The sequence below is a fragment of the Streptomyces sp. NPDC041200 genome (genome assembly GCF_055591805.1).
Window position 1 is genome coordinate 111,481 of sequence record NZ_JBVIZF010000008.1, and the last position, 56,084, is coordinate 167,564.

At 70.4% G+C, this 56,084-nt stretch carries 45 protein-coding genes and 10 pseudogenes (1 of these 55 running past the window's edge); 35 read left to right on the forward strand and 20 right to left on the reverse strand.

Annotated elements, in window-relative coordinates:
• The 4 genes in view from ACZ6CL_RS20215 to ACZ6CL_RS20230 are tightly spaced (each overlapping or abutting the next) and all read left to right on the forward strand, a layout consistent with a single transcriptional unit that may run on beyond the window.
• Positions 1-513 carry the 3' portion of a GTP-binding protein gene (locus ACZ6CL_RS20215; protein ID WP_468937499.1) on the forward strand. The gene continues 171 nt to the left of window position 1, outside the view, so 513 of the gene's 684 nt are visible here — the last part of the coding sequence; its start codon lies beyond the left edge, outside the window; the stop codon is at positions 511-513.
• The gene (locus tag ACZ6CL_RS20220; RefSeq protein ID WP_468937500.1) at positions 513-764 is read left to right on the forward strand and encodes a hypothetical protein; all 252 of its coding nucleotides are present in this window, start codon (positions 513-515) and stop codon (positions 762-764) included. Before ACZ6CL_RS20215 ends, ACZ6CL_RS20220 begins: the two co-directional genes overlap by 1 nt.
• A complete protein-coding gene (locus ACZ6CL_RS20225; protein WP_468937501.1) occupies positions 739-1,836 on the forward strand; it encodes a metal ABC transporter permease in 1,098 nt (365 codons plus the stop codon). The genes ACZ6CL_RS20220 and ACZ6CL_RS20225 overlap by 26 nt, the downstream gene beginning before the upstream one ends.
• A complete protein-coding gene (locus ACZ6CL_RS20230) occupies positions 1,776-2,417 on the forward strand; it encodes an ATP-binding cassette domain-containing protein (protein ID WP_468937502.1) in 642 nt (213 codons plus the stop codon). Before ACZ6CL_RS20225 ends, ACZ6CL_RS20230 begins: the two co-directional genes overlap by 61 nt.
• Before the next feature lie 589 nt (positions 2,418-3,006).
• Here ACZ6CL_RS20230 and ACZ6CL_RS20235 read toward each other — a convergent pair.
• Positions 3,007-3,138 (reverse strand): hypothetical protein, encoded by a 132-nt coding sequence (locus ACZ6CL_RS20235; RefSeq protein ID WP_468937503.1) that lies wholly within the window; start codon positions 3,136-3,138, stop codon positions 3,007-3,009.
• Here ACZ6CL_RS20235 and ACZ6CL_RS20240 point away from each other — a divergent pair.
• The 3 genes from ACZ6CL_RS20240 to ACZ6CL_RS20250 are packed head-to-tail and all read left to right on the forward strand — an operon-like array spanning position 3,137 to position 4,199.
• Positions 3,137-3,601, forward strand: a complete 465-nt coding sequence (locus ACZ6CL_RS20240) for a hypothetical protein (protein ID WP_468937504.1) — start codon at positions 3,137-3,139, stop codon at positions 3,599-3,601. The two genes, ACZ6CL_RS20235 and ACZ6CL_RS20240, sit on opposite strands and share 2 nt — an antisense overlap.
• A 23-nt stretch (positions 3,602-3,624) precedes the next feature.
• On the forward strand, positions 3,625-4,011 hold the full coding sequence (locus tag ACZ6CL_RS20245) for a hypothetical protein (RefSeq protein WP_468937505.1): 387 nt from the start codon (positions 3,625-3,627) through the stop codon (positions 4,009-4,011).
• Between the two features lie 14 nt (positions 4,012-4,025).
• Positions 4,026-4,199 (forward strand): CsbD family protein, encoded by a 174-nt coding sequence (locus ACZ6CL_RS20250; RefSeq protein ID WP_468937506.1) that lies wholly within the window; start codon positions 4,026-4,028, stop codon positions 4,197-4,199.
• A gap of 357 nt (positions 4,200-4,556) precedes the next feature.
• On the opposite strand, the gene ACZ6CL_RS20255 is transcribed toward ACZ6CL_RS20250, so the two are convergent.
• The 3 genes from ACZ6CL_RS20255 to ACZ6CL_RS20265 all read right to left on the reverse strand — a co-directional run bounded on the left by ACZ6CL_RS20255 (position 4,557) and on the right by ACZ6CL_RS20265 (position 9,009).
• Complete coding sequence (locus ACZ6CL_RS20255) at positions 4,557-6,206, reverse strand: glycoside hydrolase family 27 protein (protein WP_468937507.1); 1,650 nt, start codon at positions 6,204-6,206, stop codon at positions 4,557-4,559.
• Positions 6,207-6,375: 169 nt separating this feature from the next.
• A complete protein-coding gene (locus ACZ6CL_RS20260) occupies positions 6,376-7,293 on the reverse strand; it encodes a CE1 family esterase (RefSeq protein WP_468937508.1) in 918 nt (305 codons plus the stop codon).
• A gap of 141 nt (positions 7,294-7,434) precedes the next feature.
• On the reverse strand, positions 7,435-9,009 hold the full coding sequence (locus ACZ6CL_RS20265) for a glycoside hydrolase family 43 protein (protein ID WP_468937646.1): 1,575 nt from the start codon (positions 9,007-9,009) through the stop codon (positions 7,435-7,437).
• A 501-nt stretch (positions 9,010-9,510) separates the two neighbouring features.
• On the opposite strand from ACZ6CL_RS20265, the gene ACZ6CL_RS20270 reads away from it, so the two are divergent.
• Complete coding sequence (locus ACZ6CL_RS20270; RefSeq protein WP_468937509.1) at positions 9,511-10,533, forward strand: LacI family DNA-binding transcriptional regulator; 1,023 nt, start codon at positions 9,511-9,513, stop codon at positions 10,531-10,533.
• Between the two features lie 362 nt (positions 10,534-10,895).
• Here ACZ6CL_RS20270 and ACZ6CL_RS20275 read toward each other — a convergent pair whose 3' ends face one another.
• Positions 10,896-11,036 carry a hypothetical protein gene (locus ACZ6CL_RS20275; RefSeq protein ID WP_468937510.1) on the reverse strand — a complete coding sequence of 47 codons (141 nt, stop codon included), beginning with the start codon at positions 11,034-11,036 and terminating at the stop codon, positions 10,896-10,898.
• A gap of 164 nt (positions 11,037-11,200) precedes the next feature.
• On the opposite strand from ACZ6CL_RS20275, the gene ACZ6CL_RS20280 reads away from it, so the two are divergent.
• Both ACZ6CL_RS20280 and ACZ6CL_RS20285 read left to right on the forward strand, forming a co-directional pair.
• Positions 11,201-14,143, forward strand: coding sequence for a GH59 galactosidase (locus ACZ6CL_RS20280; protein WP_468937511.1), 2,943 nt, complete (start codon positions 11,201-11,203; stop codon positions 14,141-14,143).
• A gap of 164 nt (positions 14,144-14,307) precedes the next feature.
• Complete coding sequence (locus tag ACZ6CL_RS20285) at positions 14,308-14,571, forward strand: hypothetical protein (RefSeq protein ID WP_468937512.1); 264 nt, start codon at positions 14,308-14,310, stop codon at positions 14,569-14,571.
• Positions 14,572-15,504: 933 nt separating this feature from the next.
• Here the strand turns inward: ACZ6CL_RS20285 and ACZ6CL_RS20290 are convergent.
• Together ACZ6CL_RS20290 and ACZ6CL_RS20295 are read right to left on the reverse strand one after the other, a co-directional pair.
• Complete coding sequence (locus ACZ6CL_RS20290; protein ID WP_468937513.1) at positions 15,505-16,491, reverse strand: aldo/keto reductase; 987 nt, start codon at positions 16,489-16,491, stop codon at positions 15,505-15,507.
• Between the two features lie 51 nt (positions 16,492-16,542).
• Positions 16,543-17,130: a flavodoxin family protein gene (locus ACZ6CL_RS20295; RefSeq protein ID WP_468937514.1), complete on the reverse strand. Its 588-nt coding sequence runs from the start codon at positions 17,128-17,130 to the stop codon at positions 16,543-16,545.
• Positions 17,131-17,364: 234 nt separating this feature from the next.
• On the opposite strand from ACZ6CL_RS20295, the gene ACZ6CL_RS20300 reads away from it, so the two are divergent.
• Complete coding sequence (locus ACZ6CL_RS20300) at positions 17,365-18,093, forward strand: TetR/AcrR family transcriptional regulator (protein WP_468937515.1); 729 nt, start codon at positions 17,365-17,367, stop codon at positions 18,091-18,093.
• A 224-nt stretch (positions 18,094-18,317) separates the two neighbouring features.
• On the opposite strand, the pseudogene ACZ6CL_RS20305 reads toward ACZ6CL_RS20300, so the two are convergent.
• Positions 18,318-18,521: pseudogene (locus ACZ6CL_RS20305) on the reverse strand (hypothetical protein); the annotation flags it as partial.
• Positions 18,522-18,974: 453 nt separating this feature from the next.
• On the opposite strand from ACZ6CL_RS20305, the gene ACZ6CL_RS20310 reads away from it, so the two are divergent.
• On the forward strand, positions 18,975-19,517 hold the full coding sequence (locus ACZ6CL_RS20310; RefSeq protein WP_468937516.1) for an RICIN domain-containing protein: 543 nt from the start codon (positions 18,975-18,977) through the stop codon (positions 19,515-19,517).
• A 120-nt stretch (positions 19,518-19,637) separates the two neighbouring features.
• Here ACZ6CL_RS20310 and ACZ6CL_RS20315 read toward each other — a convergent pair whose 3' ends face one another.
• Complete coding sequence (locus tag ACZ6CL_RS20315; RefSeq protein ID WP_468937517.1) at positions 19,638-20,468, reverse strand: helix-turn-helix transcriptional regulator; 831 nt, start codon at positions 20,466-20,468, stop codon at positions 19,638-19,640.
• An 80-nt stretch (positions 20,469-20,548) separates the two neighbouring features.
• Here ACZ6CL_RS20315 and ACZ6CL_RS20320 point away from each other — a divergent pair, with 80 nt between their 5' ends.
• Positions 20,549-20,947, forward strand: a complete 399-nt coding sequence (locus ACZ6CL_RS20320; protein ID WP_468937518.1) for a cupin domain-containing protein — start codon at positions 20,549-20,551, stop codon at positions 20,945-20,947.
• 16 nt (positions 20,948-20,963) lie between these two features.
• Here the strand turns inward: ACZ6CL_RS20320 and ACZ6CL_RS20325 are convergent.
• A pseudogene (locus tag ACZ6CL_RS20325) lies at positions 20,964-21,722 on the reverse strand (transposase); the annotation flags it as partial.
• 104 nt (positions 21,723-21,826) lie between these two features.
• On the opposite strand from ACZ6CL_RS20325, the gene ACZ6CL_RS20330 reads away from it, so the two are divergent.
• From ACZ6CL_RS20330 to ACZ6CL_RS20340, 3 genes are all read left to right on the forward strand, one after another.
• Positions 21,827-22,930, forward strand: a complete 1,104-nt coding sequence (locus tag ACZ6CL_RS20330; protein ID WP_468937647.1) for a YbfB/YjiJ family MFS transporter — start codon at positions 21,827-21,829, stop codon at positions 22,928-22,930.
• Entirely contained in the window at positions 22,812-23,990 is a 1,179-nt protein-coding gene (locus tag ACZ6CL_RS20335) for a nitronate monooxygenase (protein WP_468937519.1), read from the forward strand. The genes ACZ6CL_RS20330 and ACZ6CL_RS20335 overlap by 119 nt, the downstream gene beginning before the upstream one ends.
• 88 nt (positions 23,991-24,078) lie before the next feature.
• A complete protein-coding gene (locus ACZ6CL_RS20340; RefSeq protein WP_468937520.1) occupies positions 24,079-24,366 on the forward strand; it encodes an acylphosphatase in 288 nt (95 codons plus the stop codon).
• A 14-nt stretch (positions 24,367-24,380) separates the two neighbouring features.
• Here the strand turns inward: ACZ6CL_RS20340 and ACZ6CL_RS20345 are convergent, their stop codons facing one another.
• The gene (locus ACZ6CL_RS20345) at positions 24,381-24,644 is read right to left on the reverse strand and encodes a hypothetical protein (protein ID WP_468937521.1); all 264 of its coding nucleotides are present in this window, start codon (positions 24,642-24,644) and stop codon (positions 24,381-24,383) included.
• Positions 24,645-24,661: 17 nt separating this feature from the next.
• Here ACZ6CL_RS20345 and ACZ6CL_RS20350 point away from each other — a divergent pair.
• From ACZ6CL_RS20350 to ACZ6CL_RS20375, 6 genes and pseudogenes are all read left to right on the forward strand, one after another.
• Positions 24,662-24,787, forward strand: a pseudogene (locus ACZ6CL_RS20350) (IS5/IS1182 family transposase); the annotation flags it as partial.
• Between the two features lie 29 nt (positions 24,788-24,816).
• A pseudogene (locus ACZ6CL_RS20355) lies at positions 24,817-24,935 on the forward strand (IS5/IS1182 family transposase); the annotation flags it as partial.
• 5 nt (positions 24,936-24,940) lie between these two features.
• Positions 24,941-25,372 (forward strand): hypothetical protein, encoded by a 432-nt coding sequence (locus ACZ6CL_RS20360; RefSeq protein WP_468937522.1) that lies wholly within the window; start codon positions 24,941-24,943, stop codon positions 25,370-25,372.
• 220 nt (positions 25,373-25,592) lie between these two features.
• On the forward strand, positions 25,593-26,462 hold the full coding sequence (locus ACZ6CL_RS20365; protein WP_468937523.1) for a universal stress protein: 870 nt from the start codon (positions 25,593-25,595) through the stop codon (positions 26,460-26,462).
• A 237-nt stretch (positions 26,463-26,699) separates the two neighbouring features.
• Positions 26,700-26,903 (forward strand): annotated as a pseudogene (locus ACZ6CL_RS20370) (hydrogenase expression/formation protein HypE); the annotation flags it as partial.
• A gap of 128 nt (positions 26,904-27,031) precedes the next feature.
• Positions 27,032-27,703 carry a CBS domain-containing protein gene (locus ACZ6CL_RS20375; RefSeq protein ID WP_468937524.1) on the forward strand — a complete coding sequence of 224 codons (672 nt, stop codon included), beginning with the start codon at positions 27,032-27,034 and terminating at the stop codon, positions 27,701-27,703.
• 29 nt (positions 27,704-27,732) lie between these two features.
• Here ACZ6CL_RS20375 and ACZ6CL_RS20380 read toward each other — a convergent pair whose 3' ends face one another.
• Together ACZ6CL_RS20380 and ACZ6CL_RS20385 are read right to left on the reverse strand one after the other, a co-directional pair.
• The gene (locus ACZ6CL_RS20380) at positions 27,733-28,725 is read right to left on the reverse strand and encodes an Acg family FMN-binding oxidoreductase (protein WP_468937648.1); all 993 of its coding nucleotides are present in this window, start codon (positions 28,723-28,725) and stop codon (positions 27,733-27,735) included.
• 51 nt (positions 28,726-28,776) lie between these two features.
• Positions 28,777-28,983 (reverse strand): annotated as a pseudogene (locus tag ACZ6CL_RS20385) (DUF1918 domain-containing protein); the annotation flags it as partial.
• A gap of 139 nt (positions 28,984-29,122) precedes the next feature.
• On the opposite strand from ACZ6CL_RS20385, the gene ACZ6CL_RS20390 reads away from it, so the two are divergent.
• From ACZ6CL_RS20390 to ACZ6CL_RS20400, 3 genes and pseudogenes are all read left to right on the forward strand, one after another.
• Positions 29,123-29,797 (forward strand): CBS domain-containing protein, encoded by a 675-nt coding sequence (locus ACZ6CL_RS20390; protein ID WP_468937525.1) that lies wholly within the window; start codon positions 29,123-29,125, stop codon positions 29,795-29,797.
• A 903-nt stretch (positions 29,798-30,700) separates the two neighbouring features.
• Positions 30,701-31,096: pseudogene (locus ACZ6CL_RS20395) on the forward strand (universal stress protein); the annotation flags it as partial.
• Between the two features lie 301 nt (positions 31,097-31,397).
• Positions 31,398-32,798: pseudogene (locus tag ACZ6CL_RS20400) on the forward strand (acetate--CoA ligase family protein); the annotation flags it as partial.
• Positions 32,799-32,813: 15 nt separating this feature from the next.
• On the opposite strand, the gene ACZ6CL_RS20405 reads toward ACZ6CL_RS20400, so the two are convergent.
• Positions 32,814-33,704: a universal stress protein gene (locus tag ACZ6CL_RS20405; RefSeq protein ID WP_468937649.1), complete on the reverse strand. Its 891-nt coding sequence runs from the start codon at positions 33,702-33,704 to the stop codon at positions 32,814-32,816.
• A gap of 160 nt (positions 33,705-33,864) precedes the next feature.
• Between ACZ6CL_RS20405 and ACZ6CL_RS20410 the strand changes: the two genes are divergently transcribed.
• From ACZ6CL_RS20410 to ACZ6CL_RS20420, 3 genes are read left to right on the forward strand one after another with little or no spacing between them, the layout of a single operon-like run.
• A complete protein-coding gene (locus ACZ6CL_RS20410; protein ID WP_468937526.1) occupies positions 33,865-35,553 on the forward strand; it encodes an NAD(P)H-dependent oxidoreductase subunit E in 1,689 nt (562 codons plus the stop codon).
• Positions 35,550-38,252: a formate dehydrogenase subunit alpha gene (fdhF, locus tag ACZ6CL_RS20415; protein ID WP_468937527.1), complete on the forward strand. Its 2,703-nt coding sequence runs from the start codon at positions 35,550-35,552 to the stop codon at positions 38,250-38,252. Before ACZ6CL_RS20410 ends, fdhF begins: the two co-directional genes overlap by 4 nt.
• A complete protein-coding gene (locus ACZ6CL_RS20420) occupies positions 38,249-40,828 on the forward strand; it encodes a cation-translocating P-type ATPase (RefSeq protein WP_468937528.1) in 2,580 nt (859 codons plus the stop codon). Before fdhF ends, ACZ6CL_RS20420 begins: the two co-directional genes overlap by 4 nt.
• Here ACZ6CL_RS20420 and ACZ6CL_RS20425 read toward each other — a convergent pair.
• From ACZ6CL_RS20425 to ACZ6CL_RS20435, 3 genes are read right to left on the reverse strand one after another with little or no spacing between them, the layout of a single operon-like run.
• Entirely contained in the window at positions 40,752-41,546 is a 795-nt protein-coding gene (locus tag ACZ6CL_RS20425; RefSeq protein WP_468937650.1) for an FAD:protein FMN transferase, read from the reverse strand. The two genes, ACZ6CL_RS20420 and ACZ6CL_RS20425, sit on opposite strands and share 77 nt — an antisense overlap.
• A 43-nt stretch (positions 41,547-41,589) precedes the next feature.
• Complete coding sequence (locus ACZ6CL_RS20430) at positions 41,590-42,042, reverse strand: FMN-binding protein (protein WP_468937529.1); 453 nt, start codon at positions 42,040-42,042, stop codon at positions 41,590-41,592.
• Between the two features lie 37 nt (positions 42,043-42,079).
• On the reverse strand, positions 42,080-43,447 hold the full coding sequence (locus ACZ6CL_RS20435; protein WP_468937530.1) for a ferredoxin reductase family protein: 1,368 nt from the start codon (positions 43,445-43,447) through the stop codon (positions 42,080-42,082).
• 147 nt (positions 43,448-43,594) lie between these two features.
• Between ACZ6CL_RS20435 and ACZ6CL_RS20440 the strand changes: the two genes are divergently transcribed.
• The 3 genes from ACZ6CL_RS20440 to ACZ6CL_RS20450 all read left to right on the forward strand — a co-directional run bounded on the left by ACZ6CL_RS20440 (position 43,595) and on the right by ACZ6CL_RS20450 (position 46,721).
• On the forward strand, positions 43,595-44,329 hold the full coding sequence (locus ACZ6CL_RS20440; protein WP_468937531.1) for a response regulator transcription factor: 735 nt from the start codon (positions 43,595-43,597) through the stop codon (positions 44,327-44,329).
• Positions 44,326-45,795 carry a sensor histidine kinase gene (locus tag ACZ6CL_RS20445; RefSeq protein ID WP_468937532.1) on the forward strand — a complete coding sequence of 490 codons (1,470 nt, stop codon included), beginning with the start codon at positions 44,326-44,328 and terminating at the stop codon, positions 45,793-45,795. The genes ACZ6CL_RS20440 and ACZ6CL_RS20445 overlap by 4 nt, the downstream gene beginning before the upstream one ends.
• 446 nt (positions 45,796-46,241) lie before the next feature.
• A complete protein-coding gene (locus ACZ6CL_RS20450; RefSeq protein ID WP_468937533.1) occupies positions 46,242-46,721 on the forward strand; it encodes a recombinase family protein in 480 nt (159 codons plus the stop codon).
• A gap of 46 nt (positions 46,722-46,767) precedes the next feature.
• Here ACZ6CL_RS20450 and ACZ6CL_RS20455 read toward each other — a convergent pair.
• The 3 genes and pseudogenes from ACZ6CL_RS20455 to ACZ6CL_RS20465 all read right to left on the reverse strand — a co-directional run.
• Positions 46,768-47,856, reverse strand: a pseudogene (locus ACZ6CL_RS20455) (pectate lyase family protein); the annotation flags it as partial.
• 76 nt (positions 47,857-47,932) lie between these two features.
• Complete coding sequence (locus tag ACZ6CL_RS20460) at positions 47,933-49,162, reverse strand: right-handed parallel beta-helix repeat-containing protein (RefSeq protein ID WP_468937534.1); 1,230 nt, start codon at positions 49,160-49,162, stop codon at positions 47,933-47,935.
• 310 nt (positions 49,163-49,472) lie between these two features.
• Positions 49,473-49,688, reverse strand: a complete 216-nt coding sequence (locus tag ACZ6CL_RS20465) for a hypothetical protein (protein WP_468937659.1) — start codon at positions 49,686-49,688, stop codon at positions 49,473-49,475.
• Between ACZ6CL_RS20465 and ACZ6CL_RS20470 the strand changes: the two are divergent.
• From ACZ6CL_RS20470 to ACZ6CL_RS20485, 4 genes and pseudogenes are all read left to right on the forward strand, one after another.
• A pseudogene (locus tag ACZ6CL_RS20470) lies at positions 49,593-50,130 on the forward strand (IS5 family transposase); the annotation flags it as partial. The gene ACZ6CL_RS20465 and the pseudogene ACZ6CL_RS20470 sit on opposite strands and share 96 nt — an antisense overlap.
• 296 nt (positions 50,131-50,426) lie before the next feature.
• Positions 50,427-52,790 carry a phosphoketolase family protein gene (locus tag ACZ6CL_RS20475; protein WP_468937535.1) on the forward strand — a complete coding sequence of 788 codons (2,364 nt, stop codon included), beginning with the start codon at positions 50,427-50,429 and terminating at the stop codon, positions 52,788-52,790.
• A gap of 754 nt (positions 52,791-53,544) precedes the next feature.
• Positions 53,545-54,519: a 4Fe-4S binding protein gene (locus ACZ6CL_RS20480; protein ID WP_468937536.1), complete on the forward strand. Its 975-nt coding sequence runs from the start codon at positions 53,545-53,547 to the stop codon at positions 54,517-54,519.
• A 262-nt stretch (positions 54,520-54,781) separates the two neighbouring features.
• On the forward strand, positions 54,782-56,080 hold the full coding sequence (locus ACZ6CL_RS20485) for a DUF3533 domain-containing protein (protein WP_468937537.1): 1,299 nt from the start codon (positions 54,782-54,784) through the stop codon (positions 56,078-56,080).
• Positions 56,081-56,084: the final 4 nt, after the last annotated feature.

The window sequence follows — 56,084 nt, forward strand, 5'->3', positions numbered from 1 at the left end:
CTCACGGTCGCCGAGGCCGCCGCCCGGCATGTGGAGGCCGCCCAGGCGGTGGCCCTGACGGAGGGGCGGCGGGAGGACGGCGGCCACGGGGGAGGCTCCCGCGCTCTGCTCGCCCACCTCAACCCGTCCTCGACGGTCCTCCGCGACCAAGGGGAGGACGGCGGCACCGCCTCGCTGATGAATCCGGCGCGGCCCGGTCCCGGGTGGGCGGTGGCCGGACCAGAGGACCGGCTCGATGTCGTCGCTCCGGCCATGCGCCGCCGCGGCGTCGACCACGGCGTGACCTCGGTGCTGTGGCGCTCGCGGCGCCCGCTGCACCCCGAGCGGCTGGCGGAGAGCCTGCTCCAGGTCATGCCTGCGGTGGTGCGCGGCCGGGAGCACCTGTGGATGGCCACCCGCCCGGACGCGGTCATCTCCTGGCGCTCGGCCGGCCGCCATCTCGAACTGCGGGAGGCCGGACGCTGGCCTCGTGGCACTGGGACGACTACTACGGCGAGCGTCGCAACGAAATAGTGTTCACCGGCCCCGAGCTGGACGAGGACATCAATCCGATCCTGCCCTGGCTGGACCGGGTGGTGTACATCGCCGAGGGCCGTGCCGTCGCAGGACCACCACAGGAAATCATCACCACACCGACGCTTTCGCGACTCTACGGGACCACGGTCGAGGTGCTGCGCGCCGGCGACGGGCGGCTGGTGGTCGTCGGCGGAGGGCATGGCGCGGCGGGAGAGGGAGGCCATGGTCACCACTCTGAGTCTGGCTGACACCTATCCGGCCTGGTCCTGGAACCCGGTGACCGACGTGCGGGCGATGTGGGTGTTTCCGTTCATGGTCAACGCCTTCCGGGCCGGGACCATGGTCGCCGTCCTCGCGGGTGTGGTCGGCTGGTACATGGTGCTGCGTCGGCAGAGCTTCGCCGGCCACACGCTCGCCCAGGTCAGCTTCCCGGGCGCCGCCTGCGCCACCTTGCTGGGTGTCATGCAGATCGTCGGTTACTTCGCCTTCTGCGTGGGCGCGGCCCTGGTCAAGGGCTTCCTCGGCGGGGTCAATTCCCTTTTGTTCGGCAGCTTTCTCGGTATCACGGCCACCCAAGTGACCGTCCTGGCAGCCGTGACGGCGGTGGCACTGGCCACACTGGTGGTGATCGCGCGACCACTGCTGTTCGCCTCGGCCGACCCCGACGTCGCCACCGCGCGCGGGGTGCCCGTCCGCGTGCTGTCCGTGACGTTCCTGGTGCTCCTCGGCGCGACGACCGCGGCGACCAGCCAGATCACCGGCACTCTGCTGGTCTTCGCCCTGCTCGTGATACCAGCCGCCACCGCCCGGCAACTCACCGCCCGGCCCGTCGCCGGGATGGCCCTTTCGGCGCTGGTGGCCGCCGCCATCTGCGCGGCGTTGGTTCTCTTCGCCCGGCCGCTGCTGTTCGCCTCGGTCGACGAGGCGGTGGCCGCGACACGTGGTGTTCCTGTGCGGGCACTGGGTGTGGCATTTCTGGTTCTGCTGGGAGCGTGTGCCGCGGAAGCCACACAGGCGGTCGGCTCCCTGCTGTTGCGCGACGGTGGTGGGATGACGTCTCCCTCCGACGGGGCCGGCGGGCTGGGCACGGTGGTAGGTATCGCCTCTCAAGGGCTGATTGCGGGCCTCCCGGTGGTGCTGCTCGGCGGTGTCGCCCTCGCGCTGGGGCCAAAGATCACCGCCGCGCTCGACGATCGTGGGGTGGCGGCGTGGCGGACGGTGTTCACCGCGATCGTGATCCAGGGGGCGCCGTTTCTGCTGTGCTGGTCGCGACCTACGTGGCCTTCCCCGGTAACCCGCAGATGGTCGTGGCCCGTCTGATCGCCTCGCTGCTGACGTCCGTTGCCATGGGCTGGCTGTGGATCCGAGCGGGCCGTGAGGAGTGGCTGCGGCTGCCCAAAGGACCGACCGGGCACACGCCCGGCGCGAGCCGGGTGGAGGAGTTCCGGGTCTCGCTGGTCCCACAAGACGCGCTCACGGTGCTCAGCCCGGTGCACACCGTCGGCGACCAACTGACCGCGGCCGCCCGGTCGGTGCGCGGACTCGACCGGAGGCAGGCGCGTGCCGCCGCGGTGGCCGCACTGGAACGCGTGGGCTTCGCGGACCCGGCCCGGCAGACGAAGGCGTACCCGCACGAGTTGTCCGGCGGGATGCGCCAGCGCGCCGTGATCGCGATGGCGATGCTCGGCGAGCCGGAACTGATCGTCGCCGACGAGCCGACCACCGCCCTCGACCCCCTGGTGCGGGCCCAGGTCCTGGGCGTCCTGGCCGCGCTGCGCGAAGCGAGCGGCGCGGTGATGTTGCTGATCACCCACGACCTGGATGGTGGCCCCGCACGGTCTCCGGCGCCGGCGCCCCCATCGCCGTCGCCCGCGTCACCGCGGGCAGTCTGCCGGCGGTGACGCGGGCATACACCAGAATCGACAGTTATGTGGGATACGCCCCGGTTGTGGGTAAAAGAGCCTTGTGACCATCAAACCGTGGCGCCCGGTCACACTCGCGCCGGCTGTACTCGTCCCTCTGGCGGCGGCACTCCTCACAGCCGGGGATACCGCTCACGCTGAAACCAGCGTGAACAAGATCGCCCACGCGCTGCGGAGCGGCCCCGTCTACGTGGATCGCGCGTCCGGCGCACTGAGCGCCGGGCATGCGCGCGAGCTGGCAGGCAGCATCCGCGACACGGGCGTGCTGGTCTACGTCGCTGTCCTGCCGGACGACCCCGCGTACGGAGGAGAGCGCATCTTCGACCGGCTGCGTGCCGCCGTCGACCGGCCGGGCGTGTACGCGGTGGCGCTCGGCTCATCGTTCGGCGCGGCCTCTGACGCCTCGGTACTGCCGGAGCACGTCTCGCAGGCACTGGTGCAGCAGAACCTGCACCGGCACCACGGTGACCTCCCTGCGGTCCTGGACGGGTTCGTGGCCGATGTGGCGGCGTGGACGGGCGGCGGGGGCAACCACGGAGTTGAGGGCGACCGTGGCTCCAGCGGCCTGTCAGTGGGCGGCGCGGTGGTGTTCCTGGCCGTCCTGGCCGCGCTCGGCGGAGGCGGCCTGTACCTGACGCGGCGCGGCCACAAGCACCGCCGGGAGCGGGAGCGGGCTGACCTTGAAGCAGGTACGCGGCATGGTCGAAGAGGACATCACCGCCTACGGCGAGAAGCGCAGCCACATGGGCTTCGACCCGTCCGACCCGGCGTCCACGCCGGACCTGGTGGACTACTACGGTCGCGCCCTGGACGCGTACGAGACGGCCAAAGCGAGATCCGCCGCGGCCCGGCGTCCGGAGAACGTGCGGGCGGTGACCGAGGCACTGGAGGAGGGCCGCTTCACGCTGGCCGTGCTCGACTCCCGACGCCAGGGCCTCCCGCTTCCCGAGCGGTGTCCGCCGTGCTTCTTCGACCCGCGGCACGGCCCGTCGGCCGAGTCCATGACCCCCGGCTACCACGACGCCGTTCACTACGGAGACGGCTACGGCGACGGGGCGACGTCGGAGGCGGCTTCCGTGACGGAGGCTGGGCGGACCTTGCGAGGTCGAACCGCGGACGACGGCGAGACGGACGTGGACCGCAACCTTTCATTTGACACATAGGTTCTCAAGGCAAGGAGAGCGACATGCTGCTCATAGGGCTCATCATCCTGGCCGCGGCGGCTGTCATCGGCGTGGTAGGTGTGCTGGGCAACCTCGGCGGTGGGCACGCGCTCACCGATGGCTTCTCTGTGTTCGGTTTCAACGGCGCCGACTACACCGGAACGGTGTTTCTCTCCGGGATCGTGATCGGGGCCGCCGCCCTGCTCGGGCTGAGCCTGATGATGGCCGCCGTGCGCCGCAGTCACGCCGCGCGCCAAGGGCTCACACGGCACCGCCGGGAGGCCGCGCCGGTAGACCGGGATCGCGATGAGGCGGCTGGCAGGCACGAGCCCGCGGACGACGAGTCCGCCCGCGGTACCCGGCGCCATGGCCGACCGCATCTGTTCGGGCACCGCACCGCCCATCGATAGGAAGGCAGTGACTCATGAGTGTCGGCAAGAAGATGGCCCACACGGCCGAAGCGGTCCGAGGCAGCGCCAAAAAGGCGCTCGGCCGGGTCACCGGTAACCGCCGCATGCAGGCGGAAGGGCGCGGGGGCAAGGCGAAGGGCAACGCCAAGCAGTCCGGTTCGAAGATCAAGGACGCCTTCCGGCACTGATCCGCGGTAGACGATCACAGGACGCGGCTGAGGGTGGCAACCCGTTCAGGGGGACCGTGGCGACGTTAAGGCGACTACTTGTCAGGTACGTCTCCACCGGACGGAGTCACCCTCATGTCCAGAACGCCACGGCGCTCCCGGTCGGGCCGCATCGGCCCGCTCATCGGCGGAGCATCCGCGCTGGCCACTGGCGCCGCGCTGGTCGCAGCACCGGCCACGGGATGGTTCGGCGACGGCGGCCGGGCCCGTGCGGCCAGGCGCTGGTGCCGCACAGGGCCCGCTGCAACGCTCAGCCGTCGTGACCAGCGCGGATGAGGTTTCTGGCACGTACAGCGTCCCCGCTGCCAGGCGGGTTCCTCAGGTGCGATCCCACTTCTGGTGCGGCCGGCCGTTGCAGGTCCACAGGATCACCGCGGTTCCGTTGGCGGTGCCCGCCTGGCTGACATCGAGGCACAGGCCCGAGTGAACGTTGCGGATCGAGCCATCGGAGGTGAGCGTCCACTTCTGGTTGTTCTGTCCGTTGCACGGCCAGGTGACCACAGGGGTGCCGTTGGTGGTGCCCTGGTTGTAGGCGTCCAGGCACTTGTCGCCGTAGACACGGATCTCGCCGCCAGGCCACGTGGTCCAGGACTGGTTCGCCGCGGTGTGGCAGTCCCAGATCAGTACGGTGGCGCCGGACGCGGTGGAGGCGTCGTCGACGTCCAGGCAGCGGCCCGAGCCGGCACCACGCAACCGGGATGTCGTGTTCTCCAGTGGAGTGCCCCCGGACACCCGGTACAGAGCGACGCCATGTGCCGGCACGCTCGCGGAGATCTGACCGCCGGTGGTGGATGTTGCCCCGGTCCACAGGTCGGTCAGGGTGAACGTTCCGCCGGACAGCCCGATCTGGGCCGCCGTAGTGGTGATCGCGGTGGTTCCGCCGCCGCGGTTGAACAGACCGACGGCGACCGAGCCGTCGGACAGTGGCTTGGCGAACACCTCGGCGGTGCCGTCGTCGCGCACCCGTCGTCCGCCCGCGCCCAGGGCGTCCTGGTTCACGGCCAGCAGACGTGGGTTGCGCAGGATGGCGCTGACCTCGGCGGACATGGTGCGGATGTCGTTGCCCGCCATCAGGGGCGCGGCCATCAGAGCCCACAGCGCGAAATGTGACCGGGACTCGGTCAGCGTGAGCCCCGGTCTGCCGACCACCAGCATGTCCGGGTCGTTCCAGTGGCCGGGGCCGTTTTGGGCGGCCAACGGAGCGTTGATGTCGACGACGTTTCCCACGCCCATGGGATAGCTGTTGGTGTTGCCGTTCTGCCAGACGTCCAGCAGGTCCTCGGTGGTGCGCCACAGGTCGGCGACCTGACCCCAGTCGTAGGTGGGGCCGGTGATGGCGTGGAAGCTGTTGGGGTTGATGCTGTAGACGATGGGACGTCCCGTGGCGCGGAGGGCGTCTCGCATCAGCGTGAACCGGGCGATCTGCTCCTCGCGGGTGCCCTCGGGAGAGCACCAGTCGTACTTCAGATAGTCCACGCCCCAGGAGGCGAAGGCGTTGGCGTCCCGCACTTCGTGTCCCCTGCTGCCGGTTGAGCCGGGATAGGTGCCGACGCGCTGGGCGCAGGTGCGCTCGGTGGGCACCTGGTAGATCCCGAACTTGAGCCCGCGGCTGTGGATGTAGTCGCCCAGCGCCCTCATGCCGCTGGGGAACTTCGTCGGATGCGCGCGCAGGTTGCCTTGGGCGTCGCGCTGGGGATCGAACCAGCAGTCGTCGACCACGACGTAGTCGTAGCCGGCGTCCCGCATGCCCGAACTCACCATGGCGTCGGCGGCCTGTCGGATCACCGTCTCGTTGACGTTGTTGCAGCCGAAGCTGTTCCAGCTGTTCCAGCCCAGCGGCGGGGTGAGCGCCGGGCTTCCGGGCGCGGCCTGAGCCGGCGACTGGGCCGGCACGGAGGAGAGAAGCGTCAGCGCGACAGCCGCCGCTGCCAGCAGGCGCGGCAGGCGTCCGCGGATTGACGTACGCATCGTCTGGTCCTTTCACGATGGACCTGGGGCGCCGGGTCGCGTCGAGCCGTGATGCCCGGCGCGCATGGCGTGAGCATGACATGACATGACAGGGAGCGGGCGGCATCTCGTGCGGGCGTCCGGGGTGGATCCCGGAAGTGATCCACCCCCGGGTGCTCGTGCCGTCAGGCTAGAACTGCGTGAAGAACCTCCACGTCTCGCCGGGAAGCCAGGTTCTGGAGCCACTGTCCCCGGGAGCTCCGTCCTGTGGTGCGGCGATGTGGCCTCCGTCGAACGCGGCCCAGGCGACCGGCCGTCCGGCGGCGCACCCGGAGTAGGTGGTGGTGATGTGCCGCAGGCTGCCCCGGGGCGGCTCGGGCGGGTTCTGGGTGGTGCAGCCGTTGTTCCTGAGGAACCGGTCTCGCATCGACCGTGCGTTGGCGATGTTGTCGCTGACGCCGTGCGCCGCGAAGTACGCGACGGCCCCGGTGCCGCCGCTACAGCCGCTGATCTGGCCGGGAGCGCCGTAGGCCGCGACCGCGCGGAAGACGTTCGGCCGGGAGCAGGCGAGCGAGTAGCTCATGGCGCCGCCATAGCTGAAGCCCAGGGCGAACCGCCGCGTCGTGCCGACGCAGAGGTCTCCTTCGACCCTCCTGAGGATGTCGTCGACAAAGGTCACGTCCTCGCCGCCGGCGTTGGCCCAGCCATTGTTGAGGCCCTGGGGCGCGACGAAGATGGCGCTGTTGTTCGCCAGTCGCTTGAGCCCGTAGTAGGACCAGACGTCCCGCTCCACGGTCTGCCCGCTGGCGACGTCGGTGGCGGTGCCTCCCCACCAGTGGAATCCCAGGACCAGCCGGTAGGGGCGGTTGCGGTCGTAGTTATCGGGAACGTCCAGGATGAAGCTGCGGCTCTTTCCGCCGCTCTGCATCGTGTACGTGCCGTCCCGGAGCGTTGGGGCCTGGCCGCACCCGGCGGCCGCCGACGCGGTGCCCGCCCGCGTGGCGGACGTGCCTTCGCCGTGGCTGCTGCTCACCGCCGGGCCGCCCGTGGCCATGACGAGCGCCGCTGCGACGGCGACGGGTACGAGTAAGAGCTTACGCAGTGACATCGCGTGACTTCCTGGGGTGGTGAGCGATGGGCATGGGCATGTACCTCTCCTTTCACCGGGATGGAAAGCGTCATCAGACGTCTGTACTCGAGCCCGCGGTCATGTGAATGTCCGGTCGGGATCACCGGCGGACGACCGCGTTCAGGGCGTGGTCAGTTCGAAGCGGCTGACGGTCACCGTGCCGCCGAGTGCCCGGGTGGCGTGGTTGAAGATGGCATAGCGGTAGCCCATGAAGAACTGCCAGGCGTTGTTGAGGGTGAAGGTGGGGCCGAGGGGCGCGTAGGTGCTGCCGTTGGTGCTGTAGGAGAAGCGGGCTTGGCGGCCGGTGCCGGGGCGGATGTCGGTGGCGGCGCGCAGCCAGATGCGGGTGCCGGTGATGGCCGTGGTGGCGCGCTCGGTGCCGGTGCCGGTGGTGTTCCAGTTGCTGTCCATGGTCAGGCCGTCGACCATGGCCAGGCGGGTCGTGCCGTTCTCGCGTGTGAGGCCGATCCAGGCGGAGGAGTCGCGGAGCATGGCGAGGCCGGCTCGGTCGCCGTCGCGCATCTGGGCGTGGTCGAGGGTGATGGTGGCGGTGGAGGTGGGGCCCTGGATGCGGTGGGTGAGGGTGTTCCGGGCGGCGTAGAGGTCGCCTGTGACGGTGGCGGTGGTCAGGCGTAGGCCGTTGTTGACGGACCATCGACCGTTGTCGGGGTTGTGGTTCCACTCCCAGGCGGGTTTGAGGGTGGTCCCCTGGAAGGTGTCGACGCCGATGAGGGGTTCGACCTGACGGGGTGGTGGGGGGAGGCTGGGGGTGGGGTAAGCGGTGCCCCAGGCGCCGTTCACAAGGTGCGGCTGGGGCCAGCCGTCGGATGTCCAGGTGACGGGGGCGAGGGCGGGGACGCGTCCGCCGGGGTAGGCGTCGACGAAGGCCAGGTAGTACCACTGGCCGTTCTGGGTCTGGACGAGTCCACCCTGGTGGGGGACACCGCCGCCGGGGATCGGTCCCGGCAGGTCGAGGAGGACCTGGCGGAGGGTGTAGGGGCCGAAGGGGCCCGAGGTGGACTTGAGGATGTACTGCCCGTTGGCCGGGCGGGTGAGGAAGATGTAGTAGTTCCCGTTGATCTTGTAGAAGCGGGAGCCCTCCAGTGTTCCGATGCCGGCGGGGGTGGAGAACACCTGCTGGGCGCGGACCTGGCTGCGGGCGTCCGGGGAGAGTTGGGCGACGCTGATCTGCGTGTTGCCGTAGGCCACGTAGAGGGTGTCGTCGGTGTCGACGAGCAGCCCGGCGTCGTAGTAGACGTGCGGCAGGTCGGCGTGCCGGGTCCAGGGGCCCTCGACCGACGTGGCGGTGTAGATGTAGGTGCGGGCGAAGTCGATCTGGCCCAGCCAGTAGAACGTGCGGTTCCTCGGCCGGTAGGCCAGCGACGACGCCCAGATGCCCCTCACGTAGCCACGCCCGCCGTTCAGGTCGTACTTGGCCCCGAAGTCCAGACGTGGTACCGAGTGGCCGGCGAACTCCCAGTTGACCAGGTCGTAGGAGCGCAGGATCGGCGCACCTGGCGAGTAGTGCATCGTCGAGGCCGAGTAGTAGTACGTGTCACCGACCCGGATGATGTCGATGTCGGCGAAGTCCTGCCAGATCACCGGATTGGTGAACGAGGCGGCGCCCACGTGAGGCTCCTGGGTCGCCGCACGAGATAACGCGGCGTGTGCCGACTGCGCGCTGACCAGTGGCATCGCGGCTCCCGCGGCCAGTCCGGTGGCGGTGGTCAGTATTCCCCGGCGGCTGGGGAAGTGTGGCTGTTCGGATGCGGGCACGGGTATCACTCTTCTCGGCGGGCGGGACGGAGGGCCGGGAGTGCGACGTGGTGCGCGGTTGTTGCTGCTCCGAGCGCCCGGGCCGCTTCCACCGGGCGTTCGCTTCGGGTCTCCGTACGTCGGATTCCGGAGGTGCGTGCTCGCCATGCGCCGTGGATCTCGTCGGGTTGGTCGGGTTGATGGTGGACGACGGCCGGAGTTCCGGACGGATGCGGGAGCGCTCCCATGGCAGTGTGTGCAGAAAGATCCCTCTTCACCGCGGGCTCCTGAGCGAATGATTTTGGGGAGTTCTACCGATCGTTATGGCGGTGAGGGGACCGTAGAAGTACCTCCTTGTGCCGTCAAGCCCCTGCGGTGGCCCTTGTTGCGGACGGACGTGTTCTCTTCGAAAGGATCGGAGCGGCCAGTACACTGCCCCGTATGTGCTCAGCCGACGGCCGCCAGGGCGAATCGCTGACCATCGCGCAGATCGCTCAGCGCGCCGGGGTCTCCGTAGCCACGGTCTCCAAGGTCGTCAACGGGCGGGCGGACGTGGCCCCGACGACCCGCTCGTTGATCGAGGGCATCATCCGCCGGCACGGGTACCGGCGGCAGAAGGCGGCGGGACCCGCCGCCCTGCTCGAACTGGTCTTCCACGAGGTGCGCGGGCCCTACCCGACCGAGATCTTCCGCGGCGTCCAGCGAGTGGCCGCCGAACACCAACTAGCCGTCGTGGTTTCCGAGTTACGGGGCCGCCACACCCCGGAGCGAGGCTGGGTCGAGGGTGTGCTGGCCCGCCGCCCGACCGGTGTCGTCTCGGTGTTCTCAGGACCCAGCGGCGAGCAGGCCGAACAACTGCGCACCCGGGGCATACCGTTCGCGCTCGTCGATCCGACCGGGGATCCCGACCACGACGCCCCGTCGGTGAGCGCGAGCAACTGGAGTGGCGGGCTGTCGGCGACCCGGCACCTCCTGGAGCTCGGGCACCGGCGCATCGCCGTCATCACGGGAGGGGAGCACGTCCTGGCCGGCCGGGCCAGGCTGGACGGTTACCGGGCCGCCCTCGACATGGCCGGCATTCCGATCGACCCCGCCCTCGTCCGCGTCGGCGACTTCCAGATCCTGGACGGACTCAAGCACACCCGGGACCTGCTGCGCCTCCCGGAGCCGCCGACCGCCGTCTTCACCGGCAACGACGGTCAGGCGCTCGGCGTCTACCGCGCGGCGGCCGAGGCCGGGCTGCGCGTTCCCGAGGACCTGAGCGTCGTCGGATTCGACGACCTCTTCCCGAGCCGGTGGCTCACCCCGCCACTCACCACCGTGCGCCAGCCGCTCGCCGAGATGGCCGCCACCGCCGCCGGCATGGTGATTGAGCTTGCCCAGGGTCGGCCGCTCGAGCGCGGACGCGCGGAACTCGCCACCGAACTTGTCGTCCGCGGGAGCACCGCTCCTTTTCGGGGCTGACAGTCGAAACGATCGCGACCCGCAGACCAGGGCGGACACGGTCCGGACAGGGCAGGACGCCGCCACCACCATCCGGCGCAACCCCACTGGCTCGCACCGTGGTGAAGCGGCAGTGTTCGGTCAGACCAACGGCAGGAAGAAATACGTGTCCCGCCTCGCGAAGCGCTGGGCCTCGTCGAATTCGAAGAAGTCGACGAATTTCAGGGTGACTTCGCGGCCGGCCGGCCGTCCTTGAGGGCGCCATGGAACACGCCGTTCACGGCGACCGGCCGCCGTCCGCGACAGCCGTGGTGACCGTATGGGTCCCGCTGGCGATGACGCGCTCACCCCCCAGGCCACAGCCGCGAACCCGGCCAGCGCAGTCACAGCCCCAGCGGCCGGCGTCGACGGGCTGGCTGCTGCCCTGCCTCCCGGTCGGCGGCTGGCAGGCGTCCTGGCGCATCCACCCGCGCGACGGCGCCTTGTTCGGCCAGGTCGAGCAGGTAGAAGGGCTTGAGCACCATGGCGAGCCGACGGCCTGCACAAGGGATTGACGTAGAAATCGCTTACCACCTACGGTCCTTCCGGAATTGCGAACACCTTTCGGTATCTCGAACGTCTGGCGTCGGTGCGCGCTACGAGAAGAAGGAGTCGAAGCGGAATGGGCTCACAGCGAAGACTCGGCTGGATGTCGCTTGTCGCGGCAACCACCATGGCACTCGCGGCCGGAGTGATCACCCCCGCCGCCCACGCCGCGGACCATCCCGTGGAGGTGGTGGTCAACGGGGCCGACGTTCGCGCTGACAACGTGAACGGTTTGACCTACAAGGGCCTCGGCGTTCTCAGCTGCAACAGCACGAGCAACCTGCTGATGGACTACAAGGCGGAGCACCCTGGCCGGTACTGGGAGCTCATCCGGGTGCTGTTCGGTGGAAAGAACCCCCTGATCAACCATGTCAAGATCGAGATGGGTTCGGACACGAACACATCGACCGGTTCCGATCCGGCGACCATGCGCGCAGCGGACGAACTCGCCGACGCGTCGCGTTCCCCGGGCTTCCAACTGGCAGCGGACGCCAAGACGGTCAATCCGAAGCTCAAGGTCTCGATTCTCCGCTGGGTCATGCCTCAATGGGTGCAGAACGAATGGAACAAGGGCACCGGCGCCAACGAGATGTACAAGTGGTACAAGGAGACGATCCTCGACGCCTACGAGAAATACGGGTACATGGTCGACTACGTCGACCCGGACACGAACGAGACGCGGGATCCGAACGAGGCCTTCATCAAGTGGTACAAGAATGCGATTCTGACTGACACGGACTTCGCTGATCCCCGCTACGGCATCCCGGCGGAAAAGCGCAAGAAGGCCGAGAAGGCCTATCACAACATCAAGATCATCGCCTCCGACGAGAACGACACCCTCAATATCGGGCCGTCACTGCTCAGCGATGCGGAACTCTTCGGCATCGTCGATGCTGTGGGCTACCACTACACCACCGAGGACCGGCACGACGGGGCCGCCGGCAGCGACACCAATCTGCCGTACACCAGGCTGGCGACCGGTGAGAACAAGTACGACGAGGACAAGGAAGTCTGGTACAGCGAGGGAACCGCCTCCTTCGGCTACACCGACTACCGCGTCAACAACACCGAGGGCGCGAACGGAACGAGCACCGGCATCGGCGGCGTCCAAAGCGCCCTCGATCTCGCGAACCGCTCTGTCAAGAGCTACGCCAACTCGAAGAGGACGCACTACATCTTCCAGCCGGCGATCGGCTCCTTCTACGAAGGCGCGCAGTACAGCCACAAGGAACTCGTCAGCGCGCGTGACCCGTGGTCCGGCTACCTCCACTACGACGCGGCCCTCTATGTCATGCAACACTTCACTCAGTTCGCGAGGACCGGCTGGGAGAACGACACGAACACGGCGGGCATCTGGCGCACCGTGCCGGAGGCCAGTTACAGCGGGGCGAGCGGCACCGTCAACATCGACGGCTCCAACGGGGCGCCCAGCTATATGACGCTCGCGGATCCCCGTAAGAAGGACTTCTCGACGATCGTCGTCAACGACAGCGACCAGCCCAAGACCTACCGGATCAAAGCCGAGAACATGCGACTCGGTTCCGACCCGACCATGGAGATCTGGGAAACCCGCGGACCGGACGCGGGCCGGCCCTACGACGCGAACTTCAAGCACCTCGCCGACGAGATCCGGCCCGGCGGCGACGGATACTACAGCTACAGGATCAAGCCGAGGTCGATCGTGACCTTGACGACGCTCGACAAGAGCCACGACAAGGCGACGAAGCAACGCCTGCCCGAGTCCTGGGACCGCAAGGTGCTGGACACCGACGTGACCGGCAAGAAGCACAACACCCGCGACAACGTCCTGTATGCCGACGACTTCGGGTACGAGGAGGAGGCCAAGGTCCGGGTCGGCACCGGCAACGGCACGCACAAGGCGTCCCAGCCCTACCTGAGGTCGCGCGGCAATCAGCCTCGCTACATGGTCGACCAGACCGGCGCTTGGGAGGTCGGTGAGGACGCGAGCGGCAACAACGTCCTGTACCAGTACATGGACCAGTCCATGAAGGACACCGGCGCCTGGAACCGCAACACCCCGAACACGACGGTCGGCGACTTCCGCTGGGAGAACTACCGGGCCACGGTCGACGTCGCGTTCCCGGACCCGGACGGCGGACTTGCTGCCCTGGGTGTCCGGCAGCAGAAGGGTATGGCGATCAGCGACGCCGCCTACAACGTGCGCATCGGACCGACCGGCGCCTGGACGTTCTACGAATACGGCACGGCCGTCAAGTCGGGAACAGTCGCGGCATCCGACAGCTACCGCCTCGCCATCGAGGCGAAGGGCGCGACGATCACGGCCTACATCGACGGCAAAGCCGTCTCCACTTACCAGGACCCGACTCCGCAGACGGAAGGCCGCGTCAAGCTCGGAACCGATTTCCACAAGACGGCGTTCGACAACCTGAAGGTCGAGAAGGTCGACGGGTACACGCCCTACGCCCGCGCGCAGCTCGACAACATGGACAGCTCGGTCACCTATGACGGCACGTGGAGCAGGAACGCCGCCCTCGGCGACGCGATGGACTGGTACCGGTCGACGTCGACCAGCACGGCCGCCGGCGCATCGTTCACCGTCCCGTTCACCGGCACGGGCATCGACGTCATCGGCGGCAACGACGGCACCGCCGTCGTCGATGTCTACGTCGACGGAAAGCTGATGGCACGGGACGCGAAGACGGCCACGACCGACAAGCGCCTCGCCACGTACGCGCTCCGCGGTCTGCCCGACGGCGCGCACACGGCGAGGTTCGTCCTCAAGTCCGGAAAGATCGTTCTCGACGCGTTCAACGCCATCTCCGGGGACGTGGACAGCACTGTGGACACGACACCGATCCGGGACGGCCTGGAGAAGATCGGAAGCCCGGCGCAGGCGGACTACACGGCCGACTCCTGGGCCCTGTTCGACTCCGCGTCGTCGGCGGCGAAGGCTGCCGTGGCGGGGCAGAGGGGCCTTGACGCCGTCGGCGTCGAGCAGATCACGGACAGGCTCGAAGGCGCTTACGACCGGCTGGTGCTGAAAGATGGCACCGCCGCCCGGTAGGTGCCCTGGTCCGCGAGCCCAGGGCGTTCGCCGTAAATGATCAAGGGGTCGTATCGGATTCCTCCGGTACGGCCCCTTGCATGGGCGATCGGCGACCGTGCCCGTGGCGTCGTAGACAGGTCTCGGGGGAAGCATCTGTTGGTTCGACGGTGCCGCCGGGGCGCGTGGCGAGCCAGTCCACCCGCCGTCAGCAGACCCAGAAGGTGGCCGACGACCTGACGGCCGACTACGAAGCCGACCACGGGCACGCGCCGGGGGAGAGCGATCGCTACCCAATTGGACGGCAGGCGGCGGAGGACACCCGGCCGCCGATGAAGACTCCGCAGTCGCTGGCCGAGCTGGCCCGGGCAGGCGGCATCGGGCCGGCCTGGACGAACAGATCGTCGAAACCGCCCTCGCCGACCACACCACCCGGGTTCCGGCTGTGACCCTGTGGGGCTCGAATAATCGTCGCTCCTGGTCAAGCGGCATATCTGTACTCGTTGATCACGCCGCCGAGGATGCGGGTGCGCAGGACTTTGCGGCTGGTCGGCTCCAGGACTGTAGGTGGTTGTCCGTGAGGAAGACCAGGGCGTACAGGCGGTGCAGGCTGATGGTGTCGATGTGGAGGAAGTCGCAGGCGATGAGGCCGGTGGCCCGCGTAGAGAGGAATTCCCGCCAGGTTGGGCCAGCGCGGCGGGGTGCGGGGTCGATGTCCTGCGGTGTGGAGGATCTGCCAGAGGTGGAGGCGGCGAGCGGGTGTCCCAGCCGGGCCAGTTCACCGTGAATCCGGCGGTGGCCCCATCGGCTGTTCTCGTGGGCGAGGCGCAGTACGAGGTTCTTGACGGCGGTCTGTGTGGGCGCCGTCCGGGACCGCGGCGTCGTCGGGAGTAGTCCCATCGGCGGGCGACGAGGTTTCGGTGCCAGGCCAATAGCGTGCTGGGCGCGATGGGGAAGACCTTGGCCCAACGGCGGCGGGGGATTAGCGAGGACAGGGAGGCGAACCACAGGCGGCCACGGGTTCGTACCGTACTCGACCTTGTATCTGGTGTCGTAGCACGGCGTTTTCGTGACGCAGGACGAGAAGCTCGGCCTCCTTCGAGGTGCCCCGCCGTGGAAGCACCGCCGGGGCGGCGAGAAGACGTCGAGTCACCTGGTACAGAGGCGACGCGATCATTCCAATATGGTCGCAGCTCTCTGCGCGCCGGGCGGGGCATTTGACCAGCAGCGATGAATAACCGAGCCCCACAGGCTGCCTTCTTGGCTTTGTCCGCGACGCCTGCGCAGCCGCGGCTGACTTGTCGGCGGCGTCCGCGTTCGCCTGCGCCTCTTTCGCGGACGACAGCGCTTGGTCGGCTGACGCCTGGGCCTTGCCCGCCCACTCAGATCCAGGTGGGCACGTGCCCCTCGGTGTAACGGGCGCCGAAGCCGCCCTGAGGCAGGATCTCGTCGATGGTCTTGAGGTCGGTGTCGGTGAGAGTGAGGTCGGCGGCACCTACGTTTTCCTCGATGCGCTTCGGGCTGCGGGTGCCGGGGATGGGCACGATGTGCTCGCCCCGGGCCAGCCAGGCCAGGGCTAGCTGGGAGACGGTGGCACCCTTGGTCGCCGCGAGCTCGGCGAGCCGGTCGACGGCGTCGACGTTCTTCTCGAAGTTGCCCGGCTGCCAGCGCGGGTCGACGTTGCGCATGTCGGTGGCTTCGTACTGGCCGGCGGGCTTGGCGGTGCCGGTGATGAACCCGCGGCCGAGGGGGGAATAGGCGACGAAGCCGATGCCGAGTTCGTCCAGGGTGGGGAAGAGCTGCTCGACGGACCGTTCGAACAGGGAGTACTCGGTCTGCAGGACGGAGACCGGCTGCACGGCGTGCGCCTTGCGGATCGTCTCGGGTCCGGCCTCGCTGAGGCCGAAGTACTTCACCTTGCCCGCGTCGATCAGCTCCTTGACGGCGCCCGCGACCTCCTCGATGGGCACTTCGGGGTCGACGCGGTGCTGGTAGAAGACGTCGATGTGATCCACGCCCAGGTAGTGCAGGCTGTTGTCGGCGACCTTGCGGATGTTGTCGGGCCGACTGTTGAGAGCGCCGCCGATCTGCTCCGGAGGCACGGACATGTCGACACCGAACTTGGTGGCCAGGACCACGTCGTCGCGGAAGTCCCTGACCGCCTTGCCGACCAGGATCTCGTTGGATCCGGTGCCCCAGCCGTACATCTCGGCGGTGTCGAAGAAGGTGACGCCCAGGTCGTGCGCGCGGCGGAGGGCGGCGACGCCGGCTTCCTCGTCGGTGGGTCCGTAGGCCATCGTCAGGCCCATCGCGCCGTAGCCGATCGCCGAGACCTCGAGGCCCTGGTTTCCGAGTGTCCGGTGCTGCATGGCTCACTCCTCTGAAAGAAACTAAAAGGTAATTTTTGGCGGACCGTTGTGTCAGTGCGCTGCGGCGGTCAGTCCGGCGCGGTGGATGCGGGTGTGCTCGGCGACGCGTCGGCCGAGGTGGCGGGCGGTGCTCAGGTCTGCGTCGTGGACCGCGGGGGTGTCGTTGAAGCTCTGCGCGCCGGCGCCGAGGTAGAAGCCGAGGCGGTTGTCGTCCTGGGCGCTGGAGGTGGTGGTGTTCCAGCCCGGCAGGAGGTTCAGGCTCACCCAGAGCATTCCGTGCTGGGCCGCCAGGAGCGAGAGGTACTGCAAGGTGTGCAGCTTGTCGCCGCTCATGGAGCCGGAGTTGGTGAATCCCGCCGCGAGCTTGTCGCTCCAGGCGCGGGTCATCCACCGCTTGCTGCTGGCCTCGGCGAAGGCGTGGAACGCCCCGGACGCGGTGCCCATGTAGGTGGGGGTGCCGAAGATGATGGCGTCCGCGGCGTCCATCAGTTCCCAGTCGGCGTCGCCGAGGGAGGCGACGTCCACGCGGTGGACCTGCGTCCCGGCGATGGAGCGCGCGCCGTCCTCGACGGCCGTGGCGATCTGCGCGGTGTGGCCGTAGCCGGAATGCGACGCGATGACGATCGAGATATCGGACATGGGTGTTCCTCTCCTGCCGCAATGGCGGCATGTGTGATGGGGCGCCGGCGGACGACGAGCTGTGCGGCGGTCGGCCGCACCGCTCCACGAGTCAGGACCGGCGGCCCGGGCCAGGGTGCGGCGCATGCCCGGGTGTCGCGGGCCGGTGCCCCCGGAACCAGCCTGGATCACCGTTCCGCCTTTTCGAGTATCACCGTTAAGGCGGTGATACGCAAATTGCGATATCGTTGTTCCATGAGCGAGGAACGACGCGCCGCACGGCGCCAGGTGCTACAGGTGGCAGCCAAGCTCTTGGAAGAGGGCGGCAGCGAGGCGGTCTCCACGCGCGCTGTCGCCGCAGCCGCAGGCGTCACGGCCCCCGCGCTGTACCGGATGTTCGACGACAAGGACGGACTCCTGGCCGAGCTGGCCGCCTACGGATTCGAGATGTACCTGGCCGAGAAGCGGGAGGCCCTGGCGCTGACCCCCGACGACCCGGTGGCCGACCTCTACCGCGGCTGGGACCTGCACGTCGACTTCGGAGTGCAGCACCCCGCGTTCTACATGCTCATGTACGGCACTGTGCGGCCCGGGCGGCGGCCCCCCGCCGCGGACGAGGCGCACGCCCTGCTGGTGAGACTGCTGCGCCGCGCTGCCGAGGGCGGGCGCCTTCGGGTTCCGGTGGAGCAGGCGACCCGCGTCATCCACGCGGCGACGACGGGTGCCACCCTGGCGCTGATCGGCGAAGAGCCCTCGGAGCGGGACGTGACCACTTCGGCACGGCTGCGGGACACCGTCATCGCCTCGATCACCACGGACTCGCCCGCCTCACCCGGGTCGGACCTGGCCTCGCGCGCACTCGCCCTCGATGCCGCACTTCACACCGCACTCACCACCGGGCCCCCGGCTGCGGGCGCCGGGGTACCTCTGCGAGACACGGAGACGGCACTGCTGCGCGAATGGCTGCGGCAACTGGCAGGCTGAACCCATCACCTGCTCCGCAGCCGTTACGATCCTCCGTCTTGCGATCGCAGGCACCGGGCGCCGCCCAGCGTGGCCGAACGGCAGCCCCTTGTCGAAAACGCTCTAGTGGCGGGGCGATGTGCTGGCTTGAACCAGGACTCGTGCCAGGTCGGTGCTCTCCGGAAGGCTGTCGAACGAGAGGGGCTGTGTGGCGACAGCACCCTCGTGCAGCACGAGGAGTAACCAACACCCGCGGATGCGCCTTCATCAACGGCCCACGCCATCCCCGCGGCAAAGGCCCATACGGCCAGCAGGGGGAGGAACGTCACGAGTCGCCCCGCCGCGAGGTGGCCCACGAAGGTGCTGAGCGCCAGACCCGCGCCCGCGACGAGCGCGATCACCTTGCGTGGACGCCAGGTGCGCCGGAAGATGGCCCCACCCGCGGAGTACACCAGCGAGGTACAGCACTACGCCCTGCCCGGCGTCCGCGGGCGATTGCGGCTGCTGGCCCGGCTACTCCGGGTCCTCCCACACCAGGTAGCCCCACACGATGCAGGGAACATCGGAGCCCATCAGGTCGGCCGGTCCCACGGGCAGGTGTGGTGGACGGTCTCCAGGTAGGCGGCTATCGACGGGTAACGCGGCTCAGACACCTCTGGCCCGGCCATCGTCGACTAGGGCGTGTCTCCTTGGTGCTCTGAGGGACCGCGCTTTCCGTGAATGGTGTGGGTGCGTGGCCGGATCCGATCAGTCCAGTCACCCGCAGGGGTGGCAGGTGCGCTGGGTATCGGCCACACCGGGTGGTCTGCCCTTTCCTCATGCCATCGACGGGGAAGTCTGAGCGGTGCTGACCAGCGGCGAGTGTTGCGAGCTGGCGCGTCCCACGAAGGAGAAGAGGCCACGTGATCGGCACCATGATGAGGTTCCTGCGACGGCCGACAGTAACCGTAGCCAGCGCAGCGGCAGTCTTCGCCGCCGTGATCGGAGTAGCTCAGCCCGCGCAGGCGTCCCCGGCTTACCACCTCGTTCAGATCAAGACGTCCACGGGCAAGTGCCTGACCATCAGGAACCAGAGCACCAGCGACGGCGCTTCGCTTGAACAGAACCGGTGCCAGAATCTTCCCGCCCAGCGCTTCAAGAGCATGAACGATGGCGTCGCGAACCCGACCCACGAGATCAGGACGTTCGCGGACAAGTGCCTGACTATCTACGGCGCATCCGGGGGTAACGGGATCACTTGGCCGATCATCCAGCAGGAGTGCAGGGAGGGTTCTTTTCATCAGCGCTTCACGTACTTTGCCGAGTACGGTCAGTCGGGCATCGGGTTCAGGTCGTTGTCCATGGGACTCTGCTGGACCGTGACGGGCGTCAGCGACGGTGCCAGGATCGAGGGCGATGCTTGCGACGGGTCTGACTCTCAGCGCTTCACACTCGTCTATGCGTGAGGGCGCCCCGCGCTCACCCACAGCGGCACGGTCCCCTAGTGCTCTGACCGCATAGGTTTGCCGGGTTGATGGTCGAGGCGGGGGCCACAGAGGCTATTGGAGTGAGCTTCCGACGCAGCGTCAGGAGGAAGTGGCGGCAAAACCGGTGCGAGTGCGCTTGTAACGCGCGGGTGTGGTGCCCACGTGGCGTGTGAAGTGTCGGTTCAGGTGGGCTTGGTCGTGGAATCCCACGGTTGCGGCGACCTCGGCGGGCCGGTGGCCGTCGAGTAGAAGTCGCCGTGCCTGATCGATGCGCTTGCCGGTGAGGTAGCTGTGTGGCGCCAGGCCGTATGTCTGCTTGTAGCAGCGGATCAGGTGTGTGGGGTGGGCGTGCAGGATGGCGGCGGCCTCGCGCAGGGATATACCGGGGCGTATCCGTGAGTCCAGTAGCTCCCGCAGCTTGGCGGCGAGCCGGTTTGCCTCACGACCCGGTGTGCGGGGCTGGAGCGCGTCGAGGTGGAAGTGGAGCCTTTCACGGATGAACGAGAGGCGGGACTCGGCTTCGAACCCGTCTCCGGCATGGACGAGAGCGGCGTGCAGTTGGTGGATCCGATGGCGCAGCACCCCGTCGTTGACGACCGGAGTGTCCACAGCACGGCCGGCCATACGCTGCGGGAGTACGGAGTCGTCGAGGTAGAGGTTGCGCTTGCGAAAGCCTGACGCGGTGACGGTCCGGCCGTCGTGGGCGATGCCGGGAGGCAGCAGGAGGACGCTGGCGGTACCCGTCGCCCCATGGCGGCGGCGGTCCAGTGCAAAGTCGACCGAGCCGTCGTCGAGGATCATCAGGTCCCACGTGTCGTGGGTGTGGGCCGGGTACGCGTGGTCGGTGAAGTGTGCGTGGAAGACCTCGGCGATCCCTGGGATTGACGGCCTCCAGGCGCTGACGGACGTGCGGGCTCGGTCTCCGGTCATGCCAGAAACGTACAAGACCAGCGAGATGCGGCGCGGCAGGCTCGTGACGCCGGCCGGAGGGGCTGAGGAGTCGCTCCCGGTTGACCGGCCTTGAGGAAGGATGCTGGATGTCCAAGTCTGTTGTTCCTGTCAACCTCGCCGACAAGTTGTCGCAGTTCAGCGAGCTGTGGTCGCAGAAGAAAGTGGCTGTGCTCAACGACTACGAGGTCAAGCTGGCCAAACTGAAGGGGGAATTCGTCTGGCACACCCACGAGGACACCGATGAACTGTTCCTGGTCATCAGCGGGCGGCTCACCATCCAGCTCAGGGATGGCGATGTGATGCTGGAACCTGGTGAGTTGTTCGTGGTCCCCCGCGGCGTCGAGCACTGCCCCGTGGCGGACGAGGAGACCGCGATCCTGTTGTTCGAACCGGTAGGAACGATCAACACCGGTGACGCGGGAGGGCCGATGACCAAGGCGGCCGAGATTCTCGGCTGACATGGAGGGCCTGGCGTCAGGCCGCGGCCTTGAGGGGGCGTCCGCCCCAGCGGATGCCCTTTTCGCCGCGGATGCGGGCGCGTTCTCGACGTTGTGCGGCGAGTACGTCGGGGTGGCGGGCGTTGGCGTTGCGCCAGCGCAGGTAGGTGTGCAGGGCCCGGGTCTGGACGGTGTGGTTCGGATGGTTGGAATTGGCCAGGGTGAACTGCCGTAGCGGCCCGAAGTGGGCCTCAATGGGGTTGGCCCAGGACGCGTAGGTGGGTGTGAAGCACAGCTCGACCTTGTTCTTCGTCGCCCACCTGCGGATCTTCCAGTTCAGGTGGGCGGAGAGGTTGTCGAGGATCACGTAGATCGGGGCGCCGTCCGGACGGGCGGCGCGGATGGACCGCAGGGCGGCCCAGGTGTGGTCGATGCCCTTGCGGCGCCGGTTGATTCCCCAGAGCTTGTCGTCGCCTACCGAGTAGCAGCCGTGGAAGTAGGTGATGCCGTGGGTGCGGCGGATGCCCAGCGGCCCGAACTCGTCGAAGGCGAACGTGCGGTCCGGACGCTCGTTGACCGCGTACTCAATCCGTTCCAGCTTGGTGTTGAATGCCGGGTCCGGGGATTCCTTCCAGGTCTTCGTCCGCTGGAAGGTGATCCCGCGGCGAGCCAGTAAGCACCGCAGGGCCTCGCGCCCGATCCGGATGGGCCTGGAGGTATTGCGCCGCAGGTGATCGACCAGTTTGCGGACCGACCAGCGGGTGAAGGGCATGCCCAGCACGGTGGGGCGCGTGGTCCAGGAAGGTGACCACAGCTGTGCACGCGTCAACAACGCCCCCGCCGCGTACGACATCTCCGTGGACGACCGTCGTCCAGGGAGCGGCGGCGCTCGCCGCGAGCATGGGGGTCGGCAGGTTCGGCTACACCCCCATCCTGCCGCTGATGCGCGATCAGGCCGGGCTCTCCTCAGCGCTCGGGGCGAACCTGGCCACGGCCAACTTCATCGGCTACCTCCTCGGCGCCCTCATCGGGATCGCCGCCCCCGCCGTCGTACGGTCGGCGGCGGCGCTGCGCGGATCGCTCCTCGTGCTGGTCGGCACGCTGGCGCTGATGCCGGCCACGCACGACGGTGCCCTGTGGCTCGCGCTGCGGCTCGTGGCGGGCGCGGCCAGCGCGCTGACCTTCGTGATCGCCGTCAGCGCCATGCTCACCGGCCTACGGGCACACGCCCACCTGGTCGGCTGGGCCTTCGGCGGGGTCGGCGCCGGCATCGCCCTGTCCGGCTTGCTGGTCGTCGCAGTGCAGGCGGCGTCCACCTGGCAGGCGGCCTGGCTGACCTGCGCCGCCCTCGCCGCGGTGCTCGCCGCCCTCGCCTGGCCGCTGGCCCCGCACCGGCATGTGAGCGAACACTCCGAATCGGGCCGACCGGCCGACCGGCCACGCACCCACCGCTGGTTCGTCGCCCTGCTGGCCAGCTACACCTTCGAGGGGATCGGCTACATCATCGCCGGCACCTTCCTCGTCGCGGCCATCCAGGAAGGCGTTCCGGGCCGGCTCGGCGGCGGGGCGTGGATCGTCGTCGGCCTTGCCGCCCTGCCCTCCTGCGCCGTATGGACCCGGCTGGCCCGCCGCTGGTCCCGGCCCGCCCTCCTGTTGACCGCGCTGATCATCCAGGCCGTCGGCATCGCGCTGCCGGCCGTCGTCGGCGGCGCGGTGCCCGCACTCGTCTCCGCGGTGCTGTTCGGCGCCACCTTCATGGGCGTCAGCACGATCGCCCTGTCGATCGGCGCCCACCTGCGCGTGCCGCGCGCCGTAGCCCTGCTGACGGCCGGGTACAGCTCGGGCCAGATCCTCGGCCCGCTGCTCGCCGCGCCGCTGCTGAACCATGGCTACGACCAGGCCCTGCTGCTGGGCAGCGTCATGGTCGCCCTGGCCGGGGCCGCGGCGGCGGCCGTCCGCGTCCGCTTTCCGCACCACCTCGCCCCGGCGGCCCCGACCGCCTGACCTCGCGCCTCAAGGAGCGCCCATGAGCACACTGCTGACCGGTCTCGGCATCGACCGTCCGATCCTCTCCGCGCCGATGGCCGGCGGGCCGAGCACGCCCGCCCTGGTCACCGCCGTCGCCCGCGCGGGCGGACTGGGCTTCCTGGCCGGAGGGTACAAAAGCGCGCAGGCGCTGGCCGGGCAGATCCACGCCGTCGAAGCCGAGGGAGTCCCGTTCGGCGTCAATCTCTTCGTAAGCAACCCCGTGCCCATCTCTCCCGAGGAGTACGGCCGTTACGCGCGTGAGCTGCGGGAAGAGGCCGACCGCTACGGGCTGACCCTGCCCGACGCCGTACCGCTGGACGACGACGACCACTGGTCGGAGAAGATCGAGCTGCTGAAGGCTCACCCCGTCCCCTGGGTGTCCTTCACCTTCGGCATCCCCGACGGCGACGTCATCACGAGCCTGCGCCGAGCCGGAACCACCGTCCTGCAGTGCGTCACCACGGCAGACGAGGCACGGCGGGCCGCCGATGCCGGGGCCGACGCGCTGATCGTGCAGGCGCCGGCCGCCGGGGGCCACTCGGCCACGCTCACCCCCGACCGGCCGCTCGCCCCCGCCGCCCTGCCCGACCTGGTCGCCGAGGTAGGCCGCGCCACCGCCCTGCCGACCGTCGCCACCGGCGGGATCGCCGCTCCCACCGACGTGGCCGACGTCCTGCGGGCCGGGGCGGACGCCGCCATGGTCGGCACCGCGCTGCTGCGCACCGACGAGAGCGGGGCCTCCGCACCCCACAAGGCGGCGCTGGCGGACCCCGCTTTCGACTCCACCGTCCTCACCCGCGCCTTCACGGGACGGCCGGCCCGTGCCCTGCGCAACGATTTCACCGACCGGTACTCCGATCGCGCCCCGGCCGGCTACCCCGCCCTGCACCACCTCACCAGCGGGCTCCGCAAGGCCGCCACCGCGGTCGGCGACACGCGCCTGATCCACCTGTGGGCCGGAACCGGCTACCGAGAGGCCAGGATCGAACCCGCATTCCGCACCATCGAGCGGCTGACCAGCCGACTCTGGCAATAACGGCCCGTACGTCCCACCCGGCGTGTCTGCCTCGCCGGGTGCGTCCTACGGGCCTGCTCCACCACCGTTCTCCTTCGAAAGGCTCCCCATGCTGATCCGGCGAAACGTCCACGTCGGCGGCCTCGTACAGGGCGTGTACTACCGCGACACTTGCCGCCGACTGGCCCGCGAAGCGGGCGTGAACGGATGGGTCCGCAACCTTCACAACGGCGACGTGGAAGCCGTCTTCGAGGGCTCACCGGGCGGCATACAGCGCCTGGTGAGCTGGGCCGCCGAGGGGCCGGGCGCCGCCGAGGTGACCGAGTGCGCCGTGGCCGCCGAGAACCCCGAAGGTGATCGCGATTTCCGCGTCCTGGACGACGCTCCGGCCGCGTAGCGCGCATTGCTCGCTCAGCGCGAACCGGCGCCGTCAGGACGTGTAGCGCCCCTCCAGCTCCTCGTACTCGGCGCGGCGGACCAGCCGCTGGCGTTCCGCCCAGGGGGCGAGCCGGTCCATGACCGGCGCGAGGGACCGGCGTCGCGCAGGCCAATCAGCACGGTCCGGGTGCCGAGGATGGTCCCCTGCATCGCGGCGTTGGCGTACAGGAGGACGGAGTAGCCCACGGCCGTCAGCTCGTCGCGCGGCAGCAGCGGCGTCTTGCCGCCCTCGACCATGTGGCCAGCTTCGGCACGTTCGGGACCGCCCGCCCGCGTCCCGCCGCGGCCACCGACGGCGCCGCCCCGCCAAACTGCACGGCGACAAGGGCTACGGCTACCGCTACCTGCGGCGATGGCTAGCCTCCCGCGGCATCCGGCACCCCCCGAATGCACCGTCGCTACGAACGCAAGCGCGAGCAGCCGCGCTCACCAGCACGCCGCCGGGGCCCGTCAAAAGGGGTCCCGGCCGACGAGCCGGACGACCATACCCTCGGGCGGTCCCGCGGCGGGCTGCCCACGAAGATCCACCTCGCGTGCTCCAGCCCCTCTCGCCGCACACCGCCGACCTGGATGTGGGCGTAGGTCCGGTCGGCGGTTGCCCGGTGACGGTGGACGACGCGAAGATGCCGGGCGCCAACATCTCGTACCGGACGTTCCGCGACCGGTGGGTCGGCGACCCGTACTACCCGCCGAGCGCGGCGGCCCGAGGCAGCGGCCGGCACACCGTCGTCTACGCCTCGTGGAACGGCTCGACCCGGACGAGAGCGTGGCAGGTGCTCGCCGGACCGGACCCGCGCTCCCTGTCGGTCGTCGTCGGACACGCCCGGCGGACCGGATTCGAGTCCGCGATCCCGGTGAGCCACCCGGGACCGTACTTCCGGGTGGGGGGGGCGCTGAACGCCGCCGGCAAGGCAATCGGCACCTCGGAGGCCGTGCAACGCCATGGCGGCCATCACGGCGGCTGATGCCGGCGCGGGCGGCCGCGATGCCTGAGATTCCCGACCGTGGTCGAGGCGGGGCCGGGCAGCTCAAGGGTCCGGCCCACGAGGGAGTCATGAGGCTCATCAGGTGGCGGAGGCGGTCGGAGGGGCGCTGCGGAATACGGGTCGGCCGGGGCGGTGGTTCGTACCTTTTGGGGTACCCCTCCATGGGCAGAGGGGCTCCCTGCGAGACGAGGCGACCGCCATGGAACAAGCCACGGAACAAGTGGTCACCGTGGGCCTCGACGGTTCGGCCGAGAGCCTGGCCGCCGCCCGCTGGGCCGCAGACGAGGCGGAGCGGCGTGAACTGGCGCTGCGTCTGACGCACGCGTGGATCCTGCTGTCCCCGCCCACTCCCGACAGTCCCGCGGCGGACGAGCAGAACTACTGGGCGAAGCGGATCGTGCACGACGCGCATACCGAGCTGTCCAGCAGCCACCCGGGACTGACCATCGTGGAGGACCTGGTCGCGGACGAGGCCGAGACGGCCTTGCTCGACGCGGCCGCGCGGTCGCGGATGCTGGTGCTCGGTTCCCGGGGGCTGGATCCGGTGGCGAGCTTCTTCCTGGGCGATGTCGGATTGCATGTCGTCGGTCGGGCGGAGCGGGCCGTGGTGCTGGTCCGCGGGGAGCGGGCGGCGGAGCAACACCGACGGCATGTGGTCGTGGGCCTGAGCCTGCACGGTCCCCAGGACAACCTGCTGGAGTTCGCCTACGTCACCGCCTTCACCCGTGGCGTGCCGCTGCACGCCGTCCACGGAAGAAAGCCCGACCGGGCGTACACCGGCGTCCGGGGCGCGGAGTCGGACGTGGCCCGGGACCTGGCGGAGCGGGCGAGAGGGGAACTGGAAGAGATTCTGCGGCCGTGGCGGGAGAAGTTTCCCCGGGTGCGGGTCGTCGACGAGGTCCGGTTGGAGAGCCCGGCCCGGGCCGTCGTACGGGCCGCCACAGACAGCGATCTGCTGATGGTGGGACGGCGAAAACACCCTCCTGCCCTCGGCCCCCGCCTGGGCCCCGTGGTGCAGGCGGCCGTGCACCACGCGGCCTGTCCGGTCGCCGTAGTTCCCCACGAGTGACCGGGGCGGGGCATACGCGGAAGGAACGCCGAACCTGACCGACTACAACCCGGCGCAGCGTGCGGAGTCCAGCTGGTCGCCGGCACGCGCCGCCGCAGTCGGCTCTGCGCTGTGTTGGTCGGGGCGGTGCGGACCGTCACCTACGCGGATCTGGCGAAGCGAACCGGCCGGTTCGGGAACGCACTGGGCTCGCCGGGCGTGGGCCCCGGCGACCGGGTGTAACCGCCCTGCGGCCGGAGGACTCGCTTCGTGCCCGTACCGGAGGCGGTGGCGACCGCCTGTATCTTCCGCGGTCTGGACCCGATGCACGCGCACCCGAGCGGAGACGAGCCAGCCGTCGTCGGCGAGTGCGTGTCCGAACATCCCGGCATGGTCGTGGCCCGCACCGGCCTGGGTGGAACCCGGATCGTGGACGGTGAGCAACTGCCCCGGAGCTGCTGAGCTCCTCGGAGCGCGGGGCCATAGGGCCCCGGCCACCGCTCCCTGTGGCCGGTGGTACCCGCTCGCCGGACACTTGGAAGCGGTGGCGCAGCGGAGACACCGGGGGTGTCCGAGGAGAGGAGGAGGCCGTGTCCGAGACTCCGCACGTAGTGAGCGATGTGATGACGCGAACGGTCGTCGCTGTCGGGCGGGACGCGCCGTTCAAGGAAATCGTGCAGACCCTGGCCCAGTGGCATGTGAGTGCCATGCCGGTCCTGGAGGGCGAGGGGCGTGTGATCGGGGTCGTCTCCGAGGCGGACCTGCTGCCCAAGGAGGAGTTCCGGGACAGCGATCCGGACCGTTTCGAGCAGATGAGGCGCCTGCCCGACCTCGCGAAGGCGAGGGCGGTGACGGCGGAGGAGCTGATGAGCTCCCCGGCAGCGACCGTGCACACGGACGCCACCTTGGCCGAGGCGGCCAGGATCATGGCCGTCAGGCGGGTCAAGCGGCTTCCCGTGGTCGACGCCGAGGGTGTGTTGCGGGGGATCGTCAGCCGGGGCGATCTGCTGAAGGTCTTCCTCCGGGCGGACGAGGACATCGCGGAGGAGGTCCGCCATACGGTGGTGTCCTGTCTCTTCCCTGGCCTCGCACACACCATCCACGCGCGGGTGGACGAGGGCGTGGTCACTCTCAGCGGGCAGCTGGGCGACACCGCTCTGATTCCTGTGGCCGCGCGCCTTGCCCGGGCCGTGGAGGGCGTCGTGGATGTCGAATGCCACTTCAGCGCCCCTGGACACGCCGATGCGGCACGCTCTTCCTGAACGCGGCTCGCGCAGTGGCGTCGACAGGGCTACGGCTCGATGTCCAGCACGTCATGGACCGGCCGGCGCGGGGTCTGCGTGCCCGGCTGGCCGTAGCCGAGCCGCAGCACCATCTGCACATAGGCCGATCCCGACATCGGGTCGCGCAGCGGCCAGCGCAGGTCGTGCCATTCCAGGGCCTGGGTGACGAACGAGGCGGCAAGTCCTTCGAGTGTGGCCCGCAGCAGCACCCGTTCCATCGCCTGGCCGGTGCGCAGCCAGTCCTCGGACCGATCGCGCCCGGTGCTCAACAGGGCCAGGTGGGGAGTGGTCTCGAAGTCGGCGGCCGGCCGGTCGGGAACCGGTTCGCCGCCCGCGAAGTCCCGCATGGGCGCCTTACCGACGCGGCGGCGGGGCCCGAAGGCGTGCTCCGGGACGCCTTCGGTGGCAGGCCGCGTATCGTCCGCCCTGCGGGTGAAGCGGGCCAGGTCCGCCGCAACGCCCGAATCGGTGAGATTGCGGGCCTCGGCCTCCAACGCCAGGTCCAGGACGGCCTGCAGATGCCAGCCTGACGCGAACGACAGTGAGACGTACTCCCGGCGTGCTGCGTCGGCGAGGGCGGTGCGTACGGAATCGGGTATGGGCGTCTCGGCGAAGGGGTAACGGCTGGTGTGCCGGGTGTGCACGGCGGGGTACAGGGACGCCGGATCGTCGTCACCGCCGTCGAGCGGGCTGGTCAGTGCGACGGAGGCCAGCAGCATGGGGTCGGCCGGGTCGGGAAGCAACCGGGTCGTCGCCTGCCAGCCCTCGTGCGCGACCGCGACCCGCAGATTCATCAGGGCCGCGCCGCAGCCGAAATGCAGGGCGCGCAGTTCCGGGTCGGAGTGGGGCAAGGAACCCCGGAGGTCTGCCCGGATGTGGAAGACACGCCTGCCCCGGAAGTACCGGAACTGCCATGGCTGGGCGTTATGCATCGAAGGGGCGGCTGTGGCGTCCCGTACCAGAGCCGTGACGACCTCGTCGGACGGGGGTTGAACACTCACACGGCCCCGGGGCCTCTCCGACGCGTGCTCGATGTGGTGAACGTGTGCGTCCGGGCCGGGGAACACAAGGGTGACTCGATCCGAGTCCGACCAGCGCACGTCGTAAGGAGGTGTTCCGTCGGCATGGTGAAGCCTGACGATCTCACCGTCCCGCTTGGTCGCGCCGGTGGTCGGGCTCTCGACGATCAGCTGGTCACCGACATGGGCACGCATCAGTTTCCTGCCTCCCGTCCCCCTCGCTCCTTCTCTCTCCACCATGGCACGGCGGTTGAGCGCTGTCCTGGGCCGAATGGCCGACCGGGTGGGCCGTGCGGCTCATTCGGAGGCCACTATGAGTTGCGAGGCTTGGCAGTCGGGAGCCGACCGGGACGGCAGAAGCTCGGAAGGAGGCGACAGGGTGCACCACAGGACAGTGGGAGAGCTCATGACCCGAGGAGTGGTCCGGGCGCCATGCGACATGCCGTTCAAGGAACTCGTCGCGCTCCTCGCGGAGAACGACGTCACGGCGGTGCCGGTCGTGGACGCTTCTGACCGTCCGATGGGCGTGGTGTCCGAGGCCGACCTGCTGCGCAAGGTGTCAGGTCAGGCGGATCCGTCCGGCCTGGTACTGCTGCCGCATCCGGAGGCATGGGAGCGGGCGAAGACTGAGGGTGCGAGGGCGGAGGAGCTGATGTCGGCCCCTGCCGTGTGCGTAGGCCCCGAGTGGACGGTGGCCGAGGCCGCCCGCCTGATGGCGGTCCACGACATCAAAAGGCTTCCCGTCGTGGACGAGACGGACAGACTGCTGGGCATCGTCAGCCGCGGCGACCTGCTGCGCGTCTTCCTGCGCCACGACGATGCCATCCACGACGAGATCAGCGGCGACATCCTGCGCCGGACCCTTCGGCTGGCTCCCTCCGCCGTGACGGTCGAGGTACGGGAGGGCGAGGTCACACTGGGCGGATCGGTGGAAGCGAAGAGTCTGATTCCGATCATCGTCCGGCTGTGCCGGAGTGTGGACGGGGTGGTCTCGGTCCGCGAACACATCTCTTTCCACATCGATGACACACAGGGCCCTTCCGCGGTTGCGTGAAGCCGCGCTCTTCAGGGAAGTCCCCGGGACCACCGGGGTTCCGGCCGGTCCCATTCGGCGCCCCACTGGGCATGCCTGCGACGGGCCATCGCACAGGAGATGCCCCTGCGGGACGTTGAGCACGATGAGGGCCACGGCTCCCGCCGTGACGCTGCCCGCGATCCATCCGGTGGTCCGCGCGACAGCCGGCCACAACGGTGCTTCGACGAGGTCTCCGTGGCGGTTCACCCAGACCTTCACGTTCGCGCCCCGAGGCGTGCCGCGTTCCACGCGGGTGACGGCTGTCGGTGAGGTGCCGTGCTCATCGGTCCAGCGGACCCGACCGAACTGCCAGCCGGTCCCCAAGTCCGTGGGCTCGCCCGTCAGACGTGCGGTGACCTGGTGGCGTTGTGCCGCCTGAACCCGCGCCGTGTGCATCTGGGCCCCGTAGGCGGCCCATCCGGCGCTCGGCCGCGCGGCGCCTCTCCGTCGCCTCGCGGGCCGCGCCGTCGCGGATGTGCCGGGCTTCCTCCTCGGCTTCTTCCAGGAGCGCCAGCGGCGGCTCCAACTCGGCGCTGAGCTCCGCCGTACGGTCCGCGGGCACGCCGCCGGACGCCGCCCGGCCCGGCGACCCGACCGGGCGGAACCGCAGCAGAAAGTCCCGGAGTCCGGCCACGACCTCTCCTCATGCTTCGGCCCTCGCTCCCAGCGTCCGCATCGGGCGGGGCCTGTCGCGCTGGACGGGGCCGTCCACGGGCGATGCGGCTCGGCGGCGTGGCCACCCGATCGGTGCCACACTGGCCGCATGGGTGACCGGCGCACACCCGCGTCCCCGGTGTGGTGACGCGCGGGGGCCACCGCGATCGCCCGTCCGCGACGGCACCGGAATCCGCGAGGAGGCCGAGTCCGATGACGGAGACTCCGATGGCACGCCCCATCACCGTCGGCCTGGACGGCTCGCCCGAAAGCCTGGCTGCCGCCGAGTGGGCGGCGCGGGAGGCGCGGTGCCGACGCGCGCCGCTGCGGCTGGTCCACGCCTGGATGCTGCCGGCGCAGACCGCGCGCACCGCCCAGGCCCCCGAGATGCGCAAACTCTGGGCGCAGGAGGCCCTGGAAGGGGCGAAGACACGCCTTGAGGGCCGCTACCCGGAGGTGCCGGTCTCGGTCGAACTCGTCCCGCGGACAGCCGTCGAGGGCCTGGCCTGGCATGGTGCGTCCTCCCAAATGCTGGTGCTCGGGTCGCACGGGCGGGGCGCCATGGCCGGCTACCTGCTCGGATCCGTCGGACTGCAGGTGCTGGGGTGTTCGACGAACCCGGTGGTGATGGTGCGCGGGGACGGCGGAGAACGGACCCGGCACGAGGGAGGCGAGGTGGTTGTGGGCGTCCAGGACCCGCCGGAGTCGGCCGCACCCATCGAGTTCGCCTTCGCCACCGCGGCGGCTCGCGGGACGGGGGTGTGTGCCGTGCGTGCACTGACGTCGCCGCCGGCGTTCACCCACGGCCCGCGATCCCGGCCACATCCTGACCAGGCAGCGGGCGTCAGGGACGACGAGCGGAGGCTGCTGGCGGAAACCGTGGAGCTGTGGAGGGAGAAGTACACCGATGTCCCGGTGACCGAGCACGTGGAGCACGGCCACCCCCACCATGACCCGCCGGGCCCTGTTCACCCAGGCGGGCATCATCGCCACCCAGAGCGTCGCCGAACTGGTCGACACCACGGCCCTGTTGCACGCCCAGCCACTGCCCGCCGGTGCCCGTGTCGCGGTCGTGAGCAACGCCGGGGGAGCCGGTGTGCTCGCCGCCGACGCCTGCGTCGACGCGGGGCTGACGGTCCCCGCCCTCGACACGGGTTTGGCCGGTGAGCTGCGAGGGATTCTGCCGCCGGGGGCCGCCACCACCAACCCCGTGGACACCACGGCCGCGGTCACCGCCGACCGGATGCGCTCCTGCCTGGACCGGCTGACGACGCACGGAGCCGTGGACGCCGTACTGGTGGCGCTCGTGCCCACCGCGCTGGCCACCGGCACCCGGGACGACCCGCTGCTCGCCCTCACCGCCGCACCCGGGCGGCGATCCCGCCCGGTGGCCGCGGTCCTCCTCGACCAGGAAGCTCCCGTACGGCTCCTGCCGACCGCGGACGACAGCCCGGTGCCGGCCTACACCGAACCCCAGTCGGCGGCCCGTGCCCTCGCCCACGCCGTCCGCTACGCCCACTGGCGGGCCGAACCGCCCGGCAGCGTCCCCCCGCTGTCGGGGATCGACCGCGCCGGTGCGACGGTCCTCGTGGAAGCGTTCCTCTCCCATCACCCCGGTGGTGGCTGGCTCGACCCGTGTGACTGCGCGGCCCTGCTCGACCGCTACCGCATCCCCCAGCTGCCCTGGGCCTGGGCCGAGGACGAGGACACCGCCGCGGCCGCCGTACGGCACCTGGTCGGGGAGGAGCACGGCCGGGTGGCCCTCAAGGCGTACTGGCCCGGTCTGGTGCACAAGAGCGACCAGGGAGCGCTGCGGCTCGACCTCGAAGGGCCGGACCAGGTACGCCACGCGTACCGGGAGCTGCGGGCGCGCTTCGGGGACCGGATGACCGGTGCCCTCCTCCAGCCCATGGCGCGCCGGGGCATCGAGCTGTTCGCGGGCGTCGTCCAGGACGAGGTGTTCGGCCCCCTGGTGCTCTTCGGTCTCGGTGGCACCGCCACCGAACTCCTCGCCGACCACGCCGCCAGGCTCGCCCCGCTCACCGACCGCGACGTGCACAGCCTCCTCACCGCCCCGCGCTGTGCCCCGCTGCTGTTCGGCTATCGCGGTGGCGGGGCCGTCGACCTGGAGGGGCTGGAGCAGCTCCTGCTGCGACTGTCGCGGATGGCCTGTGACGTCGCCCAGCTCGCCGAGACCGACCTCAATCCGGTGGTGGCCCGGCCCGATGGCGTCGTGGCCCTGGACGTCCGGCTGCGCATCCTGCCCCGCCCCGCGTACGACCCCTATCTGCGACGGCTGCGCGCCGCACGGCGGTGGCGGTCGTGAGCACCCCCGTGCCGGTCACACTCGCTGCGGGACGACGGCCACCGGGCACGCCGCGCGGTGCAGCACGGCGTGGCTGACCCGGCCGAGCTGCAACCCGGCGCGGTCGCGACGGTGCAGAGAGCCGACGACCAGCAGATCGGCCTGCTCCGACACGTCCTGCAGGACCCGGTGTGCCGGGCCCTCGATCACCTCGCGGTGGCACACGGTCTTGTCGCCCTTGTCGCCCTCCTCGCGCTCGACCTCGTCCAGCACCTCATTGAGCACGGTCGCCGCCTGCTCCTCGTAGAGCAGGGTGCTCGCCTCGTGTATGAGCAGCGACTGGCTCCCGTGTGAGTGCGCCGGGCGCCGCCAGGTGCGTACGGCGTGCAGTTCGGCGTCCCGCGCCCGCGCCTCGCGGAAGGCGAACCGGATGGCGGCCGACCCCTCCGCGACATCGCCGACCGCGAGGACCACACGTCCGAAGGCCCCCTGACGGTTGCGCTCCGCGCCGCGGACCACGATCACGGGAGAGAGGGAACGTGCCGCCACCGCCAGACTGACCGAGCCCAGAAGCGTGTCCGCCAGCTCGCCCCTGCCGCGGGATCCCGTGACCACGGCGAACGCTTCGCGGCCCTCTTGCAGCAGAGCCGACACGGCGTCCTCGGACAGGGCCTCGGCGGACACCTTCACCTCTGCGTTGCGCGATGTCGCGCGCTGCATGCAGGAGGCGACGATGTTCTCGGCCACGATCTCCCCGGAGGAGCGGCTGGTGCCGAACGAGGGGAGACGGCCCTCGTACCGCTCCCATCGGGAGGCGTGGACCAGGCGCAAGGGCAGCTCGTAGCGGGCCGCCTCGTCCACGGCCCAGTCCACCGCCTCAAGACTGGAGTCCGATCCGTCAACACCCACGACCAGCGGGAGCGCCATCATCCCCACCGCCTTTCTACGGTCGACTCGTCCGCCTTGAGTACCCCTTGGTCACGCTCGCACCGCCGCGGTTCCACCGGATGCCTCTGATGGCGGGAACGGCCGACCCTGACAGCGGTCACCGGATGCGCCTCTGGGAGACCGGTCGCACGATGAAGCCATGTCGGCCCCCCACTCCGCAGAGCGCTTCGACGCCTTCCGGGCCTTGGCAGCCCGGAGGGGGCGTCCGGGTGACCGGCTGCTGGAATCCCTGGCCCGTACCCGCGCCCGGACGGCGGACGGCCCCGAGGACTGGGCACCCGAGGAGGGTGCCCGGTTCGGCCTGCCGGCCGCCGCCATGCTCGGCCCGGCCTCGTACTACGCGGACCTCACCGCCCCGCACGGCCGTCGCCATGTGCGGGTGTGCGCCGCGACGGCGTGCTTCGCGGCGTCGGCCGGGCGCCACGCCGGTGAGGTGCAGGCCGGGCTGGGCGTCGCCACGGGGAGCGTCACACCGGACGGGGAGACATCACTGCAGGCTGTTCGCTGCCTCGGCTACTGCTACGCGGGACCCGCCGCCCTCGACGGTGACACGCCCCGTACCGGCCCCGACCTGGCTGAGCAGCTCACCGGCCGGGTGCCACCACGGACGGCGCCCGAGGTTCCCGCGGCCGATGCCACTGGTGACCCCGTTCTGCTGGGTGGCGTGGTGTGTGGGGAACGCCCGTGGCAGGTTTGGCCGGATGTGGTGGCCACGCGCCGGCCCGAGGACATCGATCGGGAGGTGGCGGAATCCGGGCTGCGGGGGCGTGGCGGCGCGGGATTCCGCGTGGCCGCCAAATGGGCCGCCGCGAGCGGTGCTCCGGACACCGTGGTGGTGGCCAACGGGGACGAGGGCGACCCCGGTTCCTACGCCGACCGGCTGTTGATGGAAACCGACCCGGACCGGGTGCTGGAGGGACTGGCCCTGGCCTGTTTCGCCTGCGGAGCCGCCCGGGGCGTGGTGCTGGTGCGCTCGGAATACCCGCGAGCGCTGACCCGGATGAAGGAGGCGGTCACCAACGCTTATGCCGCTGGTCATCTCGGCCCCCGGGTGCACGGGACCGGCACCACGGTGGACATCCAGGTGGTCCGGGGCGCGGGGTCGTATGTGGCCGGTGAGGAGACCGCCCTGATCGCCGGTCTGGAGGGCGGCCGGGGATGTGCCCGCCCTCGTCCGCCGTATCCGACCCAGCGCGGGTTGTGGGACGCGCCGACGGTGGTGAACAACGTCGAGACACTGGCGGCCGTCCCGTGGATCGTCTCCCGGGGCGGCGCTGCGTACGCCCGGCGCGGGACATCCGAGGAGACCGGCACCAAGCTGGTGTGCCTGGCCGAGCGGTTCGCCCGGCCGGGCGTCTACGAGGTGGAGCTGGGCACCCCGGTGCGGCGGATCGTCACCGAGCTGGGCGGTGGGCTGAAGGACGGTGCCGAGCTCGCCGCCCTCCAAGTAGGTGGCCCGCTGGGCGGCTTCCTCGCGGCCGACACGCTGGACCTGCCGCTGAGCGAGGCGGGCCTGGCGGCCCGGGGCGCGGCCCTCGGCCATGCCGGTCTCGTCGCCTTCGACCAGCGTGTGGCACCGCAGGACGTCTTGCGGCACGTCTGGGAGTTCGCCGCCGCCGAGAGCTGCGGGGCCTGCTCGCCGTGCCGGGTCGGCTCCCGCCGCGGCCTGGAGCTGGCGGCCGAGGGTGTGCCACCCGGTGAGGAGTACGGGAGGCTGGCGCGCGTACTGGCCGAGGCGAGCCTGTGCGCTTTCGGGCGGCGGATCCCGCCCGCCGTCCGCAGCCTCGCACGAGCCTACGGAGAACCCCTGGCGGAGTGGGACCGATGACCGCGATCCGGCTCGACGGTGCCGATGTCCAGGTAGCCGAGGACGCCTCGCTGCTCACCGCCGTGCGCGCGGCCGGAATCGAGATGCCCGCGCTCTGCCACGACGGCCGGTTCGCCCCGGCCGGTTCCTGCCGGACCTGCCTGGTGCGGGCCGACGGGCGGATCGTGGCGTCCTGCGTCACCCCGGCGGCCCCCGGCGCCACCGTAGAAGCCACCGCCGACGACCTGCGGGCGCTGCGCCGTGAGGCGGTCGAGGTCATCGTCTCCGCCCTGCCGACCCGGGCCCTGGCCTCCGGCAGCCGCACCGAACTCGCCCGGGTGTGCCGGTCGCTGGGCATCGGGCCCGAGACGGCCACCGGCCCCGGAGACCGTGGTGGCGACGACTCCCATCCGTACGTCCACCTCGACCGTGACCTGTGCATCGCGTGCGGCCGGTGTGTGCGCATGTGCGCGGACGTGCAGGGCACCTTCGCCCTGACCCTGGTCGGCCGGGGCGCTGACACCGTCGTCGCCCCCGGCACCGGCGGGCCGTGGGCCCAGTCCGACTGCGTCGCGTGCGGCGGCTGTGTCGACACCTGCCCCACCGGCGCGATCTTCGAACCGGGACCCGCGCCCGGGCTCACCACCGCGAGCCCCGCGGACCCCGCGACAGCCACCCGGACCCGTACGACCTGTGGCTACTGCGGCGTGGGCTGCACCTTGGACGTGGTCACGGAGAACGGCGCGATCTCGGCCGTACTGCCGGCCCTCGACGGACCGGTCAACCGGGGACACGCCTGCGTCAAGGGCCGCTTCGCGCGCGGTTACCGCACCTCGCCCGAGCGGCTCACCCGGCCCCTGCTGCGCCGCGACGGCCGCCTGGAGCCCGTCGGATGGGACGAGGCGCTGCGTCACGTCGCCCGCGGGCTGCGCGCCGCCGTCCATGACGGCGGCCCTGACGCCGTGGCGGCCATCTCCTCCGCCCGCGCCACCAACGAGGAGAACTACCTCCTCCAGAAGTTCATGCGGGTCGTGATCGGCACCAACAGCGTCGACAACTGCTCCCGGCTGTGCCACTCCCCGTCCGCCGCCGGACTCACGGCCACCTTCGGCCTCCCCGGTGGCACCGACACCTTCGACGACGTCGAGCGCTCCGACTGCCTGCTGGTGGTGGGCGCCAACCCGACCGAGGCGCATCCGGTGGTCGGCGCACGGCTGCTGCGGCGCGTGCTCCAAGGGGCGCGTCTCGTCGTCGCCGACCCCCGGGCCGTGGGGCTGGCGACGCATGCCGATGTGCATCTGCGGCCCCGGCCCGGCACCAACGTGGCGCTCTTCCACGGCCTCGCCCATGTGCTGCTCGCCGAGGATCTCATCGACCATGCCTTCCTGCGGGACCGGGCCGCTGGTCTGCCGGAGCTGACCGAGCTGCTGGCCGACTACCCGCCGACTCGGGTGGCCGCCCTCACCGGCGTGCCCGCCGCGCACGTGGTGGCGGCCGCCCGGCTCTACGGGCGGGCCGAGCGCCCCGCCATCGTCCACGGTCTCGGCGTCACCGAACACCTCCACGGCACCGACGGCGTACGGGCGCTGGCCAACCTCGCCGTCCTGCGCGGCGCCGTCGGCACCGGCCGCGGTTTCGGGGTCAACCCGCTGCGCGGCCAGAACAACGTGCAGGGCGCCTCCGACATGGGCGCCCTGCCCGATGTCCTGCCCGGCTACGGGAAGATGACCGACCCGGCCGTCCGCGCACGGGCCGAGGAGGTGTGGGGCGCCCCCGTGCCCGACCGGCCCGGTCTGCGGATTCCCGAGATGTTCGCGGCGGCACGGGCCGGGCGGCTGCGGGCGCTGTGGGTCGTCGGGGAGGACGTTTGCGCCACCGACCCCGACGCCAACCGGGTGGCCCAGGCCCTGGACGCCTGTCCGCTGGTCGTGTGCAACGAGCTGTTCCTGTCCGAGACCGCCCGCCACGCGGACGTCGTGCTGCCAGCCACCTCCTGGCTGGAGAAGGACGGCACCTTCGTCAACTTCGACCGCAGGTTCCAGCGGGTCCGCCCCGCCGTGGCCCCACCGGGCCTGGCCCGCTCCGACTTCGAGATCGTCCAGGCCGTCGCCTCCGCCATGGACACCGACCTGGAATGTCCCGACCCGGCGGCCGCCCTGGCCGAATGCGCCCGGCTCACCCCGCTGTTCGCCGGGTTGTCCCATCAGCGGTTGGACCGGGAGGGCGCCATCCCCTGGCCCTGCCCGGACCCGGGACGGCCGGGCGAGGCCACGCTGTACCGGGAGCGATTCGCCACCCCCGACGGGCGGGCACACCTGGCGGCCGCTCCGTATCTGCCGCCGGGGGAGCAGCCCGACGACCAGTACCCCCTGATCCTGGTCACCGGGCGGCGCTGGGCGCACTACAACTCCGGCTCCATGACCCGTCGCGGAGGCAACCTCACCATCGACCCCACCGACCACCTCGATGTCCACCCGGACGACGCCGCCCGCTACGGCCTGTTCGACGGCGCGCCCGTCACGGTGACCAGCAGACACGGAAATGCCCGCCTGCTCACCCGGATTGGTGTCGAAACCGCCCCTGGCCAGGTCTTCTGTGCCTTCCACTTCCCCGCCAGCGGCGTGAACCGCCTCACCTCCGACCACGCCGACACAGTCACCTCCTGCCCCGAGTACAAGGTCACGGCGGTACGGCTGACCGGGAGGAACGGACCCGGGTGACGGCAGGGCTGTCGCGGGTGGAGGCGGCGCGGCGGCTGGGGGAGTACGGGCCCAACGCCCTCGCCCAGGAGAGACCCACGCCCGTGTGGCGCCGCGTGGCGCAGCAACTGCGCGACCCACTGATCGTGGTGCTGCTCGTGGCTGCCGCGCTGACCCTCGCCACCAAGGACCTTCCCGACTCCGCGGTGATCCTGCTCGTCATCACGGTGAACACCGTGGCCGGCGTCGCCCAGGAGGTCCGGGCGGAACGGGCCGTGGCCGCCCTGACGGCACTGAGCGCCCCCACCGCCCGGGTGGTGCGCGACGGCACGGAATCTTCCGTACCGGCCGCCGACGTGGTGCCCGGAGACTTGGTCCTGCTCGGCGAGGGGGACATCGTGCCGGCGGACGGTGAAGTTCTCGACGCCGCGCCGCTCTTGGTCGACGAGTCGGCGCTGACGGGCGAGTCCGTCCCGGTGGAGAAGGCCGTCGGCTCGGACGGGGCGCTCGGCACGGTGTCGGCCGGCACGGTGGTCGTCCGCGGGCGCGGACGCGTACGGGTCACCGGAACCGGGCCGGACAGCGCGCTCGGCCGGATCGCCGCGCTGATGGGGACCGCGCCCGGCCTGACCCCTCTGCAGCGCCGACTGGCCCGGTTCGGCCGCGTGCTGGCAGCCGTCACCGTCGCGCTGTGCGCGGTGGTGCTCGCCCTGGGGCTGGTCCGCGGACAGCCGGTCGAGCTGATGGTCGTGGCCGCGATCAGCCTCGCCGTCGCGGCCGTACCCGAGTCCCTGCCCGCCGTGGTCACTCTCGCCCTGGCCCTGGGGGCACGGCGGATGGCCGACCGACACGCCATCGTCCGCCGACTTCCCGCGGTGGAGACGTTGGGCTCGGTCACCGTGCTCGCCACCGACAAGACCGGCACGCTGACCGAGGGCCGGATGGCCGCCGAAAAGCTGTGGACGCCCCGGGGCACGGCCACCGTCAGCGGTATCGGCTACAGCCCCGAGGGCCGCGTGGCACGCGACGGCCACCGGGTGACCGCGAGCGATGTCCCCGACCTGGTCGCGCTGCTGAGCGCCGCGATGCTGTGCAACGACGCCGCGCTGGAACCTTCGTCGGACGGCGAGACACGGTGGCGCCCGATGGGCGACCCCACCGAGGCCGCCCTGCTCACCGCCGGGGCCAGGCTGGGCCTGGACCGGGCGGCCCTGGAACACCAGCTGCCACGAGTTGACGAAATTCCCTTCGACAGCGCACGCAAGCGCATGACGACCGTGCACCGCGGGAACGGCGGCGGGTTGCGGGTCGTCTGCAAGGGGGCGCCCGAGGCCATGCTCCGGCCCCCGGTCCTCGCCGACCCACCGGACATGCTCTTCCGCGCCGCCGCCCAGGCCGAGGAACTGGCCCGCGGCGGCTACCGGGTCCTCGCCGTCGCCTCCGCCGACCACGACGAGGCGCCACCCGCGAGCCACGGCACCTGGGAGTCGGGCCTGTCACTGCTCGGCCTCGTCGGCATCCTCGATCCGCCCCGCGACACCTCCCGTACGACGATCGCCGCATGCGAACAGGCCGGCATCACACCCGTCCTCATCACCGGCGACCACCCCCTCACCGCACGTGCGGTGGCGGCGCGTTCGGGCATCGCGGCCCGGGAGAACGAGGTCACCACCGGCCAACGGATCCGCCGGGGCACCGCGGGTGAGCTGACCGCCTTGCGCGTCTACGCCCGCACAACGCCCGACCAGAAGCTGGACATCGTCCAGGCGTGGCGAGCGGCGGGCCATGTCGTGGCGATGACCGGCGACGGCGTCAACGACGGCCCCGCCCTGCGCCGGGCGGACATCGGAGTGGCCATGGGCCGACGCGGCACCGAAGTGGCCCGCCGGGCGGCCGACCTCGTGCTCGCCGACGACAACCTGGCCACCGTCGTCGCCGCCGTCGAGGAAGGCCGCCGCGTCTACGCCAATGTGCGCCGGTTCCTGCTCTACGCCCTCGCCGGAGGAACGGCGGAGATCCTGGTCATGCTCCTCGGCCCGTTCCTCGGCATGCCCCTGCCCCTGCTCCCCGCCCAGATCCTGTGGATCAACCTGCTCACCCACGGCCTCCCCGGAGTGGCGCTCGGAGCCGAACCCGTGGCCCCGGACGTGATGCGCCACCCGCCGCGCCCGCCCGCAGAGAGCGTCCTGGGCGCCGGGCTGTGGCCCCGCATCCTGATCATGGGCCTCTTCGTCGCCTGCGTCACCCTGGTCGCCGGGGTGTGGGCGCGAGATACCGGCCGCCCCTGGCAGTCCATGATGTTCCTGGTCCTCGGCGCCACCCAGCTCGGCATCGCACTGGGCTCCCGCGCCCGCCCGGGCAGCCTCACCAACCCGTTCCTGCTGGCCGCCGTGGGGGCGGCCCTGGCCCTCCAGGCGGCCGGCGTCTACCTGCCGCCCCTGCGTGCCCTGTTGGGCACCGAACCACTGCCCCCCGTCGACCTCGCGATCGCCTGCGCGCTCTCCGGCCTCGGGCACGTCGTCATGCGCGCACAGAGGCGGCTGTTCCCGGAGCGCCCACCCCACGTCCGCTCGGCGCATGGTCCGGCCCACGGCTGACGGCGACCCCGGGGAAGCCAGCGGTGTTCCAGATCTCGCCTGTCGTGGTGATGCCCAGCGCCTCGTACTCGTCCAGCGCCTCGGTCCAGGCGCGGGCCCCGGTGCCCATGGCGAACGCGGCCGTGGCGTAGGCGTCGGTGAGGGTGAGGCCGCGGCCGGTGAGGGTGAGAGAGGCCAGGCCGGTGGCGGGCTCGCCGGTGCGCGGGTCCAGGATGTGCGTACCGCGTTCGGCCGTTCCCGAGGTGGCGACGGCCAGATCGCGGCCGGTGACCACGGTGGCCAGTTCCCCGGGGTGGGCGGGGTGGGCGATGCCGATCCGCCAGGGCGTTCCGGGAGCGGTCTCGCCGCGCGTCTGGATGTCGCCGCCGCCGTTGACGCACGTGTTGCGCGCGCCCGCCTGATACAGCATCCGCGAGGCCCGTTCGATCGCCCAGCCCTTGACCATCCCGGACGGGTCGAGCCGGCCGGCCGGGGTGTGGCTGAACCAGCCGCCGGTGGCGCCCGCCGCCTCCTCGCACAGCGCGAACACCTCGGCCACGTCGGATCGGTACCGCTCGGGGACCGGCTCGCCGCGGCTGAGGCGGCTGATCGCGCTGTCGGGCCGGTAGGTGGAGAACACCTCGTCCACATGGTGCAGCCAGGCCACGGCCTCCTTCAGGGCCTGGTGGACCGGCGGGGTGACCGGGTCGCGGAGGTCGAAGGAGAACACCGTGCCCATGGCGTGCTCGACGTGGCGTAGCCCCCGTGCGGGGGCGGGCGCCTCAGACACCGGCCTTGTCCAATGCGCTCTGCAGGGACCGGGTGTACCCCTCGCTGGTGTAGGTGGCGCCGGACACCGCGTCGATGTGCGCGCTCTGGGCACTCAGCGCCTCACGGGTGAGCTGGGGTACGGCGGAGGCGGCGATCTGCTGGGACCGTGGCCGGTCGGACGGTGTTCGGAGCGCCTTGACCTCGGTGATCTTCCCGTGCGAGAGGGTGACGGACACCTGGACGGGCCCGTACGAGGTGTTGATCACGCTGCCGGTGAAGGTGCCGGAGGCGCCGCCGCTCGAGGAATTCTGCCCGCTCGGAGAGGGGGACGACGACGCTCCCGGTGTCCCGGAGGAGGGCAGCGATGCAGTCATGGCCGGGGCCGGGTTCTGGTGCGGTTTGAGCGACAGCAGAAGGGTCACTCCCGCCACGGTCGAGACGGTGGTCACGGCGGCCTTGCGCATGGCCTGGCTCCTGTTCGTCGGGGATGCGGCGCGTGGATCAGAGCGCGAACGACTCGTGGTGGATGTGGCGGCGCGGCACCCCGGCCTCGCGCAGGGCCGTGACCGCCGCCTCGGTCATCGCGGGCGGCCCGCACAGGTAGACGTCGCGCTCGGTGAGGTCGGGCACCAGGCCGCGCAGCGCCTCCGTGGTCAGCGGTGAGGAGTGCGCGGCGGGCTCGTCGACGACGTAGTGGACGGCCGCCCCGCGCGCGGCGGCGAGCGCGTCGATCTCGCCGCGCAGCGCCAGGTCCTCGGGGCGTCGGGCCCGGTAGATCAGGGTCACCTCGCCGGGCAGCGTCTCGAAGAGCGTACGCAGCGGGGTGATGCCGACGCCGCCGCCGAGCAGCAGGGTCTTGCGGGTGCGGCGGCGGCGCGCGGTGAAGGCCCCGTACGGTCCCTCGGCCAGCACCCGCGTGCCGGGGGCCAGGCGGGCGAGAGCGGCGCTGTGGCCGCCGGACGCCTTGACGGTGATGCGCAGGTACGCCGGGTGCGGGGCGGCGGACAGCGAGTAGGGGTTGGCCGCCCACCACATGCCCCGGGCCAGGAACCGCCAGCGGAAGAACTGGCCCGGCTCGGCGCGCAGCTCCTCCAGCCCGCTGCCCGACACGTACACCGACACGATGCCCGGCGCCTCGAGCCGGACCTCGGCGACGTACAGCCGGTGGCGCATCGCCCGGCGCACCGGGACGGCGAACCGGTACCAGGCCAGCAGCGCCGCCACCCCGAGGTAGAGGGCGTACCAGGCGAGCTGGGCGGGGCGGTTGCCGGTGAAGTCCGCCCCGTCGGAGAGCTGGTGCCCGAAGACGAGGAAGACCGCCAGATAGGTCGCGAAGTGCAGGAAGTGCCAGGTCTCGTACGCCACCCGGCGGCGCACCGCGCGTGCGGACACGATCCCGGTGATCAGGAACAGCAGGAAGCCGATCGTGCCCTTGAGCAGGTCAGGGTAGTGGAGGACCAGGGCGGTGGTCTGATCCACGAAGCCGGTGTGCGATGCGAGGGAGTAGCCCCAGATGATCAGCAGCACGTGGGCGGACGCGAGGGAGATCGTGTAGCGGCCGCCCATGGCGTGCCAGCGGGCCAGCCGGTCGGTGCCGACGGCACGGTCGAGCAGCGGTACGCGCGCCATCAGCATCAATAGGACCGCGCACGCGTATCCGGCCAGCAGCCCGGTGATCCGTCCGGCGCCGGTGAGCCAGTCGGCGAGCGTGACGACCGAGCGGGTGTCGCTCCACCACAGCGCCAGGACGGCGGCGGCCCCGCCCCAGATCAGCAGGTGTGCGAGGGCCGGGACGGGGCTGGGCGGGCGCGGTGCCGACCGGGAGGGGCGGGCCATGGCCGGAGCCCGCGGCGGTGTCGTCATGGTCATGGGAGTCCTCTCGGTGAACAGCCCGGTCAGACTCCCCGGCGAAACTCTGAGGACCCTATGAACGGGGCGAGGCACTCGGGATTCAGAGGAAACTCAGAGGAAGGGCGGGCTTCGGCACGGCGCGGCGCGAGGGATGCTTGATTCATCATGGATACGCACACCACCAGCCGTTTTCTGCTGCGGCCCGATGGCGCCCGGGTCCGCGTCCTCGTCGTCGACGACGAGCCCGATCTGACCGAGGTGCTGTCGGGGGCGCTGCGCTACGAGGGCTGGGAGGTCCGTACCGCCGCCGACGGCGCGTCCGCGCTGGCCGCCGTACGGGCGTTCCACCCGGACGCGGTGGTGCTCGACTGGATGCTGCCGGACACCGACGGGCTCGCCGTGCTGCGCGCGCTGCGGGCGGAGCTGCCGGACGTGTGCGTACTGTTCCTGACCGCGCGCGACGCGGTGGAGGACCGGATCGCGGGGATCACGGCTGGCGGCGACGACTACGTGACCAAGCCGTTCAGCCTGGAGGAGGTGCTGGCCCGGCTGCGCGGGCTGCTGCGCCGGGCCGGGATGGCCCGGGAGCCCGGCGACGACCGGCTGGTGGTCGGGGATCTGGTGATGGACGAGCAGGCCCGGGAGGTGACCCGCGGGGGCGTGGCCGTGGAGCTGTCCCGCACCGAGTTCGAACTGCTGCGGTTCCTGATGCGCAACCCCCGGCGGGTGCTGTCCAAGGCGCAGATCCTGGACCGTGTGTGGAGCTACGACTTCGGCGGCCAGGCCCACGTGGTCGAGCTGTACATCAGCTATCTGCGCAAGAAGATCGACGCGGGACGGCCACCGCTGATCCACACCGTGCGCGGGGTCGGCTACGTGCTCAAAGCGGAGGCCGCGTGAGGCGGCGGCCGAGCGGATGGGCACCCCGTACGCTGCGTGCCCGGCTGACCGCCGGGCTGGTGGTGCTGCTGGCGGTGGCGAGTCTGGCGGTGGGGCTGACCACGGTGTTCGCACTGGAGGGATTTCTGGTGCGCCGGCTGGACCAGCAGCTGACGGCGGCCGGCGGCCGCTTCCCGGCCAGCCTGGAGCACGGCGAGCGGCACCCGGACGCCGACAACCGGCCCGACACCCGAGGCCAGTCGGACCGCACCTTCGGCGCCCGGCTGCTGCGCGGTACGACGACCGACGCGGCGGTCGTGCGCGACCAGACGGACGCCGCCGTTCCGCTGACAGGCGCCGACCGGCGGGTCCTGGCGGGGGTGCCGGTGGACGGCGACGGCCACAGCGTGCGTCTGTCCGCGCTGAGCGCCTACCGGGTGGTCGCGGTCCCCGGGGACGACGGCGACGTCCTGGTCACCGGGCTGCCGCTGCGCCCGGTGGAGGAGACCGTGCACCGGCTCGAGATCGTGGAGGCCGTGGTCTTCGGCAGCGCCCTGCTCGTCACCGGGGTGGCCGGGGCGCTCTGGGTACGGTTGTCGCTGCGGCCGCTGCGGCGGGTGACCACGACCGCCGCCGGAGTGGCCGAACTGCCCCTCGCCAGCGGTGAGGTGGCCATGCCCCCGCCCGTACCGGACACCGATCCGCGCACCGAGGTGGGGCAGGTGGGCACCGCGCTCAACCGCATGCTCGGCCACGTCGGGGACGCGCTGGCCCGTCGCCAGGCGAGCGAGGAACGGCTCCGGCACTTCGCCGCTGACGCCAGCCACGAGCTGCGCACCCCGGTGGCCTCCGTACGCGGCCACGCCGAGCTGGCGCTGCGCCACCCGGGACCCGTACCGGAGCAGGTGCGGCACGCGCTGGAACGGATCCAGTCCGAGTCGGAGCGGATGTCCACACTCGTCGACGATCTGCTGCTGCTCGCCCGGCTCGACGCGGGGCGTCCCCTGGCCCGCCGGCCCGTCGACCTGACCCGGCTGGTGCTCGACGCGACGGGCGACGCGCGGGCCGCGGGGCCGGACCACCGCTGGACGCTGGAGCTGGCCGAGGAGCCGGTTACCGTGCTCGGCGACGAGCACCGGCTCCAGCAGGTGATCGGCAATCTGCTGGCCAACGCCCGGACCCACACCCCGGCCGGAACCCGGGTCACGGTGCGGCTCGCGGTGGCGGACGGCGATGCCGAGCTGACGGTGGCGGACAACGGGCCGGGCGTCCCGGACACGCTCCAGGGCGAGGTGTTCGAGCGGTTCGCCCGCGCCGATCCCGGCCGGTCGCGGGCGGGCGGCGGTACGGGGCTCGGGCTGGCGATCGTACGAGCCGTGGTCGCGGCACACGACGGCACGATCACGCTGACCAGCAGGCCGGGAGCCACCGTCTTCCGGGCCCGGCTTCCGCGCCGTACCGCGGCGCCCGATCCGGACCGCGTTTGAGAACTCTGTGGATCGTGGAGACACCTCCGTGGCCGGTCGCTGCAGACGTGCGGCACGGTAGACGGCCTCCTCCGTCCCCCAGGATCCGGGCGGCTTCCGGCACTTCTTTCGCCTCGAACTACTAGTCAACGGCATTGCGATCACCGATGCCGCCGAGTGGATGGGCCACAAGAGCCTGTATTCGCGTGGGAGCCGCTTGCAGTGGTGTCGGTCACGGCCAGCCCGCCGACATAGGTCAGGCAGTCCCCGCCCACGGCGGCAGCGAGCGCCGCATCCAGAAGGATCTTGCCCGGATTGTGCACCGCCCGTGGCTTGCGTCAGGGCACGAGCACAGCCGACAACGCGGCAGCCGATGCGGTCTTGCTCTACCAGCAGCACCACTCCGGCGCGTCTTCTCGGAGAAGATCTCCACCCGCGCCACCAAGCGCCCCGAGCTGGAGGCCGTCGTGAAGCTCGCCCGGGAGATCCGCTCCTCCGGCGTCGCCGTCACCCTCGTCGTGCACGAGCACAAGCGGCTCGGCCGCGGCATCGAACTCGCCATGCTCGCCGAGGAACTGAAGGCGAGCGACATCGGCCCGGAGTTCCTCACCGGCGAACTGAAGGGCTCACAAGGTCCCTCCGGCATCGCCTTCACCGTGCTCGCCGCCATGTCGGGCATGGAGCGCGAGTACATCCGCGACCGCACCCTCGAAGGCCACGAGTCCGCCCGGCAGAGCGGCAAGACCATCGGCGGCGCCGGGGTCACTCACGACGACATGCTGTCCATGGCCCTCCACCCGCGCGACCAGGAGATGAGCCGGCGCGACATCGCCAAGCGGCTCCTCATCACCACCGGCACGAAGAAGGGGCGACACCCCTCACCCGCCACCGTCATGCGGATGCTCCGCGAACACGACGAGCACACCGCCACGGCAGTGAGTACGTGATCACCCCGCTACTCTGTGGCTGGTGTCTGAGCTAGGACACCGGGGCCGACACCCGCAGTCCCTTGTCGGCGCCTGCCGTCCGGCTCACGATGCTCGGCACGCGGTCAGCCGGGTCGAGGCTGTAGGAGTAGGGGATGCTGACCGTGGTGTTGGACTGTGGATCGGGGCCGGCCGGGTGGTTCTCGCTGCCGGGCTCGGACCAGGTCACGTTGTCGAAGACGTTGCCGCCGACCTGCCAGTAACCGGCCACATCGGTGTAGAAGGTGCCCAGGACGTCCTTGGAGTCCTCGAAGTAGTTGTTGTCCACCTTGGCGCGGGCTCCGGCGCGGGAGTTGATGCCGGACTCGTTGAGGCGCACGTAGTGGTTGTTGTACATGTGGGCGGTTCCGCCACGCAGCAGGGGCGCGCGGGAGTCGATGTTCTCGTACTGGTTGTGGTGGTAGGTGATGAAGCTGTTCGAGCGGTCGCTCTCGCTGTTCCCGACGAGGCCGCCGCGGCCGGAGTTGCGCAGGATGCTGTAGGAGAGGGTCACGTACTGGGTGTTGTCCTTGATGTCGAAGAGGCCGTCGTACCCCTGCGCCTCCCCGCCTGACGCCTCCAGGGTGGTGTGGTCGACCCAGACGTTGCGGATGTTGCGCTCCATGCCGATGGCGTCACCGCCGTTGGATGTGGGGGAGCCCGACTTCTTGACGTCGCGGACGGTCACGTTCTGGATGATGATGTTGCTGGCCTCGCGGAGGTGGATGCCCAGTTGGTCGAAGACGGCGCCGTTGCCGACTCCGATGATCGTGACGTTGCTGACCTTCTTGAGCTCGATCACTCCGTCGGCGGTGTCGCAGCTCTTGCCGGACACTTTCTTGGTGTTGCCGTGATTGATGGTCCCCTGGACTTCGATGGTGATAGGCGTGCTGCTGCTGGCCCGGTTGCACAGGGCCGTGTGGATTGCGGTTCCCGTGGTGGCCCGTACCGTCTGCCCGCCCGCGCCGCCGGTTGTCCCGCCGTTCTGGGTCGCGTAGCCGGTGGCGCCGCCGGCCGCCGCCGATGCCTCGGGCACCGGCAGAAGCGCACCGGCCGCGGTTGCGAGGGCCATCGTGGCAAGCGTCGTACGGAGTCGCAGTGCGTGTGGTCTTTTCATTTCGCCTCCTCATGAGTCCGCGATGCCGGGCGTTGCTCCTGCCGGCGTCTCGCGCCGGAACGGGAACACTGACTGCTCACGGCGTCACCGCCTTGCTGCCGAAGGTCACGACGAGGTGGCCGTCCCCGGCGAAGGACCAGCCCAGGGCACCGGCGTAGGAGGAGCAGCGCGACCCGTTCGAGCCGAGCCAGAACTGGTTCGAACTTTCGGCGTCACCGGCGACCTTGTCGTTCGAGCCACTGCCGCTGCGGCACGAGGTGTTGTTCCGGAACACCGAACTTCCCTTGTCGAAGGAGAAGTTGCGCTGAACACTGTCGATTCCGACGTTGTCGGAGACGGTCATCGTGCCGGGGTTGCTGTTGTAGGTGAACCCGTGGTGGCCGTTCTTGTAGGCGATGTTGTGCCGGACCAGGTGGTTGACCTTGATGTCCGAGCCGCCGAGCTTGTAGCCGTTGCGGTCACCGTTGTTGTTCTGGGTGCCGTCGCTGAGGGTGCCGTTGCTGTAGGCGAGGGAGTACTCGATGGTCACCGGTCCGATGGCGCCGGTGTCGGTCTTGGTGTAGAGGTCCCAGCCGTCGTCGATGTTGTTGTGGGCCACGTCGTAGCGGAAGACGTTCCCGGTGCCGGTGGTGAGCTTCGCGGCGAAGCCGTCGGCGTTCTCGCCGGCGGAGTCCTTGTTGTCGTGTGACTCCGAGCTCACGATCAGGTTGTTGGACGGCCACTGGGACGTGGGGGTGCTGCTGGCGACCCGGCCGAGTTGCAGCCCCGTGTCGCGGTTGTACGCCGTCACCGTGCGCTCGACGACGTTGTTGCTGCCGCCGACGTAGATGCCGTTGTCCCCGGCGTGCTGGACGGTGAGGCCGTACAGGCGCCAGTAGTCGGCGTTCAGCTGGATGCCCCGGTTGGAGGAACTCTCGCTCTGCGCGGAGAAGTCCAGCACCGGCGTCTCGCCCGGGTAGGCGGACAGGGTGGTGCGGGCACTGGAGGTTCCGTTGCTGCCGACGGGGATCGTGACGGTGGAGGAGTACTTGTACGTCCCGCCGCGCAGGTAGATCGTCCCGCTGGACGAGATGCGGCTGATCGCCGAGGTGAGCGTGGTCGGGGCGGACTGTGTTCCGGACGCGCTGTCCTTGCCGTTTGGCGCGACGTAGAGGACGGTGCTCGCCGCCTTCACGGCGCTCACGGTCGCGGGCGTGGCCCTGCCGCGATCGCCGTGAACGGAAACGGCCTGCGCCGTGGTGCCGGACAGCGTGATGAGGGCGCCTGCCAGCAGGCCGACCGATGCTGTTGCGGCTCTCGATTGCATCGCCTGTCTCCAGAATCTTCGGTTGTGGGGGTACGAGGTGGCCGTGGCCCGTGTGCCCGGGCAGGGCGGTGGGCCTTCCGGCCGGGCAGGTGCTGTTCGAAGTGCTGAACTGATCGTGCTGACACAGCGGGGGAAAGCGCTTTCTGAGACGGTAGAAACGTGTCGTGACTGCGTCAATAGAGCGGCCACCTGAAATCTGTTCAGAAAGATGAATCATGGCCGCGGGGGCGTCTGCAGGGTGAACGTGACGACAACAGCGGGCCACCATCGCCTCCGTCAGCCGGTCCCGGTTCAGCGCCACCCCGCACAGCTAGACCGCCAGCCACTCGGCGAGCTGGGCCTGGTCATCCTCGGTGCACTCACGGAAACCGAATGCGCCCCGGATCTCCATCCGGTGCCGCTTGATCGCCCGCCCCGACCAGTCGTACGCGACTTCGGCCGGCCGCCCGAACATGACCTGCGCGAGATCTTGAACGCGATCCTGTACGTGGGCCGCACCGGCGTGCAGTGGCGCTATCTCCCGCACGACTTCCCACCCTGGGAAACCGTCTACGGCTACTTCGCCAAGTGGCAGAAGGAAGGCATCTTTGCCCCTCAGCGGCTTACTGCGGGAGTTCGTGCGACGCCAGGGCGGCCGGAGTGCCGAGCCGTCGGCATGCGTCATCGACGCGCAGAGCGTCAAGACACCCACCAGCGTTCCCGCAGCCAGTCAGGGCAGCGGCGCCGGCAAGAAGATCGCCGGCAGGAAACGCAGCATCATCACCGACACGCCCGGACTGCTTCTGACCGTGCTGGTCACCGCGGCCGGTGTGCAGGACTCCGTGGCCGGCGCCCGCCTGCTCCAACGCGCCCCCGGGATCAGGGGGTTCACCCCAATCCCGAAACGCTGGGCAGTCGAGCGGACCTGCGGCTGGCTGATGCTCCACCGCCGCCTGGCCCGCGACTGCGAAACCCCTCCCGCCGGCTCAGCAGGTCGTGCACCCCGCGCCGTACCGCCTCGTGGTCGTCCAACAGAAAGACCCGGATCGGAGGGCCGGGTCCGGGCCGGTCGCTGTGCCGGTCCTGATTCTGCCCTCGGCAGGAGGGCCTACGGGCTGCCCCGAGCTGCGGCGCACTGGCTTGCGTCACCTTCACTGAACCGGCCCGGAAACGAACACCGGCGGACGGGACCGAACGGCCCTGCCGCTCACCCGCACGGCCCTACCCGTGTGTGACCGGACGCGCACAGACTGGTAGGGACACCGACACGACCGGAGGACAGACCATGCCGACCGTACCCACCGACGAGGAGTTGCGGGCGCTGGACGCCCACTGGCGGGCCGCGAACTACCTGGCGGTCGGACAGATCTACCTGATGGACAACCCGCTGCTCACCGGGCCCCTGCGCCCGGAGCACGTCAAGCCCCGGCTGCTCGGGCACTGGGGCACCTCACCGGGCCTGAACCTGGTCCACACCCACCTCAACCGGGTCATCAGGGCCCGCGACCAGGACGCCCTGTGTATCTGGGGCCCCGGCCACGGCGGCCCAGCCGTGCTGGCCAACTCGTGGCTGGAGGGCACGTACTCCGAGATCTACCCGGACGTCAGCCGGGACGCGGCGGGTATGGAGCGGCTGTTCAAGCAGTTCTCCTTCCCCGGCGGTGTGCCGAGCCATGTGGCGCCCGAGACGCCCGGCTCGATCCACGAGGGCGGCGAGCTGGGCTACGCCCTCTCGCACGCTTACGGGGCCGCGTTCGACAATCCGGACCTGCTGGTGGCCTGCGTCATCGGCGACGGCGAGGCGGAGACCGGACCGCTGGCCGCCTCCTGGCACTCCAACAAGTTCCTGGACCCGGTGTACGACGGCGCCGTCCTGCCGATCCTGCACCTGAACGGCTACAAGATCGCCAACCCGACGGTGCTCGCCCGCTTGCACGGACCCGAGCTGGACGACCTGCTGCACGGCTACGGCCACGAGCCGATCCACGTCACCGGCGACGACCCCATGACCGTCCACCGCGCCATGGCCGAGGCCATGGACACCGCGCTGGACCGCATCGCGCTCATCCAGAACGCCGCCCGCGAGGAGGGCGTGGTCGAGCGGCCGCACTGGCCGGTGATCGTGCTGCGCACCCCCAAGGGATGGACCGGACCCGCCGAAGTCGACGGCGTCCCGGTCGAGGGCACCTGGCGCGCCCACCAGGTCCCGCTGTCCGCCGTCCGCGACAATCCCGAGCACCTGCGCCAACTGGAGGCGTGGCTGCGCTCGTACCGTCCGGAAGAGCTGTTCGACGACCACGGCAGCCCCACCGCCCAGGTGCTCGACTGCGTACCCGAAGGACGCCGCAGGCTCGGTGCCACCCCGCACGCCAACGGTGGGCTCAGGTTGCGCGACCTGCCGGTGCCGCCGCTGGAGCGGTACGCGATCGACGTCGACAAGCCAGGAGTGACCCTGCACGAGCCGACACGGGTCCTCGGCGGCCTGCTGGAGCAGGTCATGGAGGACACCACCGAGCGCCGTGACTTCCGGCTGGTCGGCCCCGACGAGACCGCCTCCAACCGGCTCCAGGCCGTCTACGGCGCCACTGGCAAGGCGTGGCAGGCCAAGACTCTCGACGTCGACGAGCATCTGGACCGGCACGGCCGGGTCATGGAGATCCTCTCCGAACACACCTGCCAGGGCTGGCTCGAGGGCTACCTCCTCACCGGCCGGCACGGCATGTTCTCCTGCTACGAGGCGTTCGTCCACATCGTCGACTCCATGGTCAACCAGCACATCAAATGGCTGCGCACCACCCGCCGGTTGCCCTGGCGCGCGCCGATCGCCTCGCTGAACTACCTGCTCACCTCGCACGTGTGGCGGCAGGATCACAACGGCTTCTCCCATCAGGACCCCGGCTTCGTCGACCACGTCCTCAACAAGGCACCCGAGGTCGTCCGGGTCTACCTGCCGCCGGACACCAACACCTTGCTGTCGGTCGCCGACCATGTCCTGGACAGCCGCGATTACGTCAACGTGGTGGTCGCCGGCAAGCAGCCCTGCTTCGACTGGCTCACCCTCGACCAGGCCCGCGCCCACTGTGCCCGCGGCGCCGGGATCTGGGAGTGGGCGGGCACCGAGGACGGCAGCCGCGAGCCCGACGTCGTCCTCGCCGCAGCCGGGGACGTGCCCACCCAGGAGATCCTGGCCGCTGCCCAGCTGATCCGCCGCCACCTGCCCGACCTGATGGTGCGCGTGGTCAACGTGGTCGACCTGGCCCGGCTGCTGCCCCACGAGGAACACCCGCACGGTATGACCGACGCCGAATTCGACGCCCTGTTCACCCGGGACAAGCCGGTCATCTTCGCCTACCACGGCTACCCGTGGCTGATCCACCGGCTCGCCTACCGCCGCGCGGGTCACCCGAACCTCCACGTACGCGGATACAAGGAGATCGGCACCACGACCACGCCCTTCGACATGGTCGTCCGCAACGACCTCGACCGCTACCGGCTCGTCATGGACGCCATTGACCGCGTCCCCGGCCTCGCCGTACGCGCCGCGCCGCTTCGGCAGCAGATGGAGGACGCCCGGTTGCGCCACCACGCCTGGATCCGCGAGCACGGCACCGACCTACCCGAGGTCGCCGACTGGACCTGGACCGGCTGACCGCCGAACGGGCCCCGCAAAGGGGACGGAACACGGTTCCGCCACCGGGAGCCGTCGAATCACCGCGGGACCGCGGCTAGGCCGTTTCGTTGTCGGTGTCAGTGACCACGCTCTGCTCGAGCGGGCAGTGGACTCCGAGTTGGTGGCGGTGGCTGTCACGGCAGCCGCAGCAGCGGTAGAGGCGCCTGCGGTCGGCGGGGGGCAGGAAGAATAGTGTGCCAGGCCGCCATTGAAGTGACCATCGATCAGCACCTCGGGGCCTTCCTCAAGGTCCCGGCCAGCGGCCTGCTCGCCGCGCGTAGTGGAGCGGGGGCCGGGTGGTGCTCGGGCCGCCAGCGGGTGGGCCTGTGCCCGGTGGTGATCCAGGGGCCGGCTCCTTGGTCGGTGCGCGGCCACCACGGAAGCCCTCGATTGTTCGCGGATCCGGATGATCCGGCGCGTCTGGAGCTGTCGGTTCACGCGCGCCGTGGCATCAGTGCTTGGGGGAGTGGCCGGCCGTCGCCGCGTGGTCGGGAGCCGCCCGCCGCTTGGGCTTGCGTGTTGAAACTGATCGGTTTACGGTGGTGGAAACTGATCGGTTTCCGCCATGGGACGAGATCGAAAACTACGCTGACTAGGGAATCGGATGACTACCGCGCGCGATGCCGATCGGCAACCTCCGGCTCCGAAGCTTCCGCCGAAGCTGGCTGCGCACCCGTCGGTGCAGGCCGTACTCGCTCGGCGCAGGGCCGGTGACGTAGCGAGCCCGCCGGCGGTGATCGACGCGGGCTGGCTGCGCGAACTGTGCCTGGCGGCCGGTGCGGACGACGCGGCCGCGGTCAGCTTGGACCATCCCGACCTGGCCGGCGAGCGGGAGCACGCGCTGGCCGCGTTGCCCGGCACGCGGACCCTGATCGCGATGGTGGTTCGGATGAACCGCGACAACTGCCGCTCCCCGGCTCGCAGCGTGGCCAACCAGGAGTTCCATCAGACCGACGAGCAGGCCAACCATGCCGCCCGCAGCGTTACCCGAGCATTGCAAGACGCCGGCTACCGCGCGCTCAATCCGTCTGTCGGCTTCCCCCAGGAGATGGACCGCTTCCCCAATGAGCGGATCTGGGTGGTGGCGCACAAGACCGTCGCGGTGGCCGCGGGGCTCGGTGTGATGGGTCTGCACCGCAACGTCATCCACCCCAAGTTCGGCAACTTCGTGCTGCTGGCCACCGTCCTGGTGGATGCCCAGGTGAGCGAGTACGGGCAGGCGCTGGACTACAACCCCTGCATCGACTGCAAGTTGTGCGTCGCCTCCTGCCCGGTCGGCGCCATCAGTAAGGACGGAGACTTCGACTTCTTCGCCTGCACCACACATAACTACCGTGAGTTCATGAGCGGGTTCACCGACTGGGCGCAGACCGTGGCCGACAGCCAGGACGCCGCCGATTACCGCTCCCGGGTCACCGATTCCGAAAGCGCCTCCATGTGGCAGAGCCTGGCCTCTCCTCCCGGCTACAAGTCTGGCTACTGCATGGCCGTCTGTCCCGGCGGCGAAGACGTCCTCGGCCCGTACCTGGAGGACCGCAAGACCTTCATGGACACCGTGCTGCGACCGCTCCAGGAGAAGAGGGAAACCCTCTACGTCCTGCCGGGCTCACATGCGCAGGAATACGCCCAGCGCCGCTTCCCCCACAAGCCCGTCAAAGAGGTCACCGGCGGGTGGCAGCCCCCGGCGAAACGCTCCGCATCCTCCTGACCCGGCGCACTGCGCCCGCACCTGTACTCGGTCGGGAACGCCCTCGCTGGCGTCGGCGAACACGCTCACGTCATCCGGCCTGGTGCCCGACTCATCCGATGGAGCTTCGATCGGTCGTCGGATGGCCCTCACCCAGTCAGGAGCTCCCCGTTCTGTGGCGGTCGGGTCCGCCGAGGGGCGAACGTTCCGAGGGCCGCCGGTCTGCAATTGCGCGGTCCGGTCTCCTCCCGATGTAGCTGTGTTGTCCAGACCGGAGTGAGTCATGAATGAAATCCACCCCTTCCGCGTCCTGCGAGCCAAGCCGCTGTGGATCGTCAACGGCGCCATCACCGGCGTCCTGGCGCTGCTGTTCACTGTGTTCTACGTCGGCGCCAACATCGATCCGGCCGATCACATGAAGAAGCTCCCCGTAGGTCTGGTCAACGTTGACGCGGGGGCCGCTGTCGGCGGCAAGCAGGTCAATCTGGGAGCGCGGATCACCGAGTCGATCAAGAAATCCACCACGAGCGGGGACAGGATCGACTGGAAGATGATGGACGAGAAGGAGGTGAAGGAGGAGATCGGCGAGGGCAAGCTGTACGGCGCGCTCGTCGTGCCCGACAACTTCACCTCCTCCGTCACCGCACTGACCGGCACCGCGGGCCCCAAGAGCCCGGTTCGCCCGACACTGACGGTGCTGACCAACCAGTCCGCCGGCAGCCTGGGCTCCAGCATGGCTCGGGCGGCTTCGACTACGGCGGCCGAGAGCGCCTCGCTCCAGCTGGGGAAGGAACTGACCGCGCGGACCGTGGCCGAACAGGCGAAACTGCCCGCCGCGGCGCGCGTCCTGCTGGCCGACCCGGCCGCCGTCACGGTTGAGGACGGCCATCCGCTCGCCCCGCACAGCGGCCTCGGCCTGACGGCGTTCTATTACGCGCTCGTCCTCGTGGTCTGCGGCATGCTCTCCGCCAATGTCGTCAGCGGCCAGACGGACCACGCCCTCGGCTACACCCACAACGACATGGGCCCACTGCGCCTGCACCGGCCGCTGATCCGGGCGACCAGGGCGCAGACCCTCGCCATCAGCATCACACTCATGATCGCTCTGTCGCTGCTGATGGGCACCATGGTCATGGTCGGCGCGGTCGGCATCATGGGGATGGCCGCCTCCCACCTGCCGCTGCTGTGGCTGTACTCGGTGTGTGCCATCGCGGTCTCAGGTATCGGTGCGCTCACCCTCCTTGCCGTGTTCGGCACGCCCGGCATGCTGGTCGTCACGCTGGTCTTCATCGGGATGGCAGTGCCGACGGCCGGTGCCACCACCCCGATCGAGGCGCTGTCGGGCTTCTACCGCTTCCTCGCGGAGTTCGAGCCGCTGCGGCAGATCACCGGCGGTGTCCGCTCGATCCTCTACTACGACGCCCAGGCCGACGCCGGCCTGGCCCGGGGATGGGCGATGATGGCCGTCGGTCTCGTGGCGGCCGTGCTGTTCGGCTTCGGCGTGACAGGCTGGTACGACCGCAAGGGACTGCACCGCGTCCCCGTCGAGACGAAGCCTGATAAGACCGCCGTCCCGGCGTAGCGGA

What these genes read in the sequence shown, in the direction of transcription:
- ACZ6CL_RS20225 (WP_468937501.1), top strand. Translation starts at nt 739, where the DNA reads ATGGTCACCACTCTGAGTCTGGCTGACACCTATCCGGCCTGGTCCTGG.
- ACZ6CL_RS20240 (WP_468937504.1), top strand. Translation starts at nt 3,137, where the DNA reads ATGGTCGAAGAGGACATCACCGCCTACGGCGAGAAGCGCAGCCACATG.
- ACZ6CL_RS20235 (WP_468937503.1), bottom strand. Translation starts at nt 3,138, where the DNA reads ATGCCGCGTACCTGCTTCAAGGTCAGCCCGCTCCCGCTCCCGGCGGTG.
- ACZ6CL_RS20245 (WP_468937505.1), top strand. Translation starts at nt 3,625, where the DNA reads ATGCTGCTCATAGGGCTCATCATCCTGGCCGCGGCGGCTGTCATCGGC.
- ACZ6CL_RS20250 (WP_468937506.1), top strand. Translation starts at nt 4,026, where the DNA reads ATGAGTGTCGGCAAGAAGATGGCCCACACGGCCGAAGCGGTCCGAGGC.
- ACZ6CL_RS20255 (WP_468937507.1), bottom strand. Translation starts at nt 6,206, where the DNA reads ATGCGTACGTCAATCCGCGGACGCCTGCCGCGCCTGCTGGCAGCGGCG.
- ACZ6CL_RS20260 (WP_468937508.1), bottom strand. Translation starts at nt 7,293, where the DNA reads ATGTCACTGCGTAAGCTCTTACTCGTACCCGTCGCCGTCGCAGCGGCG.
- ACZ6CL_RS20265 (WP_468937646.1), bottom strand. Translation starts at nt 9,009, where the DNA reads ATGCCACTGGTCAGCGCGCAGTCGGCACACGCCGCGTTATCTCGTGCG.
- ACZ6CL_RS20270 (WP_468937509.1), top strand. Translation starts at nt 9,511, where the DNA reads ATGTGCTCAGCCGACGGCCGCCAGGGCGAATCGCTGACCATCGCGCAG.
- ACZ6CL_RS20275 (WP_468937510.1), bottom strand. Translation starts at nt 11,036, where the DNA reads ATGGTGCTCAAGCCCTTCTACCTGCTCGACCTGGCCGAACAAGGCGCC.
- ACZ6CL_RS20280 (WP_468937511.1), top strand. Translation starts at nt 11,201, where the DNA reads ATGTCGCTTGTCGCGGCAACCACCATGGCACTCGCGGCCGGAGTGATC.
- ACZ6CL_RS20290 (WP_468937513.1), bottom strand. Translation starts at nt 16,491, where the DNA reads ATGCAGCACCGGACACTCGGAAACCAGGGCCTCGAGGTCTCGGCGATC.
- ACZ6CL_RS20295 (WP_468937514.1), bottom strand. Translation starts at nt 17,130, where the DNA reads ATGTCCGATATCTCGATCGTCATCGCGTCGCATTCCGGCTACGGCCAC.
- ACZ6CL_RS20300 (WP_468937515.1), top strand. Translation starts at nt 17,365, where the DNA reads ATGAGCGAGGAACGACGCGCCGCACGGCGCCAGGTGCTACAGGTGGCA.
- ACZ6CL_RS20315 (WP_468937517.1), bottom strand. Translation starts at nt 20,468, where the DNA reads ATGACCGGAGACCGAGCCCGCACGTCCGTCAGCGCCTGGAGGCCGTCA.
- ACZ6CL_RS20330 (WP_468937647.1), top strand. Translation starts at nt 21,827, where the DNA reads ATGGGGGTCGGCAGGTTCGGCTACACCCCCATCCTGCCGCTGATGCGC.
- ACZ6CL_RS20335 (WP_468937519.1), top strand. Translation starts at nt 22,812, where the DNA reads ATGGCTACGACCAGGCCCTGCTGCTGGGCAGCGTCATGGTCGCCCTGG.
- ACZ6CL_RS20340 (WP_468937520.1), top strand. Translation starts at nt 24,079, where the DNA reads ATGCTGATCCGGCGAAACGTCCACGTCGGCGGCCTCGTACAGGGCGTG.
- ACZ6CL_RS20345 (WP_468937521.1), bottom strand. Translation starts at nt 24,644, where the DNA reads ATGGTCGAGGGCGGCAAGACGCCGCTGCTGCCGCGCGACGAGCTGACG.
- ACZ6CL_RS20365 (WP_468937523.1), top strand. Translation starts at nt 25,593, where the DNA reads ATGGAACAAGCCACGGAACAAGTGGTCACCGTGGGCCTCGACGGTTCG.
- ACZ6CL_RS20405 (WP_468937649.1), bottom strand. Translation starts at nt 33,704, where the DNA reads ATGGCGCTCCCGCTGGTCGTGGGTGTTGACGGATCGGACTCCAGTCTT.
- ACZ6CL_RS20410 (WP_468937526.1), top strand. Translation starts at nt 33,865, where the DNA reads ATGTCGGCCCCCCACTCCGCAGAGCGCTTCGACGCCTTCCGGGCCTTG.
- fdhF (WP_468937527.1), top strand. Translation starts at nt 35,550, where the DNA reads ATGACCGCGATCCGGCTCGACGGTGCCGATGTCCAGGTAGCCGAGGAC.
- ACZ6CL_RS20425 (WP_468937650.1), bottom strand. Translation starts at nt 41,546, where the DNA reads ATGGGCACGGTGTTCTCCTTCGACCTCCGCGACCCGGTCACCCCGCCG.
- ACZ6CL_RS20430 (WP_468937529.1), bottom strand. Translation starts at nt 42,042, where the DNA reads ATGCGCAAGGCCGCCGTGACCACCGTCTCGACCGTGGCGGGAGTGACC.
- ACZ6CL_RS20435 (WP_468937530.1), bottom strand. Translation starts at nt 43,447, where the DNA reads ATGACCATGACGACACCGCCGCGGGCTCCGGCCATGGCCCGCCCCTCC.
- ACZ6CL_RS20440 (WP_468937531.1), top strand. Translation starts at nt 43,595, where the DNA reads ATGGATACGCACACCACCAGCCGTTTTCTGCTGCGGCCCGATGGCGCC.
- ACZ6CL_RS20460 (WP_468937534.1), bottom strand. Translation starts at nt 49,162, where the DNA reads ATGCAATCGAGAGCCGCAACAGCATCGGTCGGCCTGCTGGCAGGCGCC.
- ACZ6CL_RS20475 (WP_468937535.1), top strand. Translation starts at nt 50,427, where the DNA reads ATGCCGACCGTACCCACCGACGAGGAGTTGCGGGCGCTGGACGCCCAC.
- ACZ6CL_RS20485 (WP_468937537.1), top strand. Translation starts at nt 54,782, where the DNA reads ATGAATGAAATCCACCCCTTCCGCGTCCTGCGAGCCAAGCCGCTGTGG.